The following is a 44265-nucleotide window of genomic DNA, read 5'->3' as shown; positions in this document are numbered from 1 at the left end:
TGCGGTCGGCGTTCATGACCCTAAAGTAAGCACTTAGCTGAGAACACGCCCTAGTCGAATTTCGGGGACGATTCGGCCAACTAAAAAAGGCCACTCACCAAGTGGCCTTTTGAGTTTAGGAAGGGGTAGGAAATTGAAACCGGGCCTTGCCGAATCGTCCCCGAAATCCGACTAATCCGTTTAATCCGATAAATCCGTGGTTCAGACAGACAAGCTGCGCATCCTGCTCGATGAGCGCGTGGCGCGCTACAACCAGCCCGCGTTCATCGCCAACGACCCGATTCAGATTCCGCACCGCTTTTCGCGGCGGCAGGACGTGGAAATCAGCGCCTTGTTTGCCGCCCTGCTGGCCTGGGGGCAGCGGCCCACCATCATTAACAAGTGCAACGAACTGCTGCGGCGCATGGACGACGCGCCGTATCAGTTCATCACGCAGCACCAGGACGAGGACCTGAAGCGGCTGCTCGGCTTCTGCCACCGCACGTTCTGCGACACGGATTTGCTGTACTTCGTGCACTGGCTGCGCTGGTTTTATCAGGACCATGCTTCGCTGGAAGAGGCTTTTCTGAGTGCTGGCGCGGGTGCCACGCAGCGCGAGCGGCTGGCCCATTTTCACGCCCTGTTTTTCAGCCTGCCCGACGCGCCGGCCCGCACCCGCAAGCACGTCGCCACGCCCGCCCGCAAATCGGCCTGCAAGCGGGTGAACATGTACCTGCGCTGGCTCGTGCGCCGCGACGGAAACGGCGTCGATTTTGGCCTCTGGACCCGGCTGTCGATGGCCGACTTAATCTGCCCCATCGATGTGCACGTCGAGCGGCAGGCCCGCGCCCTGGGCCTGCTCACCCGCAAGCTCGTGGACTGGGAAGCGGCTGAGGAGCTGACCGCCAACCTGCGCCTTTTGGACCCGCTGGACCCGGTGAAGTACGATTTTGCGCTGTTTGGCGAAGGAGTGGGGGTAGGCGGCGTCCTTCGCTGATTTTACCTATCACCTGTCTTAATCAACCAACACGCGGCGAACTGCTTGAATCGCGCCAGCCTGCACGTGCAGCAGATAGAGGCCGGGCGGCAGGCCGCGCACGCTCAACTCATGATGCAGGCCGGTGACGGACAGCCCGACGCTTTCGGTATGAACTACGCGGCCCAGGGCGTCGGACAGGCGCAGGCCTACTGAGCTTATCCCTGGCAAGGGGGTAACCGTCAGAGTAGTGGTGGTGTGCGCGGGGATGGGCGCAAGGCTGATGCTTTTGGCAAGGAGGGCCGCGGGCGAAAGCGCCAACGCCCCGCCAACCGTTAAGCGGAAATTATTGGTAGGGCCTCTGGGTGTAACTACGGCCACCGCATAAGCGCCGTCAGCCAGGGTAGGGGGCACGGGCAGGCTGATGGTGTTGGGCAGGGCCGTGTAGTTGGTGCCGGTGAAGCTGGCCGCCGCGACGGCCGTCGTCACGTTGGTGGTGCTGGTAAAGGTAACCGCCGTGGCGCCGGCCAGATTAGTGCCGTGCAGCGACAGGGTAGCGCCCGCCGCCACCACGGCCGGCGTATTGGTGTAGAGGCCCGGCAGCACACTGAGGAGGACTCCCACCTGGGCCAGGCCGAAGTTAGCTACCGCAATATCGGGCCGGCCATTGCCGTCTACATCTCCCACCGCGACGCTGATAGGTTGGCTGCTGACGCCCGCCGGGTACCGGGCAGCCGGGCCGAAGGTGCCGTCGGCAAGGCCGGGAAGTACACCAACCGCGTCGGTGCCGAAGCCGGCCGTTATCACCTCAAGCCGCCCGTCGCCGTCCAGGTCGGCCACCCTGATGCCGACCGAGGCACTGCTTTGGTAGCGCGCGGGCGGCGCGAAGCTGCCTGCGCCCTGCTGCAAATACACGCTGACGATGCCGGAGGCAGCAGCGGTAAAAATATCGGGTTGGCCATCGTTGTTCGCGTCGCCTACCGCTACGCCGCCTGCCCCGGCGTCCGGGCTATTGGTGTACGGAACCGGCAGGCCGAACGTGCCGTCGCCCCGGCCGGCCAATACGGCGCCCGCCGGCGAAGCTGCCGTAATGATGTCGGGCCGGCCATCACCCGTTACGTCGTGCAACGCCAGAGCCTCTGGGTGACTGCCCGCGCCGGTTGAAAAAATAGCGGCCGGGCCGAACGTGCCGTCACCCTGCCCGAGCAGCACCGTCGCGTTATCCGTACTGTTAGATACCGTAACGATGTCGGGCTTACCGTCTCCATTTACGTCTCCCAAGGCCAATGCTCCGGGATTAGCGGTCATTCGGAGGTTGTAGGTTCTTGATGTTCCAGAGTCAAAGTAGCCGTTCTCGCCCAGCAAGACACTCACCGCGCCCGCGCCGGCGGCTACCACATCCGGCTTATTATCGCCGTTCAAGTCAGCCAGCGCCAGGGCCACCGGCCGGATGCCGAACTGGGCCAGGTGCACGCGGCCCCGTTGAAAGGTGCCGTCGCCCTTGCCGGCCAGCACCATAATGGAATCGGCGCCGCTAGTCGTAACCAAGTCGGATTTACCATCGCCATTCACATCACCTATCACCAGGCCGAGCGGACCGTTTTCGATGCCGGCCGGGTAGGGCACGAGCGGGGCAAAATGCTGTGCCCGCGCGGGGAAGCCAGCCCCGAGTAGAGTCAGCCCCGCTGCCAGGCTTGCCAACTGTTGAATAGACACTGCGCGTAAATTATATATCATACTGTAGAGAGGGGGTAGGAAATGAAACATCAGGGAGGCAAAACATAGCGCAAGATAGTAATATTACTGCTATGCTCCGGCGAATCTTTCCCGCTCGCTCCGCTGTTTACCTTCGCACTTGCGCCCAACCACCGAACGACTTTCTACTTGCTGCTTCCCTTAAACTTCGAAGCCAAAATCGGCTTCACCCCGCTGCGCGAGCAGCTCGAAAGCCTCTGCCTGAGCGCGCTGGGCCGCCAGCACGTGGCCCGTATGAGCTTCCAGACCAAGCACGAGCCCCTGCACAAGCTGCTGCTGCAAGCCGATGAGTTTCGGCAGCTGCTGAACTCCGGCGCCGACTTTCCCGGCACTCACTACCACGATGTGGGCGCCCAGCTCAAGCGCGCCGGCCTGCCTGGCGCCTACCTCGACGTGGCCGCGTTCTTCGAGGTGAAGATGAGCTTGCGCACCATCCGGCAGGCGCTGACTTTCTTCACTCAGGCCGAGGAAAGCCTATACCCGACCCTGCGCCTGCTGGGCATCGGCGTGCAGGTGGATAGGAATCTGCTGGCCAGTTTGGACAAGGTGGTGGACGACGAAGGGCAGGTGCGCGACGACGCTTCGCCGCTCCTGCGCCAGATTCGGCAGGAGTTGATTACGCGGCAGGGCCTCTTGCGCAAGCAGATTGCCACCATCATCCGCCACGCTAAGAATGAGGGCTGGGTCATTGGCGAGGCCGAGCCCACGATTCGCGGCGGGCGGCTGGTTTTGCCGGTGCTGGCCGAGCACAAGCGCCGCGTCAAGGGCCTGATTCACGATGAGTCGGCCTCGGGCCAGACCGTCTACATCGAGCCAGAAGCGGTTTTTGAGCTGAACAACGACATCAAGGACCTCGAAAATGCTTATCAGCGCGAGCTGATTCGCATTCTCACCGCCCTCACCGACCAGCTCCGGCCCCACATCCCGGATTTGCGCAAGGCGTATCAGTACCTGGGCACGCTCGATTTTATCCGGGCCAAAGGTCAACTCGCGCGGCGGCTCAATGCCTCCCTGCCCACGCTGCACGCCAAGCCGCTGCTGCGCTGGCGGCAGGTGCGGCACCCGCTCTTGTTTCTGGCCCTGGAAGAGCACAACCGCACCCACGGCGAGCAGGAGCAGCGCCAGGTGGTGCCGCTGGACCTGGAATTGACCGCCGAGCAGCGCCTGCTCCTCATCTCCGGGCCCAACGCCGGCGGCAAATCGGTGAGCATGAAAACCGTGGGCCTGGTGCAGTTCATGCTGCAAATGGGCCTGCTGATTCCGGCCGGTGACGGCTCCGAGGCGGGCATGTTCGAGGATATTTTTCTGGATATTGGCGACGAGCAGAGCCTGGAAAATGACTTGTCCACGTATTCCTCGCACCTGCTGGCCATGAAGCAGTTCGTGACGCTGGCCGGCAAGAGGAGCCTGGTGCTCATTGACGAGTTCGGCACCGGCACCGAGCCCAGCCTGGGCGGCGCCATCGCCGAGGCCGTGCTCACGGAGCTGAATCAGGCGCGGGTGTTTGGCGTGATTACGACCCACTACACTAACCTCAAGAACTTCGCCGAGCGGACCGAGGGCCTGGTGAACGGGGCCATGCGCTACGACCCCGACCAGTTGCAGCCGCTCTACCGGCTCGAAACCGGCAAGCCCGGCTCTAGCTTCGCCCTCGAAATTGCCCGCAAAATTGGCCTGCCCAAGCAGATTGTCGAGCGCGCCTCCCAGCTCGTGGGCAAGGACAAGATTCGCTATGACCGCCTGCTCGAAGGCCTTGAAAAAGATAAGACCGAATTGGAAAAGCTGCGCGCCGAGGCCGAAAAGCAGGAGCGCCGCATGAAAAAAGCTGCTCAGGAATACCAGGACCTCAAGCAGCACCTCGAAGACACGCGCCTGGAAGTGCTGCGCACCGCCAAGCAGCAAGCCAAGGCCCTGCTGAGCAACACCAACCAGCAGATTGAAGCCACGATAACCGAAATCCGGCGCGGGCAGGCCGACAAGGAAGTAAACAAGCAAGCGCGCGAAAAGCTGGATACGTTCGTGCGGCAGGAGCTGCAAATCGAGCCGCCCAAAGCCCGCCCTACCCGGCAGCTGGCGGCCGAAGCCGGCGAGCTGCGCCCCGGCGATAAAGTGGCGCTGCTCGGTCAGGAAGGCTACGGCGAGCTGGTCGGCATCAAGGGCAAAACGGCCGAGGTGCTGTTCGGCGGGCTGAAAACGCTGGTCAAAGTGGCGCAGCTGGAAAAGCTGGGGCGGGCCGAAATCCGTGAGCGGGAGCAGGCCGCCAAGGCGGCGGCCGGCAAGCTCGGCGGGGGCAGCACCAACGGCGGCAGCAACGGCAAGAGCGTCAACCTCACCGACCGGATGGCCAGCTTCCACGCCAGCCTCGACCTGCGCGGCGAGCGCGCCGAAGACGCCCTGACCCGCACCATGAGCTTCGTCGATGACGCGCTGATGCTGGGCATTCCCGAAATCCGCTTCCTGCACGGGCGCGGCAACGGCGTGCTGCGCCAAGTGGTGCGCGACTACCTGCGCTCAACCCGCGCCGTAGCCTCGGTGGCCGATGAGCACGCCGACCGCGGCGGCGACGGCGTGACGGTGGCAGTGCTGAAGTAGGCCGTTGGCAAACGGGCTACAGCGGGTTGCGAAGTGCCGCAGCGTAGAAAACGGAAGAGCCTCGTAAAGTCGTCCCTGACCTTGCGGGGCTTTTTTCGTGCTCGCCAGACCCCGCGCCACTGGACTACGTTTCGCGAAGCGCCAACTTTTCTATGGAGCAGAGAGCTGCTTTAATATGAGCGAATTAGGCCATTCAGCGCTTTGGTGTCGCCTGACTTGTTTGCTGAACTTGGTGACTACGGCGGGGCGCCGAAGGGGCTGATGAGGGCATTAACAAATAGATAATGTAGGGTCTCAAACTAAGGTAGAAAGGGCGTTTTAGGGCCTGCCAAAAGCACAAGTGTCAACATTGCTCCTGGACATGGTGGTACTAATCGAAGTATAATTTTGGCATTAGGCGGCGGTGCTGTGGGGGTGCTGACTACATTTACGGGCGTGCTCTTGCTGACTAGCTTAGTGGTGCGGGCCGGGATGCGCTACTAAAACTTCAAAGTGTTCCTCTCTTCGAGCCGTAATCATGTTCGCCTTACCAAACATTTGCCGGCTCATTGCCAAGTCTTTACTTCTGGTTTTTAGCATCGCCGCCTGGCCAGCAGCAGCCCAAACTGCTCCGGCTCTGACTGACTCAACAAAGGCGCCTACCCCGCTTCTGGCGGACGAGCCGGCCGCCGGGGAGGATGGGGCGGTGGCTGGGGAAGCCGCCGACGTTCCGGCAGCTCTGGCCGCCGCCGCGACGTCCAGTCCGCTCGATTCGCTGATGGTAGGCGAGTTGCGCCGCCTCAACGAGCAGTGGACGGAGGCGACGGTACGCAACGACGCGCAAGCCCTCAACCAGCTTATGGCGCCTGATTACGTGTTCGTTAACTCTAAAGGACAAGTTTTGCGGCGCCCCGATATTCTGCGCGCCGTTGCCAGTGGCCGGGCCAAGGCCGTGGTGAACAAGGGGTTTGACTACCAGATCCGGGTGTATGGCGACGTGGGCGTGGTGATGCACAACACCAGCTTCATGGGCTCGCTGCACGGGCAGAGCGTCAGCGGGGAGTATCGCTCCACGGACCTTTACGTGCGGCGGAATGGCCGCTGGCAGCTCACTAACAGCCACACTACCTACGTGGCCCCGCCTGCCGAGCACGGAGCCGCATTTAGCGCCCGCCGCTAGGTCGCGGTGCGCTGCCAGCCCTGAGTATGGGTAGGACTTGAGCTGCTAAGGCGGGCCGAAACAGCCCGTAGAGAGCCCTGGGTATGGCGCCCAAAGTCGGCCCCGAATTGAGCGAAAGCCGACTTGGAGCGATTACAAGATGTTCACCTCCGGGTGCAGCTCAACCCCAAATTGCTGGCGCACGGCGCCGATGATTTCCTCGGCCAGGGCGCGCAGCTCCGGGCCGGTGGCGCCGCCGTGATTGACCAGCACCAGCGCCTGGCGGTCGTGCACGCCGTGGGTACCGGGGCCCTCGCCGCGGCGCTGGCCTTTGAAACCGGCCCGCTCGATAAGCCAGCCGGCGGGCACCTTCACGCCGCCCGGCACGGGGTAGCCGGGCAGGTCAGGATATTGGCTTTGGAGCTGGTCGAACTTGGCCTGGCTTAGCTCGGGGTTTTTGAAAAACGAGCCCGCGTTGCCGATTTCGGCCGGGTCGGGCAGCTTCGAGCGGCGGATGTGGACCACGGCCCGGCTCACGTCGCGCGGCGTCGGGTCGCCCTCGATGCCGAGGTCGGCCAGGGTTTCGGTCAGGGCGCCGTAGCGCACGTTGGGGCGGGCCGTGCGGTGCAGACGCAACACGACGGCCGTGACAATGAACTGGTTCTTAAGCGGCCCCTTGAACACGCTTTCGCGGTAGCCGAATCCGCACTCATCTTTGCCGAAAACGCGCAGCTGCCCGCTGGCTGTTTCCAGCGCTTCGAGGCGCTCAAACGTGTCGCGCAGCTCGGCGCCGTAGGCGCCGATGTTTTGCAGTGGCGCGGCGCCCACCGTGCCCGGAATCAGGGACAGGTTTTCGATGCCGCTCAGGTTTTGGTCAAGCGCATACTCGACCAGGCCGTGCCAGCTTTCGCCGGCGCCGGCGCGCAGTAGGGCTGTATCAACTTCTAAGTCAGTATTTTGACTGATAATTTCGAGGCCCTTGATTTCATTTTTGAGCACTACGCCCGCGAAATCCTGGGTGAAGAGCACGTTGGAGCCGCCGCCGAGAATGAGCTTTTCGGTGCCCTGCACTTCGGGCCGGGCCAGCAGCTGCCGCAGCTCCTCGACGGAGGCGAAGCGGGCGAAGTAGCGCGCCCGCACGTCGAGGCCAAAGGTGTTGTAGGGGCGCAGCGAAACGTGTTCTTCAAGCTGGAGGGGCGTCATGGCCGCAAAGGTAGGGGTAGGGCAATGGGCAGTTAATAGTGAGCATGACGTTCTTTTGCTTATCATTCATTGCTCACCGTTAACTGCTCCTAACTCGCATGACCTCCCAGCAAGCCATTCGCCTGAGCAAGTTTCTGAGCTTGCACCTGCGCCACCAGCCCGCTGCCCTCGGCCTCACGCTCCAGGAAGGCGGCTGGGTAGAGGTGGCCGAGCTGCTGACCGCCTGCGCCGCCCACGGCACGCCCTTCAGCCGGGAGCAGCTGGCCACGCTGGTGGCCGGCAGCGACAAGCAGCGCTTTGCCTTTGATGAAAGCGGGCAGCGCATTCGCGCTCAGCAGGGCCACAGCGTCGCGGTCGACTTGCAGCTCACGCCGGCAGCGCCGCCGGCCGTGCTCTATCACGGCACGGCCCCGGCGGCGCGGCCGGCCATCCGGCGCGAAGGCTTGCTTAAAATGAAGCGCCACCACGTGCATTTATCGGCCGATGAAGCGACGGCCCACCGCGTGGGCGCCCGCCGGGGCCGGCCGGTGCTGCTGGCCGTCGCGGCGGGCGCATTGCACGCGGCGGGCGGGGTGTTCTATCAAGCCGGCAACGGCGTGTGGCTCATCGAACACGTGCCGCCAGAGTATCTGCGGGAGCTGTGAGCGGCTGGGCGATTGAGCTGTTTGGAAGGACCTTGCGGGCGCGCAGGGGGGTAGGAAACAACCTGATTAGAGCAAAAAAGAAGGACCCCGAAGCCTGGCCTCGGCGTCCTTCTTTTTTGCTCTAATCTCACTAGCTGGTGGTTAGTGCTAGGGCTGGCGGGCCCGCACGTTGTAGCGCGCATCGGTGCGCAGCCGGATGGGCTGGGTAACGCTCTGCTTCAGGGCGGCGCTGGTAATCAGGCTGTAAGAGCCGTTGCGCAGAAACTTGTCGAGCTTGCTGTCGGTCGGAGTCAGATTGATGGTTGTCACACCCTGGGGCACGGAGCTGAGCGAGGCAATCAGCACTTTGTCGCTGCCGGCGGCATCAGAGGCGATGGAGATGCTTATACTCTGAAGGAAGTTGAAATTCTGGCCCGCCGGCGCCTCGATGCTCAGCGTGAGCTGGTCGAGGGTCACGTCCTGCACGTAGTCGGCGTTGGTATTATTGACCTGATACGTGTTGGTGGAGGTGGACGTGACGGCGATGCCGGGCAGCATGTAGGAGCCCAGGGGGGCGGGCGGCACAGTCACGGTCGAGGAGTCGCTGATTTGGAAGGTAATCAGCTCCAGCGCCTTTTTGCAGCTGCCCAGGCTGAGCAGCAGCACGGGCAGCGCCAGCCACACAAAGCTGCGGAAGGCCGGGCGGCGGGAGAGGGGTAGGGGATACTTCATGCGGGATAGTTGGAGGATTGGAAATGGATAGTTGGGGGATTAAAAATAAAGAGGGGGGTAGGGATTGGCGGCTGCCCCACGCCTGCCTAGCGCAGGCGGTAGCCGCGCAGGGCGTAGAACAACAGGTACAGATAGCAGAGCGCCGGCAAAATGAATGCCACGCGCAAGCCGCCGCCGTGCGTGGCCAGCAGGCCCATGAGCGGCGGAATGATGGCCCCGCCCACGATGGCCATAATCAGATAGGAAGAACCTTGCTTGGTGAACTTGCCTAAGCCCTTGATGGCCAACGGGAACACCACCGGCCAGATGATGGCGTTCATCAGCCCGCAGAGCACCACCAGCCAGAGCGCCGTCTCGCCGCGGCTCAGCACCGAGGCTAAAACCAGCGCCGCCCCGCCCGCGCACACGCCCATCAGCAGCCGCCGCGCCTCGAAGCGGCGCAGGAGCGGAATGCCGATGAGGCGCCCCACCATCACACTAAACCAGTAGGACGAAACCAGCACCGCCCCCACGGCCTTGGTGAAGCCGGCCGTGGTAATAATCGGGGCCGTGGCCTGGCCGAAGAGTAGGCTGGCGAAGTTCACGGCCGTGTTCAGCCCCCGCACCAGCGCCTGCGTGAAGCCGCTGAGCTGCTGAATGTTCTGGCTTTCGCCGTAGCGGATGATGAACGAGCCAATGCCGACCTCGACGCCGACGTAGAAAAAGATGGCGCCCACGCCGAGCACCAGGTGCCGGAAGTCCAGGGCCGAGCGGCGGCCGGCGGCCAGCGGCGCGGCTTCGGCCTCCTGCTCGTCGGGCAGGCTCTCAATGTCGGGCAGGCGCAGGATGAAGAACACGCCCGCCAGCAAAGCCAGAAACAAGGCTAGGCCCAGGTAGGGCGGCTTGACCAGCGTCGATTCCTCGGTCAGGCGCTGGGTGAGGGGTAGGGAAGCCAGCCGCGCCTTGGCCGCCACTGAGCCGCCGAAGAGCAGCAGCCCGCCCAGCAGCGGCGACAAGGTGCCGCCCAGCCCGTTGGCCACGCCCACGATGCTAACGCGGCTGGCCGCCGTGCGCGCCGGCCCCAGCACCGACACGTAGGGGTTGGCCGCTACTTGCAGCAGGGTGATGCCGGCCCCCAGCACGCTCAGGCCCAGCAGAAACAGGCCGAACGTGCGCGAGTTGGCCGCCGGCACGAACAGCAAAGCCCCGCCGGCCATAATCAGCAAACCCAGCACGATGCCGCGCTGGTAGCCCAGCTTTTCCAGCACCCGGCCGGCCGGCACGCTCATCAGAAAATAGGCCCCGAAAAACGCCGACTGCACCGCCGTGGACTGAAAATCAGTCAGTTGGCACACGTCCTTGAGGTAGGGCATGAGCACGTCGTTGAAGTTGGTGACGGCGCCGAACAGGAAGAACAGCGTCGTCATCAGCACCATCGGGCCGGCGTAGGAGCGGGCCGGGGCGGGCGTTGCTGAAGCCAGGGGGGGTAGGGGAGTAGCCATGCGGCGAAGATAGGGGCGGGTACCTTTGTGGCTTCTTGGTCATCTCTTATGCCGCTTAAAAGGCGGTCATGCAGAGCGGTAGCGAAGCATCTCGCTCGGGGAAGTAACCTAATCGTGTGGTCAGGCTTGACTACTACCCCGAGCGAGATGCTTCGCTACCGCTCTGCATGACCGCCTTTTAGCTTGTTCATTCCCATTCCCACCTCATGCCCCCTACCCCCCCCTCCGCCGCCTCATCCATCCCCTTCACTGCCACCACCCAGTTTGGCCTCGAAGACGTACTGGCCCGCGAGCTGCGCGACCTCGGCGCCGAAATTGAGTACGTCGGCTCCCGCGCCGTCGAGTTTCGCGGCGACCAGCGCCTGCTGTACGACGCCGTGCTCTGGTGCCGCACGGCCATGCGCATCCTGCGGCCCTTTGCCAGCTTCTACGCGCGCGACGAGCGGGCTTTATACCGCGAAGTGGGCCGCATCAATTGGCAGGAATTCATCAGCCCCAACCAGACCTTCGCCATCACGGCGGTGGTCAACAAGTCGAGCTTCGAGCACTCGCTCTTCGTGGCCCAGCTCACCAAGGACGCCATTGTGGACCAGTTTCGCGAGCGCACCGGCCAGCGCCCCAGCGTGGACACCAAGGCGCCCGACATCCGCTTGCACCTCAGGATGCTGGAAAACGAGGTCGTCCTCAGCCTCGATGCGGCCGGCGACTCGCTGCACCGCCGCGGCTACCGCCAGCTCACCAATGCGGCCCCGCTCAACGAGGTGCTGGCGGCTGGCCTGGTTTTGCTCACGGGTTGGGACGGCAAAAAGCCGCTTGTTGACCCCATGTGCGGCGCCGGTACCATCCTCACTGAGGCCGCGCTCATCAGTCAGCGCATCGCCCCCGGCTTGTTTCACCAGGGCAAGTTCGGCTTCGAGAACTGGCCCGATTTCGACGCCGAGCGATGGGCCACCGCCCAGGCGGACGCGAAAGCGCAGCGCCTGGAAGAGCCCCAGGCCTACATCGGCGGCTCCGACATCGACCCGAAAACCATCGAGCTGGCCCGCCAGAACGTGGCCGCCGCTGGCCTCGACGACGTGGTGCGTCTGGCCGTGCGCGACGTGAAAGACGCCCTACCCCCTCGCCAGCCGCCGCCCGGCGTGCTGCTCAGCAACCCGCCCTACGGCGAGCGTATCGGTGAGGAGGACGAGATGGCCGCGCTCTACAAAACCATCGGCGACGTGCTCAAAACCAGCTTTCCGGGCTACGAGGCGTATCTGTTCACCGGCAACCTGGAGGCGGCCAAGCGCGTGGGCCTCAAGCCCGCGCGGCGCGTGCCGCTCTTCAACGGGCCCATTGACTGCCGGCTGCTGAAGTATGAGCTGTATGCGGGGTCGCGGCGGGTGGCGCCGGCGGGGGATAGTTCGAGCGGGAGCTAGGGGTAGGGACATTGCCGGCCGCCACGAGGGCGGTTGGAACTTCCCGCCCGGCGCTGTTATTTTATATTTCCTACTCGCTGCCCTATGCCCGCCACGCTCACCACTGCCCCATCCGACCAGCTCACTGCCGCCCGCCGCGCCCTCAAGCAGTACTACGGCTACGACAATTTCCGCCCCATGCAGGCCGAAATCATCGAGCACATTCTGGGGGGTAGGGATACGGTGGTGCTCATGCCCACCGGCGGCGGCAAGTCCGTGTGCTTCCAGATTCCGGCCGTAGTGTCCGAGGGGCTGTGCGTGGTCGTTTCGCCGCTCATCGCGCTCATGAAAGACCAGGTCGAGGCGCTGAAAGCGAACGGCATTTCGGCGGCCTATCTGAACTCGTCGGTCGGCTCGGCGGAAGGCAGCAGCATTGCCAAAGCCGTGCTGAGCGGGCACCTCAAGCTGCTCTACGTCTCGCCGGAAAAGCTGCTCAGCGAGGGATTTCTGAACTTCCTGCGCCGGGTGCCGCTTAGCATGTTCGCCATCGACGAAGCGCACTGCATCTCCAGCTGGGGCCACGACTTCCGGCCGGAGTACACGCAATTGCGCGTTTTGCGCGAGCAGTTTCCGCAGGTGCCCATCATTGCCCTGACGGCCACTGCCGACCGCCTCACCCAGCGCGACATCCGCACCCAGCTCAGCCTGCACGAGCCGCGGGTGTTTCTGTCCAGCTTCGACCGGCCCAACATCAACCTCATCGTGCGCCCCGGCCAGGACCGCATCAGCGCGGTGCTCGACTTCATCGCCCGCCACCCCACCGAGGCCGGCATCATCTACTGCCTCTCGCGCAAAACCTGCGAGACCATCTCGCAGAAGCTCATTCAGAAGGGCATCAAGGCCGCCCACTACCACGCCGGCCTCACGCCCAACCAGCGTAGCGCGGCCCAGGAAGGCTTTTTGCAGGACGACGTGCAGGTGATTGTGGCCACCATCGCCTTCGGCATGGGCATCGACAAGAGCAACGTGCGCTGGGTGATGCACTACAATCTGCCCAAAAACATCGAGGGCTACTACCAGGAAATTGGCCGCGCCGGCCGCGACGGCAGCCCCGCCACCGCCGTGCTCTTCTACAGCTTCGCCGACGTGATGCAGATGCGCGAGATGGTGACCAAGGACGTGCCGCCGCGCCAGGCCCAGCTCAACCAGGCCAAGCTGGAGCGGATGCAGCAGTTCGCCGAAGCCGCCTCCTGCCGCCGCAAAATCCTGCTCCACTACTTCTCGGAAACGCTGGCCGAGGACTGCGGCAACTGCGACATCTGCCGCAACCCGCCCACGACCTTCGACGGCACGCTTATCGCCCAAAAAGCCCTTTCGGCCGTGTTTCGCGCCCGCGAGCGGGTCAGCGTGAACCTGCTGATTGACATTCTGCGCGGAATGCGCAACCAGAGCGTCATCAGCGGCGGCTACGACCAGATAAAAACCTATGGCGCCGGCGCCGACCTGCCCTACCTCGACTGGTACAGCTACGTGCACCAGATGCTCAACGACGGCCTGTTCTACATCGCCTATGAGGAAGGCTACGCCCTCAAAATCACCGAGCGCGGCCACCAGGTATTGAAAGGCGAACTGAAGCTGCCGCTCAAGAAATTTCAAATTACTGGCAAAGCCGAGAAGCCCACCCGCGCCAGCAAAGCCGCCGCGGCTGCCCAAGCCGGTGCCGGCACCGCCGAAGGCCGCCTCTTCGAGCACCTGCGCCGCCTGCGCAAGCAGATTGCCGACGAAGCCGGGGTGCCGCCCTATGTAGTCTTTACAGATACGACTTTGCAGGAAATGGCCCAGGAGCAGCCTGCCAGCCGCGTGGCCATGCTCAGCATTTCGGGGGTAGGGATGAAAAAGTTCGAGACCTACGGCGAAGCCTTCATCAAGCTGATTCTGGAGCACGGCGAGCAGCGCCCGCCCGCCCACGATGGCCCCGCCGACGTGCCCCCGTTCAACGATTCCGATGACAACGACCCAATCCCTACCCCCCCCGCCCGGCCCAAAGCCCCGACGAACGCCGACCGCGAGGTGAATGGCAGCGAGGAGCAGACCTTCCAGCTGCACCGCCAGGGCCTCTCGCCGGAGCAGATTGCCGAGCAGCGCGGCATGGCCGTGGGCACCATCCGCACCCACCTGGAGCGCGCCTACGTCAAAGGCTACGACCTGCGCATCCAGGACTTCCTCTCCGACACGCAGCTGGCCGAAATTGCCGTCGGCCGCGCCCAGCTCGGCGGCGCCCCCGGCCTGCGCGACCTGTTCGACCACCTGCGCGAGCAGTACGACTACTTCCAGCTCCGGCTGGCCAGCGTGCATGAGCAGCGGAAGAGGGGGTAGGGAAAACAGCTATTAGTCGACAATTGAGCCGGCTTCATCTTCCACGACGGGGGTAGGAATCCACTCGTCGTAGTTTTTCTTTAGCCCCCACAGGGTAGCGAGCAGCGCCGCCGACAATGCCAAGCCTACCATAAGGCCGACCGTCATGAAAGCGCCGAAAGCAACGATAATCAAATAGACTCTCACGCCTACTTTCCGGTATTCCTCTTCATCGAGCTTGTAGGAAGAGAGTCGAAAACCAAGGTAGCTTGCCCATAGCAGCAAGACCCAGGAGCCAATAGCAAAGATGAGACTTCCCGAATCCTGGGCCATCAACAGGCTAAGCGCTAGTCCAATTACGGAGAGCAGCATAGCGACAATGGCGAAAACGCGCAGAGTAGTGGGTTTGAACATAAATGCGAAGTGGATTTTTTAGTATTTTGAAAGAAGGAAGAATTCAATCAATAGTCATTCCGATTTTTTTGTAAAAGATTTTGGCTCGATAAATACCTAATCGCTAAATGAATTAGTAACTTGCCGCTCTTGTTGCTAATGCCGCCTGCCGGACCCGTCTTCCGCGGCTTTCCCGGCCCATTTTTCGATTATGATTAACACGAATTTGAAGTTCTGGCGTCGCGAGCTGGGCCTGACCCAGGCGCAACTGGCCGACAAGCTCGGCATCAAACGCTCCTTGGTGGGTGCCTACGAGGAAGGCCGCGCCGAGCCCCGGCTGGCCACGCTTGTCAACATGGCCCGCCTGTTCAACATCTCGCTCGACGCGCTGGCGACGACCGACTTTAGCAAGAAGAAAAACGCCAAGGCCGCCCAGCTCCGGCAGGTGATTTCCAATGCCAGCGAGGTGGAGGCCGACCCGGCCTCGGGCGGCAACCTGCGCATCCTGGCCCTGACGGTGGACAAAGACGAGAACGAGAACATCGAGCTGGTGCCCATCAAGGCCGCCGCCGGCTACCTCAACGGCTACGCCGACCCCGAATTCATCGAGGAGCTACCCCGCTTCCGCCTGCCCACGCTGCCCACGGCCGGCACCTACCGCGCCTTTGAAATCGCGGGCGATTCGATGCTGCCGCTCAACTCGGGCACCGTCATCGTGGGCCGCTACGTCGATGACTGGCACACGATTAAGGACGGCACGCCTTGCATCGTGGTGAGCACCAAGGAAGGCGTGGTGTTCAAGCGCGTCTTCAACAAGCTCAAGCGCGACGCCTCGTTCAGCCTGCACTCCGACAACCCCGTGTACTCGCCCTACGAGCTGAGCGTGACCGACGTGCGCGAAATCTGGGAAGCCAAAAGCTATATCAGCAACAGCTTCCCCATTGGCGGCGTCACGCTGGAGCACCTGGCCGGGCTCGTGCTGGACCTGACCCAGCAGGTGCAGACTATGCGCAAGGTGTAGGTTTTCGGGGCAAGCTTTCTGCTTTCCCTACCCCCCCCTGTCATCCTGAGCTTGCGAAGGACCTTCTCCCGCCAGAACGATTATCGTAGCAACGAGTCGTTCTGGTGTGATAAGGTCTTTCGCAAGCTCAGGATGACATTTTTATTTGGTGCAGTTCCTAACTCAACCTCACCCGTAGCCGCCGCGTAAGCGCCCCAACCCCAACCCTTCGCCTACCCCCCTCGCTTATGCTCAAGTACATCCCCGCTACGGCCCGCCACCATGCCGCGCCCGCTAACTGGCTCAGCAGCTACTTCCTGTTTTCGTTTGCTGATTATCACGACAAAGACAACGTGCACTTCGGGCCGTTGCGCGTATTCAACGACGACAGCGTGGCGCCGCAGGCGGGCTTTCCGCAGCACCCGCACGCGGAGATGGAGATTGTGACCCTGGTGCTGGACGGCGAAATCACGCATCAGGACACGATGGGCAACAACACAACCATCAAGGCCGGCGAGGTGCAGCGCATGACGGCCGGCACCGGCCTGGCCCACGGCGAGATGAACCGCGCCGACAAGCCGCTGAATTTATATCAGCTCTGGTTTATTCCGGGTAAAAAAGGCTTGGCGCCGAGCTACGAGCAAAAGGATTTAAACTTCCTGAGTGGCAAGAAAAACGAGCTGGTGCCGCTCGTCACGGGCCAGAAAGTGCTGGAGGACGTGGTGTTTATAAACTCCAATTCCACCGTGTACTGGGCCAATCTGAGCGCCGAGAAGGAGATTCTGTTCAAGACTTTTCCCATCCGCCTGACTTTTATCTACGTCAGGGAAGGCACCATTTTCGTGAACGGCGCCGAGTTGGGCCCGAGCGACCAGGCCCGCATGACCGACGAGCACGTGGTAGAAATCCGGGCCGAGAAAGACGCCCAGTTTATTCTGATTGACCTGCCCGCTGCCGAGGCGAACTACTAAGCCGGCCCATTCCTGAACTTAACTAAAGAAACCCCGCGCAGCCTTCAGGTGCGCGGGGTTTCTTGTTTTCCTACCCCCTTTAGAAGCTGCCGACCGGGTCAGGCCGCCGCGGTTTCGGCTGTCAGGTGGCAGTCCTTGTATTTCTTGCCGCTGCCGCAGGGGCAGGGCGAGTTGCGGCCCAGCTTGCGCCGACCGCTACCGGGCCGGAAGTTGCCCAGCAACTGACGGGAACTACCCAAAAACTGCCGCGAGCGGGCCAGCAGGCCACCCGGCTTGGGCCGCTGCTGGAAGGCCTGGGTGAGCAGCGCGAACAGCTCCGGGTGCTCGGCGGCGAGCTTGTCGGGCTTCTCAAAAAAGTATTCCGACACGACCGCGAAGAATTCAGCATCCTTGGTGCCGCCGTAGGCGTCGATGTCGGATTTGCCGGCCCGAATGGCTTCAATCTCGCGGTGCATCAGCTCGGTCCAAGGCTTCAATAAGTCGGGGGGTAGGGCCGCCTTGGGTACGCCGTCAATCACGCCGTCGGCCTCGTCGAGCAGATGGGCAAACTCGTGGATGCCCACATTGCGGCGGTCCTGGGCATCAGCAAAGCCCTGCACCAGCGCCGCCTTCGACAGGCGCATGTAGTGCGAGTTCTGGAAGCCCTGCACCGAGCCCAGCAGGGTGCCTTGCAGCGCCTTCACTTCCTGGTCGGCCCGCTTCTCCAGTTGCCAGGCGTCGGGCACGATGAGCACCTCGCCCAAGTTACGGTACTCCCAATCCGGGAAGCCAAAGGCCGGAATCACGGCTGAAGCGGCCACCAGCAGCCGGGTTAGCTCGTCTACTTCGGTTTGCACACCCGTGATGGTAGTGCGAGCCAGGAAAAGCTGAATCTGGCGCTCGAAGCGGGCTTTTTGGTCGTCGGCCAGCCCATTATAAAAGGCGACGTGGGTGGCCAGCAGCTCGCGCCAGGCGACCGGAAAATCCTGGGCCAGCGCGGCGGCGGTCCGGCGCGAATTGGCCGTGGCGTAGCGGTAGAAGGCGAAGAGCACGGCTAGCAGCGCCAGCGCGGAAAGCAGATACGGCATGAGCCGCTTAAACGAAGCCGGGCCGCTGCGGTTGACGCCGGACCAGGGTTGAAGCTAGGGCCTGGCCGCCGCAGGGGGGGTAGGGGCCGCGTCGGGGTGACGGCCCAGGCGGTAGGCCAGGCCCAGCCGCAGCGCGAAGTCGGAGCCGAAGAACGTCGGGACATCACTAACCTTGCGGTACATCTGCCCATCGAGGCCAAGGGTGAGCCGCTGGCGGCGCCAGCCCACGCCCACGTTCGGAACGAACACGGGGGTAGGAAACGGCGTATGGGCCTCGTCGTCGGCGGCAGGCTGACCGCTGAGCTGGGTAACGGCTGGACGGAAGCTCTTATTCAGCTCATAGCCGAAACCGAGCAGCCACTGCTGCTCGTGCGGCAGCGGGAAGAACAGGCGCAGCCCCAGCCGGGCCGTGCCCAGCAGGGCTTTGTAATCGTAAGTGCCGTAGGAGGTAATCGCCGTTCCCGCTTTGAAGTACCCGGCGCCCCGGCTGCGAAAAGAACTCAGGCTGAGTTCCCCATAAATGGCCAACCGGCGATTGGGCTGCAATAAATCGGTGTACAGGCCCACAAAGGGATGCGGACGGCCATCGACCTGCTGCTGGAGCAGGAAGGGCGAGTCGCTCGTGAGACTGTTGTAGCGCACGCCGCCCAGCACGCCGCCCGTGAACGCTACCCGGCGCCGCGGCGAGGACTGGAGCAGAAAATCGCGGCTAAGCTGCTGGGGCGCGCCGCTGCACTTTTCGTTATATGCCTGCACCACCGTCGCCAGCCCTTTGGCCGTGAACGCCACGTTTTCGGCCGCCCGCAGGGCCGCCGGGCACTCGCGAAAATAATGGCCCAACTGACCACGGTAGTTGTTGCCTTCGGCAAGGCCCCAGCTCCCGTTGTCGCCGGGGCGCAGGTATTGCCGGGCGCAGAGGTCCAGCGCCGGCTGGTCGGGCTGATAGAGAACGTAGTGCGTCGTGTTGGGCAGGGCCACCCGCAGCAGGCTCAGGGGGCCTTCGAGCAGTACTTCGGCCAGCAGTGAATCGACCCGGATATCCGTGGTCAGCACGCGCGGAAGGCGGTCAAGGCGGGTTTCGGCAGCCTGGTCGAGGGGCAGCGCCACGTACCGGAAATACCGCCCTTTCGTGAAGCTGACGGCTTGCAGCTGGCGCGGCTTAAACAGTTCGCTGGGGCTGCCGGGCGCCGGGCGGAAGCGGATGAAAGCGGGCGGCTCGACCCAGAAGCTGTTTTCGATTTCGCCGCGCAGCGTGTCGCCGTTGGCGCGCACCAGCAGGCCCGGCTCGTAGGCTTGCCCGCGGCAGGAAAAGATGACGAATAGAAAGCTGCCCAGCAGCAGGAGTAAGCGTGAGAGCATGAAGCGCAGAAAATCAGGTAGTGGAATATTTAGCCGCTAAAGTAAGAGCAAATGCGGCTTTAACTTCTCGCGCAGCAAGGCCAGCAGGGTGTCGTCGCCAAACTGATATAAATCAGGAATGCGCAGCACGATGAGCGGCTTGCCGGCCAGCTCTTCGGCGAACTTCTCGCGTAGCCGGTCGGCGTGGCGGCGTTCCATCACGAATACGGCATCGGCCCAGCCCAGCAGGCCGGCGCTTACGCGCACCCTTGCCCCGGCCTCCGTACCGGCCGAGCGCGCCTCGTAGTGCGGGTGGCCGTCGAACAGCGCCTCCGCCGTGGGGCTGCGCCACTGATTCTGGCTGCAAATGAAGAGCAGCTGGCGGGCAGTGGGAAGGGCGGCAGGGGGTAGGAATTTTGCTGATTCGGGCATCAGCGCACCAGCGTCACCTTCACTTTCTTGTTCTTCACTTTGGCGCCGCGCATGTTTTGCAGCACCGCCTGCACCTGGCCTTCGGGCACGGCCACGAAGCTGTAATAATCAAACACCTCGATGCGGCCCACGGCCTCGCGCTCCAGCCCGCCCACGCCCACGAAGGCGCCCACCAGGTCGTGGCGGCTGATTTTGTCGCTCTTGCCGGCTGATACGTGCAGCGTGACGGTGCTCGGGCGGGGGGCCTTGGGGCCGGCGGGGGGTAGGGACGGGGGGCGCAGGGCGGCCCAGAGCACAGGCGCGGCGGCGGGCCAGTTTTGCAGCTTGGCCTGCTCCGGCGCCGTCACGAGCAGGTGGGCGGTGCCTTCGGCGCCGGCGCGGGCGGTGCGGCCGGCGCGGTGCTGAAACGTGTCGGCCTGCTCCGGCGCGTCGAACTGCACCACGGTGTCCAGCTCGGTCACGTCGAGGCCGCGGGCGGCCACGTCGGTGGCTACCAGCACGGTGGCCGAGCCGTTGCGCAGCTTGAGCATGGCCTTATCGCGCTCGGGCTGCATCATTTTGCCGTGCAGAGCCTCGGCCGCCACGCCCCGGCCGCGCAGGAAGCGGGTCAGCTCCTCCACCCGGTCGCGGGTGTTGGCGAAGACCAGCGCCCGGCCGGCATCGGGCTGATTCAACAAATGAAAGAGGGCGGCGGGCTTTTGGTCGGCGGCGGCTACCACGTGGCCGCGCAGCGTCAGGCTGGCGGGCAGGGTGCTGGCTTCGGCGCCGCCCGCGTTCATCACCCGCGGGCGGGTAAGGTTGGCGCGCACGAGCTGCAAGACCTTCTCCGGCATGGTGGCCGAGAACAGAAGCGTCTGCCGGCGCCGCGGCAGGCGGCTGATGATGGTCGCCATCTCCTCCTGAAAACCCAATTCCAGCAGCTTGTCGGCCTCATCGAGCACCAATACTTTCAGCTGATTGGGGATGATGCTGCGCCGCTCCAGGTGGTCGAGGAAGCGGCCGGGCGTGGCCACCACCACCTGCGGGGCCTGCTGCTTTTCCAGGTCCTTGGTTTCGTCGCGCATGGCGTGGCCGCCGTAGTAGGCCGCGATGCGCAGGTTGGGCAAGTGCTTGCCCAGGGCCTTGAGGGCGTCGCGCACTTGCAGGGCCAGCTCGCGGGTGGGCACCAGCACCAAGGCCTGCATCCCGTTGGTTTCCAGCTCAATCTGGCTGAGGGCGGCCAGGCCATAGGCGGCGGTTTTGCCCGAGCCGGTGGGCGCCTGCCCGGCCACGTCCTGCCCGTCGAGGGCGGCAGGCAGCACCAGCGTTTGCACGGCGGTGGGCTCGGTGAAGTTCAACTCCGCCAGGCCTTCGAGCAGGGCGGGGGCGAGGTTAAAATCGGTGAAGGCGGACGGGGAGGGGGGTAGGGATTGCACGGGGCAAAGGTACCACGCCGGGCATCCCTACCCCCCCGTTTGTCATCCTGAGCCTGCGAAGGACCTTCTCGCGCTGAGACGATTTGTAGCAATCAATCGATTAGTGCTTGTTCTCGCCTGATAAGGTCCTTCGCAAGCTCAGGATGACAAACGGGGGAAGAGGCCCATTAGGGCGCTACTCGTGCTCCTCGCTCACGTTCACCAGCTTATAGCGCACGGCCGACTTCTTGGGCTTGATATCCAGCCCCACGCGGTGGGCGTAGACCTTGGTGAAACAAGCGCCGAAGTAGAAAATCATGGCCGAGTAGAACACGAACAAGAGCACCAGCACCAAGCTCGACGCCGGTCCGTAAATCGGGCCCAAATCGCGAGCCACGAGCAGGCGGCCCAGCAAGGCTTCGCCCAGGCTGATGAGCACGGCCGTGAGCAGGGCGCCGCGGCTCACGGCCCGCCAGGGCACTTTGGCGCTGCTCAGGGTGCGGAAAATGTAGGCGCACCACGCCGTGAGAATAGCCAGCCCAACCAGCGCATTGAGGCCGCGCACGAGGTAGTAGGCAAAAGTTACGTCGAAGTCGCCAATGTACTCCGCAAACAAGGCCAGCGCGGCATCGGCCCCGAAGGCCAGCAGCGTGAGGGCGGCCGTGGCCAGCAGCACGCCGCCCGAGCGCAGCCGCTCGCGCAGGGCATTGCCCAACTGGCCGGTGTGGCGGCGCGGCCGGATGTGCCAGAGCTGATTGAGCGAGTGCTGGATGACGGTGAAGAGCGTGGTGGCCACGAACACCAGAAACCCAAACCCCAGCCAGATAATCAGCCTTGAGTTGCCGGCATTGGTCACGTTATGCAGAATCTGGCTCAGCAGGCCGGTGGCCGGCGCGCCGAGCAGGCGCCCCAGCTTAGCCAGCAGCATCATCTGGATGGCGGTCGAGGAGAACACCGAGCCCAGCAGCTGAATCAGGATAATGAGGATGGGCGGCAGGGCAAACGAGGTGAAAAAGGCCGTGGCCGCGCCCAGGCGCAGCGGGTCGTTTTCGCTTAGCTCGCGGGCGGCGCGGCGCAGCAGCCAGACCAGCTCGCGCAGCCAGCCCCGCGAGGCCGGCACCGACACCCCGCCGGCCGAAACAACATGGGAAGAAGACATAGCGCGGGGCCGATTGGGCAAACTATTTTAGCGCAAATTAGAACTAATGCCGTAGGAGAGGCCGGCCGGCTAAAGTGGCGCGGCGGCTACCGGCAAGCGTGCCGCACGTGCGCCGCCGCGCGCCAGTAGCCGCCGCGCTATAAGTTACTCCGATTGTCTTTTGCTTTTTGCCGCCGTGCCTTCTTCCGACCTGCCCCCGCCGCCGGCCGCTGCCGCGCCCATCCCTACCCCCGCCAAAACGCCCGGCTGGCTGCGGCGCCGGCTGGTTCAGCCGCTGCTCGATTTGCTGAAGTCGGGCCTCTCACCCACCCAGCTCGCCCTGACCGTGGGGCTGGGCGTGGCCTTCGGGCTGGCGCCCACGATTGGGCTCACGACCATCCTCAGCTCGGCTACGGCCCTGCGGCTGCGGCTCAACGTGGCAGCCATGCAGCTCGTGGTGCACGTGCTGAGCCCCTTACAGCTGCTGCTGCTCGTGCCGCTGCTGCGAGCCGGCGCCACGGTGCTGGGCCACGGCGAAGAGGTGCAAAACCTGCGCCTGCCGACGCTGAAAAAGCTCATTGCTGACGATGGCTGGGGGCTGCTGCGCCTGCTCTGGCGCGCCGAGCTAGGCGCGGTGCTGATTTGGGCGCTGGCCTCGGTGCCGGTAGTGGCGCTGCTCTACGTAGGGCTGCGGCCGATTTTTAAAAAGGTGCTGGCGCGGCAGCAGGCGGCCAGCGGCGAAGCGGCGCGCGCGAATGAATAGATACTAGCGACTAGATACTAGCGACGGGGCGACCTGGCGCGGGGTACAGCCCCACGCCAGGTCGCCTCGTCGGGGATACTCGTTTCTACGCCCGGCGGTACACCGGCTCAATCGTGCGGAAGTAGGGATTCACGCCCTCGTCGGAATTAACATCGAGCAGCATCAAATCCACGAACTGGTACTGGCCCGTCTTGCCGTCGAGCACGGGGCCGAGCTGCTGCAAAAAGGCCGGGTCGGGAGTCGTGGTATCGAAGGCCAGCAGCAGGCGCGGGGCGGTGGGCGCCTCGGCCACGGTCATCTCGGCCAGGTAGGCGGCCCCGATGACGGGGTTGCCGGCACAGTGGGCTTGCAGGCTTTCGGTCAGGCCGGGGGGGTAGGCTTCGGGCTGGGTTAGCTGCACCTGGGTTTCGGCACTGGGGTCGCCATCGGGGGCCAGGCCCCCGCCGGAGAGCTGCCCGGCCAGCAGGGCGGCCACCTCCTCTTTGGGCAGCAGCTTGCCGGCCGGCGAGAAGGGGTTGAGCACGCAGTCCTGGCCCTGCACCATGTTGAAAAATGCTGCGCCCGGCACCCGCACGAAGGACACGGCCGCCGCCTCCGCCATGTTGCCGTCGTGCAGCCGCGCCGCCGACGAGAAAATGGGCAGCTTGCCATCGCTGAGCACCTGGAGCTGAATTTCCTGGCCTTCGTTGAGCACCACCTCGCCGGGGGCGAGCGTGTCGCCGGGGGCCAGCACCATCAGGATTTCCTCCTGCAACAAGGCCTGGTAGAAGGCGGGGCGGGCGTTTTCGTCGGTGCTGGCCAGCAGCAGCAGCTGCTCCAGCACGTTGGTGGGCTGGAAGGGCAGCGGGGGCGGCTCGGGCAGGCGCGGGGCCGGCACCGCGGCCGGCGGCGCCGTGAACTTGGCGCCCTGGTAGCGCGGCCCGCCGGTGGTGGAAGTGGTGGAGGTAGTGCTGCCCGGCGCGGTGGGCGCATCCGGCGTGGCATTGGGCGCGGCCGGGGGGGTAGGGGCCGCCGGCTCGGGCTTACTCTTCAGAAAATCAAACAGACCCATAAAAGTGAAGTGGATTGAGGGTGCAAGATAGGGGCGGGGACAGGCTGTCCTGCGGACGGCGGGGCCACTTAAGCGCAGCCCGCGCCCGCCAGGGCGCGGCGGCGGCGCTAGCGGGCTTCGCCGCAGCTGCGCAGCTGGTCCTCGACCTCACGGATGGTGCGGGGCGTGGCCTGGTTGCCCCAGCTGTTTTCGACGTAGTTGAGTAGGTTGGTCAGCCGGGCCGGGCTCAGCTCGGCGTGGCCGGGCATCACCTGGTTGTAGAGCACGCCGTTCACTTTGATGGGCCCGTGCTGGCCCAGACGCAGCAGGCAGGGCAGCTCGGCGCGGTGCCGGGCCAGGTAGTCGGCGCCCGCGATGGGTGGAATCAGGCGGCCCAGGCCCTGGCCCTGCTCGCCGTGGCAGCCGCTGCAATGCTGGGCGTAGAGGCGCTGGCCCTGGTTCTGCTTGTCGGTGAAGCAACCAGGCAAGGCCAGCAGCGCGGCGCTCAGCAGTAGGCCAAGTGTCAACCGGCGCCGAAACCACTGCCTGAATGCCCCCGGCCGGCTTTTCATCGGGCGAGGGGGGTAGGGGCCGGCGCGGATGCCGCGGCCGTAGCGCCGGGCGCAGCCGGGTGGCGCTCGGTTATCTCGGCCAGCAGCAGCGGCAGCTCGGCTTGCAGGCGCGTCATCTCGGTGGGATTGAGGCTGTCGTAGAGGCCGCGGATGTGGCCCTGGTCATCGACCAAAGCAAAAGTGCCGTTGTGGGCGAAGCCGCCGGGCGCGGTTTTTTCGGGCATAGCGGCGGTGTAGTAGGCCTTGGCCAGCCGGAAAATCGTGTCCTTGGGCGCCGTGGCGAAGTGCCAGCGGCTGGCCTGGCCGGGGCCTACCCCGAGGCGCTCGGCGTAGTCGCGCAACACGGACAAGGTGTCGTGCTCGGGGTCGATGGTATGGGAAAGCAGCACCAGACGCGGGTCGGCCTGGTATTTCTGATAAACTTTCAGCAGTTCGCTCTGCATCTTAGGGCAGATGCCGGGGCAAGTGGCGAAGAAAAAATCAGTGATGTAGGCCCGGCCGGCGAAGGTCTGATTCGTGACTGGCTGGCCCATTTGATTGGTGAGCTGAAAGGCGGGCGCGGTGGCGAAAATGGTGTCGGCCGGACCGCCATCGGCGCGGGCGCGCACGTCGCGCTCGCCCAGGATGGGCAGGCGCCGGGCCTGCTCCGGGGCGCTGGTGCAGGCGCTGAAGCTGGCGGTGAGAACGAGGATAAGGAGCGAAAGAAGGCGGGGCATGAGGCAGGAGAAGGAGAGGCGGGATAGTTTGGAAAAAACTGGTCTTGCTGAGCGCAGCGCAGCGGAGTCGAAGCATCTTGCTCGTCACTAACCTAATCGTGTGTGTGGTCAAGTTGATTACTTTCTCTGGCAAGATGCTTCGACTCCGCTGCGCTCAGCATGACCAGTTTTTTAGTAAGAATGTCTTACTTCCCTACCCCCCTCACCAACGCCGTGGCCGTGTCGATGGTGCCCCGCATCTGCTTTTCCACGGCCGCTAGCTTCTGGCTCTGCGCCTCAAAATAAGCCAGGCGCGCGGCGGCGGGTGCGGTGGTGTCGGGGGCCTGGTACTGGTTCATCCAACTCATCATGGCTTTGTCGGCGGCCAGCAGGCGGCGCACGGCGGCGGGCGTGCGCGGGTCGGCTTTAAGGGCGGGGGCGGCCAACTGCTGGCGCAGCTCGTAGAGGTGGGCGGTGCGCGCCATCAGCGTGTCGTGGCGGTCGAGCAGGCTGGTTTCGGCGGCGGCCACAGGGGTAGGCTTTTCGGCCTTGGCCGAGGGCTGGCAGGCGGCCAGCGCGGCGCTGAGCACCGCGCCGAGCAACGATTTTTCGAGCAGAAATTTCATGCGGCAAAGGTAGCGCCGGCCTGCCCGCGCCGCTTTTACCACGAATCAAGCCTCGAATCAAATCTTAAATCAAAAAGGCTGGCTTCGCCGTTAGGCGCTTACTAAGTTTCCCTACCCCCCCTTCCCCACCAAACCCCTCCTGCTATGCAAACCCGCACGCTTGGCCGCGCCGGCCTCACCGTTTCCGCCCTCGGCCTCGGCTGCATGGGCATGTCCGACTTCTACGGCCAGCCCGACGACCTGGAAAGCACCCGCACCCTGCACCGCGCCCAGGAGCTGGGCGTCACGTTTTTCGACACGGCCGACATGTACGGTCCCCACAAGAACGAGGAGCTGCTCGGCCGGGCCTTCGCCGGTGGCCGGCGCCAGCAGATTGTGCTGGCCACCAAGTTTGGCATCCTGCGCGACCCCAGCGACCCGGCCAAGCGCGGCATCAGCGGCCGGCCGGAGTACGTGCGCCAGGCCTGCGAGGCCAGCCTGCGCCGCCTGAACACCGACCACATTGACCTCTATTATCAGCACCGCGTCGACCCCAGCACGCCCATCGAGGAAACGGTGGGCGCCATGAGCCGCCTGGTCGAGGAAGGCAAGGTGCGCTTTCTGGGCCTCTCGGAGGCGGCGCCAGCCACGCTGCGCCGGGCCGTGGCCGTGCACCCGATTGCGGCGCTGCAAAGCGAATACTCGCTTTGGAGCCGCGAGCCGGAAGACGAGATTCTGCCCACCTGCCGCGAGCTGGGCATCGGCTTTGTGCCCTACTCGCCCTTGGGCCGGGGCTTTCTGACGGGCCAGATTCAGAAGTTTGAGGACCTGGCTGAGGACGACTACCGCCGCCATACACCGCGCTTTCAGGGCGAAAACTTCCAGAAAAACCTCGACCTGGTGGCCCGCATCAACGACCTGGCGGCCCAAAAGCGCTGCACGCCCGGCCAGCTGGCCCTGGCCTGGGTCCTGGCCCAGGGCGAAGACCTCGCCCCGATTCCCGGCACCAAGCGCGTGGCCTACCTGGAAGAAAACCTGGGCGCGCTCGAAGTCAGCCTAAGCCCGGATGAGCTGCGCCAACTCGATGAAATTGCACCCAAAGGCGCCGCGGCGGGAATGCGCTACCCCGAGGCGATGATGGGCTCGGTGAACGGGTAGTTTGCAGCTAACAATTAACACGTATGCTTTAAGCGGCGCAGGATGGCCGGTTAAAGCATACGTGTTAATTGTTAGCTGACCCGCCCGGCAGCAAGTCAATCCAGCCGTCTTCGCTCACCACAACGGCCAGGCAGGGGTAGCGCGAGGAGTTGACGTAGCGCAGGGCGCCGTTGTAGCGGGCGCCGCGCGAGGAGTCGCCGCGGTCGGTGGCCAGCCCATCGAGGATGGCGCCGATGGCGTGGCAGAGGCCGTTGGGCTCGATGAGCACGGCCCCGTCGATGTTGGTGGCCTGGCGCAGCACCTGCGGCAGCAAGGTGCGCGGCACTACCCGGAAACACTGCCGGGCCAGGCGGCGGGCCTCGTCGGCGGCGCCGGCCGTAAACACCAGGATGGTGCCGTTGGGCTGGCTCGTGGCCGTCAGGGCCAGCTCCCAGAGGTAGTCGATGTCGGGGGGGGGTAGGGTGGGAAATACCTGGCCTACGGCGCGGGCAAAGTTGTCGGCCTCGACGCGGCTCTGGGGCAGGCGCGGCGTGTTGCTGACCACCTTCATCATCACGTGGCCGGAGTGGCTCATCTCCCAGCCAAAATGGTGGGTAAAATTGACCGTGAACAGGGCCTCGTAGCGGGTATCGGTTTCGGTCACGAGCCGGCCCAGGCCGAACACCTGCGAGGCGTCGGAAATCAGGGCCGAGTCGCCCTCCGTGAGTTCGAGCAGCTTGCGGATGGAGCGGTGGTCGCGCAGCGTGACGGGCGTTTCCAGCGTCAGCACCGGAATCAGGGCCGGATGCTGGCGCCGGGCCACGAGCAGCGTCCCTACCCCCTCGTCGCCTTCGTAGCGTAGGGCCGCGATGCCGTTGCAGGCGTCGTAGAGGCCGTGGGTGCCGGCCGGCGCGGCGCGCAGCATCAGGCGCCGGCCGGCGCCGCGCAGCACCTCGTTGTAGTCGCGGTCGAGCACGGGCTGGTCGTTGTCGGCGGTGTCGGCCTCGCGCAGGGCGCGGGTGCACTCGTGCAAAAACTCCAGCACCGCCGCGTGAGGCAGGTTGCCGGGCTTGCTGGCGCTAGGCTTGGGCAGCACGTGGTAGGAGCCGTAGCAGTCGCCGGCCAGCTGCAAGACAATCACCACCAGGTAGCCCTGCAAACTCACCGGCGACGAGCAGAACGAGCGGCGGTCCTCGTGGCGGGCGGCGGTCAGCTCGTCGAGCGTGGTGGCGGTGGCCTGGCAAATCAACTCATACCAGTGCTGCTTCTCGAAGCGGTCGTGGTCGCCGGGGTGCAGGTGATACACGATGTCGCGCGGGCCGGCATTAGCTTCCAGGGCCGCGGCGCGGGCCTTGATGCCGGCAAAATCCAGGGGCTGGTAGCGCAGCGTGGGCGGCTCGATAATCACGGCCTGCGGGGCGTCGGTTTCCTTGCCCGACGCCAAGCCGAGCAGAAAGACTTCGGGCCGCAGGCTGCGGTCGAGCAAATTAAAAACGCCTTCGGCAAAGAGCTGGGCCGAAACTCTGAACAGACTTTGGTGTTCCCACATGGATACGTGAACGACGACGGGCGGCGGCAGAAGTTGCCCGCGCCTGACGTGGCTTACGCAAAAATCACCTCCGCAGTAGGTTTAAACCCAAAAAAAAACCGGACCGGTGCTTGCGCCTTTCCGGCGGCGGGCGTAATTTCGGGGTACCATATTTTAGCCCGTAGCCCGCGAGCTGCCCACCGCCAACTTTTCCGCGTATGCTCTTCGTTGACATGATTTTGGCGGTAGGGGTGGCCGTGTCGTTCATTCCCATTATGACCGGCTACTGCGCTTACTCGCACGGGCGCTCGTTCTGGCTCTGGTTTGTACTGGGCTTCGTGCTGCCCTTCGCCTCCTTTATGCTGCTCTTCGCCCTCATCGCCCGCGAGCAGCTCGACCCCGGCCGCAAGCTGCTCGGCGACGCCCGCCAGATTTTGCGCCAGGCCGAGCAAAAAGCCGTCGCGCAGGGAAAGGTCTGAAGGTCAGGTGGTCGGCGCGATAAGGTGAAGTCTGGTTTGGCTGCCGCAAAGGGGCTTACTGGTAGCAACAGGGGGTAGGGAGCTGCTGGCATCTCAACGAAACCATTGCGGCGGTTACCGGCCAGAGGCGCCGCTGCCCGGTAAAGCTTTTGTGCGCCTGCAAGCCTGTGGCCGTCAAGAAGTTGAGGCAAAAAGAAAAGGTCGCCTACGCTTGGCAGATTGACGATGCCGCGGCCCGGCCAGAAGTTTCGGGCCGGCTGTGCTGCGTGGCTGCTAATGGAGGAGGGGGTAGGGATTGCTCCGGCTTAGCGGCCCGGCTTCACCCGGCGGCCCAAACGGGCGCATAAGCTACCTTAGTTTACTTCTGCGCGCTATCCGCCCACTCCCGCGCTTTGTCTTTTCAATGAGAATTGCTTTAATCGTCCTCATTTCTCTGTCATTTACCCTCCCGTTCCGCGGAACAGCAGCCTCAACCGACAGCCTGCTGACCGAATTGAACCGGGCCCTGGCGCACCAGAAAGAGTACGATGGGCAACGCTGGCGCCGGATTAAGGTCCTCACGGCGGATTTTGCTTCACATAAAGCCGACGACAGCACCAAATTCAGGCTGGGCCTGCTGGTGTACGACGAGTATAAGGCGTTTAAGTACGACTCCGCATTTGTTTACTGTCAGAAAATCAAGCAGTTGGCCGAACGGTTGAACAGCCCCGAGAAAGTAGAGCTGGCGAAGCTGCGGCTGGCCTTCATTCTGCTCTCGGCCGGGCTGTTCAAAGAAACCTTTGAGGTGCTGGACAACATCAGGCCGGGCCGGTTAAGGGACGCCGACAAGCTGGACTATTACTTTATTAAAGCCCGCGCCTACAACGACCTAGCTTATTTTAATCAGGATGAGTTCTACCGGCCGGTTTACCTGACCAAGCTGCTGGCCTGCGCCGACTCGGCCCTGCGCTTCTGCCGGCCCGGCTCCTACGAGTGCTTGTCGGTGCAGGCGTTCATCACCCAGCGAACCGGCAACCTAGCGGAAGGCGTCGCCGTGTACAACCAAATTCGCCAGCCGCCGACGCTCTCCCAGCATCGGCTGGCCATCGCGGCCAGCACGTTAGCTAACATCTACAGCCGGGCCGGGCAAGAGGATAAGGCTTTCGAGCTGCTGCTGATTTCGGCCATTGCCGACGTAAAGTCGGCCACGAAAGAGACGGTCGCCATGTCGGAGGTCGCCAACTACTGCTACCGGCGCGGCGACCTGGTCAACGCTTACACGTTCATCAAGGAGGCGCAGGAGGAAGCCACCTTCTACAAGGCCCGGCAGCGGCAGGTTCAGATAAGCCAGTTCTCCTCGGTTATCGACGGTAAGAAGATAGATATCATTGAGAATCATCGCAAATCGCAGCGGGCGTACAGCATTCTGATTTCCGTGCTGGCAGTTTTCGTGGCCGCTTTCGCGGCCGTCATCTTCCGGCAGCTGCGCAAGCTGCGCCAGGCCGGCCGTCTGATTTCGGCCACCGTGCTGGAGCTGCGCGAGCGCAACGCCGAGCAACGGCAGCTTAACGCTGAGCTGACCCAATCGAACCATCGCCTGGCCGAGGCCAACGCCCGCCTGGCGGAAGCCAACAAAATCAAGGAAGAGTACATCGGCTACTACTTCCACCACAACACGCAGTACCTGGACGAGCGGGAGACGCTGAAGAAAAAACTCGACGACCTGCTGAGCGCCCGGCAGTACGGCGGCGTGCAGAAGCTGGCCGACAGCATCAACATCAAGCGCGAGCGCAGCGAGCTATTCAAAGGTTTCGACACGGTTTTTCTGCGTCTGTTTCCCCGGTTTGTCGCGCAGTTCAATCTGCTGTTCCGGGAGGAAGACCAGGTGCAGCTCGATGACGATCAGCTGCTGACGGCCGAGCTACGTATCTTCGCTCTCATCCGGCTCGGCATCGACAACAGCGAGCAAATCAGCCAGATGCTGGGCTATTCCATCAACACCATCTACGCCTATAAGACCAGGGTAAAGAACCGCTCGCTCGTGCCCAAGGACGAGTTTGAGACGCGGGTGCGGGCCATTCAGGCCATCTGACTTGACCCTGTTTCGAGGCCACTGCCGGCCGGCTCAGGCTGCCGGAGTTGGCGCCTGGCCAGGTGAATAATTCCGCTAACAGCAGCGAGGTACATTGGCGGAAAGCAGGGGGGTAGGCGGCAACGGATTGCGAAGCCGGAGCGGCATTCCAGCCGCAGATTCCATTGGTCAAGCCGCTAAAACAGCCATTTTAAAGCTGTACTTTTCGCTTATTTCATAAAACTTAATCAGCATTAAAACAATGCTTTAAGTTGAGTGGCAGACCAGATTAGCTATACTTTAGCTGTACTGTTTTTTGCTTGGAAAAGATGCTGGTTGCTTTGCGTAGTGATGTTGTTGAATAATTCCGCAAACGATTGCTGAAACGCCTTTGCGGTACCTAACAAACGGATATCCTTTTTTCTAGCTCGTATTCTATGTCATTTTCACTACACTTCTTACCCAGTGGGCAATCCTTCAGAAAGCTAGTGCGCCGAGCTATTATTGGCGGAACGCTGCTGACGGGCTCAGCCTTCGTTCCGGTTGGCGGTGCCCACGCCACTATCCCTACCCCCCCCGCCGGGGCCGAAGCCCCCAAAGCCGCTGCCCACCGCGACCAGGCCGCTAACGGCCCCGTCACGGGCCGGGTGGTGGATGACAAAGGCGAAGGTCTGCCGGGCGTAAACGTCATCGTGCGCGGCACCGTCAGCGGCACCCAGACCGACGCGACGGGCGCTTACAGCCTGGCCAACGTGCCGGGCGACGCGACGCTGGTTTTTTCCTACGTCGGCTTTGCCTCGCAGGAGCTGCAACTCAACGGCCGGACCACGATTGACGTGACGCTACAGTCCGACACCAAGGCGCTGAGTGAAGTGGTGGTGGTAGGCTACGGCACGCAGCGCCGCGCCGACGTGACCGGCTCGGTGGCGTCGGTGAGCGGCACGGAAATCAAGTCGCTACCCGTCACTAACGTGCAGGAAGCCTTGCAGGGCCGCCTGGCCGGCGTGGAAGTCGTGAAAAGCTCCGGCGCGCCCGATGCCACGGCCAGCATCCTGATTCGGGGCGTGTCTTCGCTCAACAACGCGCAGCCGCTCTACATCATCGACGGGGTGCGGCAGTCAGGCGATAACATTAACATTCAGGACATTGCCTCGGTCGACGTGCTCAAGGACGCCAGCGCGGCGGCCATCTACGGCTCGGCGGCGGCGGGCGGCGTTATCATCATCACCACCAAGAAAGGCAAGGCTGGCGCACCGGTTATCAACTTCAGCGCCCGCTACGGCATCACGACGCCGCGCACGCTGAAGCTGCTGAACCGCGACGATTTCATCCGCCTCAAGCAGACCATTGCCGACCCGGTATACCTGGGCATCGAGCAGACCGACACGCTGCCCGACACCGACTGGAGCAAGGAAATCTTCCGCAACGGCATCGAGCAGAACTACAACCTGTCCATTTCGGGGGGCAGCCCAAATCTGAGCTACCTGGTTTCGGGCATCTACAACGACCAAAAGGGCATTTACCTCAACAACCGCTCGTCGCTGGCTGGGGCGCGGGTGAACACTGACTACCAGCTCGGCAAGCGCATCAAGGTGGGCGAGCAGCTCTACGTGTGGCAGCGCGACACCAAGCCGGTGACCATTACGCCCATCAACCCGCCGTTCCGGACGGTGCCCACGATGACGCCCTACACCAACGACCCGGCCAACCCCTACGGCCGCAACCCGCAGGGTTTTGCCGGCCCCAACCTGATTGCCCAGATTGGCACGGCCCACATTGATAACAAGAAAGCCAACTTCCAGGGTAACGTCTTCGCCGAGGTCGCCCTGCCATTGGACCTGAGCTTCCGCACCACGTTCGGCTACACGTATTACACTGAAAATCAGAACTACTTCCAGGATTCGTACAACACCGGCGCGGTGTCGGCGCCCATCAACAGCCTGACCAAATCGAACTCCACCTCCACCACGCTGCTCAACAACTACGTGCTGTCGTACAACCACTTGTTCGGCCAGCATTCGGTGAGCGCGCTGGTGGGCTACGAGCAGATTAAGTCGGTGTACGATGCCTTGCGCGGCAGCCAGAATTCGGTGGGCGGCACCTCCTATGCGTTCCTACCCACCTCGGCCTCCATCACGCGCATTAACCCCGGCGGCTACGACCCCAACGGGCTGATAAAGTCCACCTTCGCCCGGCTCAACTACGGTTTCAATGAGCGGTATTTGTTCTCGCTCTCGGCCCGCCGCGACGGCAACTTCACGGTGTTCGGGCCCGGCAATCAGTACGGCGTGTTCCCGTCGGCCTCGGTGGGCTGGCGCATCAGCGAGGAGCCGTTCGTGAAGAGCGCGCTGCCGACCATGAACCAGCTCAAGCTGCGCGGCAGCTACGGCGTGCTGGGTAACAGCAACATTCCCAGCTACTTATTTCTGTCAACTTACGAGTTCGTGAACGGGCAGAACTTCCTGCCCGGCGCGCCGCCCAGCCTGGGCTACACCCAAACGCTCATTCCCAACCCCAACATCAAGTGGGAAAGCGTGTACGAAAGCAACGTGGGCCTCGACGCCGAGTTTCTCAGCGGCCGGTTTTTCTTCACCGTGGAATGGTACAACAAAACCACCAAAGACATGCTCTACGCGCTGCCGATTCCAACCAGCGTGGGCATCCCGACCCGGTTCTACACTAATATCGGTTCGGTGCGCAACCGCGGCGTTGACCTTGTGCTGGGCACCCGCGCCAAAGCCGGCGATTTTAATTATTCAGCCAGCCTGACCGGCTCGTTTAATAAAAACCGGGTGCTGAACCTGGATAATATCAACAGCAACCCGATTCAGGCCGGCGACAACAACTACGGCAGCCCGACTTTCGGCCAGCAGACCGGCCAGTTCCTGACCTACACCAGGGCCGGCCTGCCTTTTGGTCAGTTCTACGGCTACGAGACGGAGGGCATTTACCAGACGCAGGAGCAGGTGGACGCGCACCCGCAGCGGGCCGGCACCAAGGCCACCATCGGCGACCTAATCTACCGGGACGTGAACGGCGACGGCCTCATCAGCGACCTCGACAAGACCACCATCGGCAACCCCAACCCGGAGCTGGTGTACGGCCTAAACCTGAACCTGAGCTGGAAAGGCTTCGACCTGGCCCTGCTCTTCAACGGCGTGGCCGGCGTGGACCTCTACAACGGCGTAGCGCCCTACGCCCAGTTTCCGTTCAGCGACGGCAACACGACCGCCAGGGTGTTCGGCGCCTCGTTTCTGGGCGATAACGGGCTCACCGAGCAGCCGCGTATTGGCGTGCTCACGCCCGGCGTCAACGGTGCCCCGGCCACCTTCGCCACCGACCCCAACGGCAATTACGCCAACGTGAGCAGCTACTTCGTGGAGAAGGGCGACTACGTGAAGCTCAAGAACTTACAGCTGGGCTACAATTTCGGCGGTAGCCTGCTGCAACGGGCCCAAATCAAGAACGCCCGCCTCTACGTGATGGCCAACAACCTGTTCACCATCACCAGCTACTCCGGCGTGGACCCCGAAATAGGGGGCGACGTGACCTTGCGCGGCATCGACGCGCCCCTGCGCTACCCCAACGCCCGGATTTACTCGCTGGGCGTAGACCTGACTTTCTAGAGCTTAGCTAATCAGGCGGTCATGCTGAGCTTGTCGAAGCATCTCGCGTGGGGAGCTAACTCAATCGTTGTTTACCGTGGATTACTACCCCACGCGAGATGCTTCGACAAGCTCAGCATGACCGCCTGATTTAGCAAGTGTTTACTTAATCAGGTTTTTAACTTCTGCTAATAAATTCACTATCAGTACGATGCTAAAGAAATCAACTTTTCTGTTTCTGGCGCTGCTGGCGGCCAGCTGCACCAAAGATCCTTCCGACGTTACCCAGCCCGACAAATACAGCAGCGGGGACTACCCGGCCAGCCTGACGGCCCTCTCGGGCGTGCTCACGCCGGCTTATGCCAACCTGCGCTCCTACGAGCTGAATGGCTTTCAGATGCTGGTCAAGGATTTTGCGTGCAGCGAGCATACCGCCGACCTCGCCTACGGCGGCGAGCGGTCGTGGACGGAGCTGGCCCTGAATAACCTGAGCGTGGGCAACAGCTACGCCAACGACTTGTGGAAAGGCTTGTACACGGGCGTGAAGAACGCCAACGCTTTTCTGGACCGGGCCGACTTCTACGAGAAAAACGGCATGGCACCCTCGGAGCAAAAGGCGGTGAACACGCTGCGCGGCGAAGCCTACTTCCTGCGGGCGCTGTACTACTACCACCTCGAATGCTTCTACGGCGAGGGCTACATCTCGGCGGCTGGCGGCGAGGACAAGATGGGCGTGCCGCTGTTCTCGTCCATTCCGACCTCGCTGGAAGCCACGCAGCAGCCCCGCGCCTCGGCCAAGGAAGTGTGGGCTTTCATTATCAGCGACTTGCAGAAGTCGGCCGAGCTGCTCAAGGGCGTGCAGCGCACCGGCACCGACGTGGGCCGCGTGACGGAGTGGGCCGCCAAAAGCCTGCTCGGCAAGGCCTACGTTTTCACCCAGGACTACGCCAGCGCCAAGCCGGTGCTGCTCGACGTAATTCAGAACAGCGGCAAGGCGCTGATGCCGTACAGCAAGTACCGCAATGCGTTTAACGCGCAGAGCAGCAACGAGTTAAACGAGGAGTCGCTGTTCGAGATTAACGTGGACCGCACCACGCCCGGCTACGGCATTTTCGTGGACGGCGCCAACGCCAACCTCACCACCAGCCAGGGCCTGATTTGGTCGCCGAGCCTGCTCGGCGACGACGGCACCGAAAACGGCGCCAATAACAGCCTGGGCTACGGCAACGAGTTTATGCACGACCGCAACCTGCTTCGCTTCGGCTACAATTTGCCCATCTACTCGCTGGTCGCCAACCCCAATTTTGACGCGAGTAAAGCGGCGTCGTTCCGCAATCCGCGCCGGGTGATGGACCCGGTGACGCGGCAAAAGTCGCTGGACGCGCGGCGCGACAAGACCGTGGACCCGCGCCTGTACGTGGCCGCGCTCCAGCCTTGGGTCGATTCGGTGAGCCGCGACGGCATTCAGTACCGGCCGGTGGTGAAGTGCTCGGGCATCGGGGCGGGCATCAAGCCGCTGTTTCAGGGCTGGAGCCTGAAAAAGTACGTGACCACCGACAACAACATTTTCGCCTACAGCGCCGCTGACGGCGCCAACTACTACCTGCTGCGCCTGGCCGACGTGTACCTGCTCTACGCCGAGGCCTGCCAGAATAGCGGCGACGAGGCCAACGCGCTCGAATACCTGAACAAAGTCAAGCGCCGGGCCTATGGCTACCCGCTGGACCAAGCCTCACCGGTTGATTATCAGTCGCTAACCGACAAGACCAGCGCCAACGACCCCAATCTGGCCAACAACCCGCTCTACTATGAGCGCTGGGCCGAGCTGTTCGCCGAAGGCCACTGGTGGTTCGACGTGGGCCGCTGGCGCATTGGCGCGGCCGAGGCCGAGTACTACGGCAACACCCTGCCCACGGGCGGCCGAATCGAGTGGAGCGACCAGCGCTCCTACGCCTGGCCCATCCCGACCAGCGAAGTGAGCGCCAACGCCAAAATTGTCCAAAACCCGGGGTATTAGGGTAGCTGTTGTGAGCGAAAAGAACGTCATGCTGAGCTTGTCGAAGCATCTGGCTCGGGGAAGTAACCCAATGAATAACAACGATTGAATTAGTGCCGCACGCGAGATGCTTCGCTGCGCTCTGCATGACGGACTTATTGCCTCGAACTTACTGCCTCGAAGCAGCAAGTCCGACCATTTTTCTGAAGTAGCTACTACATGAGATTTCGCTTTTTACCGCTGCTGCTAGCAACTTTCGGCGCCCGCGCCCAGCAGGCCAACGTGCTGACGGCCAGCCAGGGCCCGGTTCGGCTGACATTTTCCCTACCCCCCGGTGGGCAGCCAACCTATGCGGTTACCTATAATCAGAAGCCGGTTATCCAACCCTCGCGCCTGGGATTGAAGCTGGCGGAAGGACCCGGATTTGATGGGCCGCTGACGGTGGTAGGCAGCGAAACCAAGAGCGTGGATGAGACCTGGCAGCCGGTCTGGGGCGAGGTGAAAAACATCCGCAACCGCTACCAGCAGCTCACCGTGCACCTGCGCCAGCCCGCGGCGCCTGGCCGGCGGCTTGATGTGGTGTTTCGGGTGTTTGCCGATGGGGTAGGGTTTCGCTACGAGTTTCCGCAGCAGCCCAATCTGAAGTACTTCGTGGTGGCCGATGAGCTGACGGAGTTCGGCCTCACCGGCAACCACAAGGCGTTCTGGATTCCCGGCGACTACGACACGAACGAGTATTCCTACACCGTCTCGCCGCTCAGCGCGGTCAATAACGCGGCGATGGTCAAGGCTTCGACGTCCATTGCCGTGCGTGAGGCGCCCGACCCGCAGGCCGTGCAAACGCCGCTCATGCTGAAATCAGCCGATGGCTTGTATCTTAATATTCACGAGGCCGCGCTGGTTAACTACCCGGCCATGATGCTGCACGTGGACCCGCAGACCTACAAGCTCACGGCCCGCCTCGTGCCCGACGCGACGGGCAACAAAGCCTATCTGCACGCCCCCGACCACACGCCCTGGCGCACGCTCATTGTCAGCAACAAAGCGACCGATATTCTGGCTTCCAAGCTCATTCTCAACCTGAACGAGCCCAGCAAAGTCGCCGAAACGAGCTGGATTAAGCCGATGAAGTTTGTGGGCGTGTGGTGGGAGATGCAAATCGGCAAGAGCACCTGGAACTACGCCAGCCGGGCCGATACGCTCAACGCCGCGGGCCAGCTCATCCCGACCGGCCGCCACGGCGCCAACACCGCCAACGTGAAGCACTACATCGATTTTGCGGCCAAAAACGGCATTGCCGGCGTGCTGGTCGAGGGCTGGAACACCGGCTGGGAAGACTGGTTCGGCAACTGGAAAGAGGAAGTGTTCGACTTCGTGACGCCCTACCCCGACTTCAACGTGCCGGAGATTCAGCAATACGCCCAGGCCAAGGGCGTGCAGATGATTATGCACAACGAAACCAGCGGCTCGGCCACGAGCTACGAGCGGCAGCTCGACACGGCGTATCAGTTTATGAACCGCTTCGGCTACCCGGCCGTGAAAACCGGCTACGTGGGCCGCATCGTGCCGCGCGGCGAGCACCACGACGGGCAGTGGATGGTGAACCACTACAACCGCGTGGCCGAGGTGGCGGCCAAGTACCACGTCATGATTGACATGCACGAGCCCGTGCGCCCCACCGGCCTGCACCGCACCTACCCCAACTGGCTGGCCTCGGAAGCCAGCCGCGGTAACGAGTACAATGCCTTCGCTGAAGGCAACGCGCCCAGCCACGAAACCATCCTGCCCTTCACCCGCCTGATGGGCGGGCCGATGGACTACACGCCCGGCATTTTCAAGCTGCAAGGCTACGCCGATAACCCCGCCCGCCGGGTGCAAACCACGCTGGCCAAGCAGCTGGCCCTCTACGTGACGCTCTACTCGCCGCTGCAAATGGCGGCCGACTTGCCCGAGAATTACGAGCCGCACCTCGATGCCTTTCAGTTCATCCGGGACGTGCCCGTAGATTGGGATGACACCCGCGTGCTCGAAGCCGAGCCGGGCGAGTATGTCACCATTGCCCGCCAGCAGAAGGGCCAGGACAACTGGTTTATCGGGGCCATCACCAACGAGCGGGGCCGGACAACTTCCCTACCCCTCGCTTTTCTGACCAAGGGCCGCAAGTACGCCGTCACGGTGTATGCCGACGCGCCGGACGCCGACTGGAAAACCAACCCCGAAGCCTACAAAATCACCAAAACCACGGTGCGGGCCGGCGGCAAGCTGCCGCTGCGGCTGGCGCCGGGGGGCGGGGCGGCCGTCAGCATCATGGCCCTGCCGTGAGGTAGGGTGCGGGGCTTGCCCCCGCCCGGCGCTCGCGCCGTTTCCACAATTTCGTTCTGACGCCGGGCGGGGGCAAGCCCCGCACCCTACATTTCACATCGCCCCATTTAGATCATCAACTTGAAAAATCTACTTCTACTTTTCCTGCTCCTCCTGGGAGGCGGCGCGGCCCTGGCCCAGCCCGCGGTGGTGACCAAAACGAACCCGCAGCCAGTATACATGCACTACATGCCCTGGTTTGAGACGCCCGAAACGTCCGACAACCGGCGCTGGGGCCTGCACTGGACGATGGCCAACCAGAACCCTAACATCGTCGACCCGGCCACGGGCAAGCGCCAGATTGCGGCTCACTACTACCCCCTGATTGGGCCCTATGCCTCGTCGGACCCGGCCGTCATCGAGTACCATTTGCTCCTGCTCAAGTACGCCGGCGTGGACGGCGTGCTGGTTGATTTCTACGGCAACGGCGGCAACGACCTGCCGCTCTTGCTGCGCAACACCAACGCCCTGGTGCCCCGCACGGCCGATGTCGGCCTCACGTTCGGCGTGGTGTTCGAGGACCAGTTTGCCGCCACGCTCAATGATGCCAAGGCCAACATGCAGTATGTAGGCACGAACTACTTCTCGCGGCCCAACTACATCAAGGTCAAGGACAAGCCGCTGGTGCTCACCTTCGGCCCGCAGAAGTACCAGACGCCCGCCGACTGGACCCAGATTCTGGGCGTGCTCCCTACCCCCCCCACGTTCCTGACGCTGTGGTATGAGTCGGCCGAGGCCGGCGCCAACGCCGCCGGCGAGTACAACTGGATTTATTCGGACTTCCTCACCGGCCTGCGCAACTTCTACCAGAATCGGGTGCCGACCCTGGCTACGGCCGGCGGCGTGGCTTACCCCGGCTTCAACACCTTTTATGCCCAGGGCGGCTGGGGCGGCCCGACCTTCGTTATTCCGCACAACAACGGCCAGACCCTGACCCAGACGCTGGACCTGGCCCGGCAGTACCAGAGCCGGCTGAGCTTCGTGCAACTGGCCACGTTCAATGATTTCGGCGAGGGTACCATGCTGGAGCCGACCAGGGAGTTCGGCTTCGCGGCCCTGGAGCAGATTCAGGCCTTCACGGGCGTGTCCTTCACGGTTTCGGAGCTGCAGCTGGTATACCGGCTATATAATCTGCGCAAGTTTCACGCGGGAAGCGCCAGCGCCCAGGCCACGCTCGACCAGGCATTCCAGAAATTAATAGCCCTGGAGGTGCCCGCGGCCACGACCCTGCTCAACAGCCTGGCCCAGCCCACGCCCACCCGTCCCGCCAAAACCGGCCTGCGCCTCCAGCTCTACCCCAACCCGACCGGCAACACGCTGCGGCTGGCCTCGGCCACCGACCTGAAGGGCGGCACCGTGCAGGTGCTCGACGCCGCCGGCCGCGTGGTGCTGAGCCAGGAAAGCCGCCCCAGCCTGGACATCAGCCTTTTGGCCGCCGGCACCTACCGCCTGGTGTTCAGCAAGGGCAAAACCCGTCTGAGTCAGATGTTTGTGAAGTAGTTTTTCTGTTTTTTCTGTGCTGTCTCTTTTTTCCACCCATTCACTCTTTTCTCTTTTTACCCATGAAAATCTTTACCAAGATGCTGTGCGCCGCCGCCCTGCTGGTCGCGGGCCAGCAAGCATCAGCCCAAACCCTGCTCGATGACTTCGAGACCACGCGCCTCGTGGCCTACCCCCCGCTGCCGGACCAAGGGACGCTCACCGAGGCCGTGGCTAACCCGGCCCCCGGCGCCGGCAACACCAGCGCCTCGGTGGCTCGCTTCGTGCGCCTGGCCACGGCCCCGTTCTCAACCATCGCCATCCGGCCGAAAAGCGGCCGTTTTGCCGACGTATCGGCCTACCGCACCGGCGGGCAGAAGCTGAGCCTCAAGTTCCTCAGCCCCGGCCCCGACACACGCATCAACCTGGTGCTGCAAAACCGGACTAAAGTAGCCACCGGTTACCCGAACGGCAACTACGCCGGCCTCGCTTTCGCCATTACGACAGCCGCGGCCAACACCTGGGAGACGCTCACCTTCACCTTTGAGTCGCCGGAAGGCTCTTTTGACCCCAACACGACGGCCACGGAAATAGACCAGATTGCCATGCTCATCGCGCCCGGCGCGACCGGGGCCCCCGCCGGCGCCACTTACCACTTCGACGACCTGATGGGCCCGGCCGTGGTGCCATTTCCCACGAGCGGCACCCCGCCCGTCTTGCTCGACAATTACGAGAACACGCGCCTCGTGGCCTACCTCCCGTTGCCGGACCAGGGCGTGCTCACCGAGAACGTGGCCAACCCGGCCGTCAGCGCCGGCAACAACAGCCCCACCGTCGCCAGCTTCGTGCGCGCGTCGTCCACCGCCCAGTATTCCACCATCGCCATCCGCACCAAGAGCGGCAAGTTCGCCGACGTGTCGGCTTACCGCACCGGCGGGCAGCGGCTGAGCCTCAAGTTCCTGAGCCCCGGCCCTGGCACGCGGGTGCTGATGGTATTTCAGGATTTTGCTAAGGTGGATTATCCCGCCGGCAACTACGCGGGCGACTTCTTCGCCACCACCACGGCGGCGGCCAACACCTGGGAGACGCTCACATTTGAGTTTGAACCCGGCACGTCCGGCGTCTCCTTCGACCCGACCGTGATGGCCACCGACATCGACCAGATTGCGCTCATCTTCGCTCCCGGCACCGACAGCGGCGCCACCTTCTTCTTCGACGACCTGATGGGGCCGGCCCTTGCTGGGACCGCCACGGCCACTCGCACGACGCAGAACGCCGCTGCTGGCTTTGCCCCGGTGTATCCGAACCCGGCTTCCGGCCTCACGAAACTGCCTTACAGTCTGCAAAAAGCGGCCGTCGTGAGCCTGGCTGTGTTCGACAACATGGGCCGCCGCGTGGCCCAGGTGCTCGACCAGCAGCGCCAGCCCGCCGGCCAGTTTTCGGCCGAGCTGAACGCCGCCCGCCTCGCCCCCGGCCTCTACACCTGCCGCCTGCTCGTCGATGGCGTGGCCCTGACCCGCCAGCTCAGCGTGCAATAGGCGCGGCTGCTACCTGGTCGCCCCAGCCAGCACAAAAAGCCCCAACCAAACCCGGTTGGGGCTTTTTTGCAGAAAATGTTCTGTTTGCTTAAAGCAGAAAGGAAAGCAGGCCCAACCAGCTGCTGTCACCATTCAGTTCCGGAATTCATCCTTTGAAACTCAGCATTCCCGCCGCGGCTCGCGCGCCCGTGCTGAAGCAGGCTTGCAGCAGGTAGCCGCCGGTGGGTGCCTCCCAGTCCAGCATCTCGCCGGCCACGAACGTGCCGGGCCGGCGGCGCAGCATCAGCTCCGCCGTGATTTCGGCGAAGGCCACGCCGCCGGCCGTCGAGATGGCCTCGTCGAGCGGGCGCAAACCCGTGATGGGCAGCGGCAAGGCTTGCAGCAAAGCGGCTAACTCCTTCATTGGCAGCCTGCTCACGTCGGGGCACAGCTCGCGCAGCAGCGTGGGCACGGGCGGACCCAGGTTCAGCGCCTGGCGCAGAACCTCGGGCAGCGAGCGGCCCCGGCGCGGCGCTTGCAGCTTGCTTTCAATTTGGGCAGCGCTCAGGTCGGGCTTGAGATTTAAGAGCAGCCCGGCCGGGCTACCCGCCGCCAGCGCCGCGCGCACGCCCGTCGTGAGGGCGTACACCGGCGTGCCCTCCAGGCCGTAGCCGGTGAGCATTAGCTCGCCGCGCACGGCTTCCGGCGGCGAGGGGGGGTAGGAAATTGCCGCCAAGCTGAGGGCCACATTTTTGAGCGGCGCCCGGCCCACCTTCTCCCGGAAAAAAGCCGACCACGCCACCTCGGCACCGCAGTTGGCCGGTGCGAAGGGCGTTATCTCAACCCCGATTTCCCGTAGGGCCGCCGTCCAGGCGCCGTCGGAGCCGGTTTTGGCCCAACTCGCGCCGCCCAGCGCCAGCAGCGTGGCGGTGGGCTCAAGCGCGAATTCCCTACCCCCCGTCTCGTCGCGCAAGCGCAGGCCGCTGGCCGGCTCGGCGCTGGCAAAGCCCAGCCAGCGGTGCCGGGTCTTGATTTCGACGCCCAGCCCGCGCAGCCGCGCCAGCCAGGCGCGCAGCAGCTCGGCGGGCTTGTGCTGCGCTTCGGGGAAGATGCGCCCGCTCGTGCCCACAAAAGTGCTGATGCCCAGCTCCGCCGCCCAGGCCCGCAAATCGGCGGGCGAAAACTCGGTGAGCAGCTCGCTGAAAAAAGCGGCGTGGGGGCCGTAGCGCCGGGCAAAAGCCGCTGCGGGCTCGGCGTTGCTGAGGTTGAAGCCGCCGTGGCCAGCCACCAGAAACTTGCGCCCTACCGTGGCCTGCGCCTCATACACGGTCACGCGCCGGCCGGCCTCGGCCAGGCGCTGGGCGGCCAGCAGCCCCGCCGGGCCCCCGCCGATTATAGCTATTGGAGTCGGGTTGGGCATGGGGTGGGGGGTAGGGAATTAACGCGCCGGACCAGTGGCGAACCGGCTGGGCCCAGCCGGAATAAGCTCGGCCTAACGGGCGCTTAGTGCGGCCCGTACTGCCCCGGCTGCCGGTACTGCCGCGCTGCATCCGGCCCGGAGCCCGTATTTAGCATAGAAATGGTGAGGCAAAAGTAGCGCGGCGGCCGGGCCCGGACCCGCGCCAGCAGTTGCTTTGGCTTCCCTGTTTTCCTTCTGCTCATCCCATTTCAGCTCGTTGTTCATGCAGTTTTCCACTTCGTTTATCCCAACTGCTGCGGAGGTTAGCGTGCTTAGCATGGTCACGTATTTCACCCTTACCGTGGCGGTATATGCATTTTTGGGTAGTCTGATTTTTGCCCTCGCTACCAAGGCTAGTGTAGCCCCGGAGCACCGCCTCTCGCGGGTCTATGGGGCCATTATTGCGGCCGTGGCAGGCCTGTCGTACGTGCTTATTACATATTTCTACCATGAGCTGCTGCACGAGCTGGCGCATTATTCCAACGACCCGGACTCGCAAAAGCTGCTCATCCGGCGCGGCTACAACGCCATCGGGCAGTACCGCTACCTCGACTGGGCCGTGACCACGCCGCTGCTGCTGCTGAAGATGACCAGCATGTTGCGCCTCAGGTTCGAGCGTGTGCCCAAGCAGCTCACCGGGCTCTTGCTGGCCGACGGGTTCATGGTGCTCACCGGCTACATCGGCGAGCAGCAGCTCACGCCGGCCGGCGGCATTCAGGTAGGCGCCAAGCTGCTGTGGGGCGCCATCTCCACGCTCGGCTACCTCGTGATTCCCTATCTGCTCTGGCAGTTCTGGCAGCGCCACGCCGCCGACGTGACGCCCGTCGAGCGCCGTGCCTACCGCCTCATGGCTCTCACGACGGTCACGACCTGGGGCGTCTACCCGGTGGGCTACGTGCTGAGCTGCTTTCCAGAATCCGGCCTGAACTACAACTGGCTGCACCTGGCCTTCACCGTGGCCGACCTCGTGAACAAAGTAGGGGTAGCCGCCCTGGCCTACCACGCCGGCAAAAAGCTGCTCGACG

34 protein-coding genes are annotated in these 44265 nt (G+C 63.5%); 18 read left to right on the top strand and 16 right to left on the bottom strand.

The window, feature by feature from the left end:
• The first annotated feature begins 196 nt into the window (after positions 1-196).
• On the top strand, positions 197-976 hold the full coding sequence (locus ACFE70_RS16955; protein ID WP_375418969.1) for a TIGR02757 family protein: 780 nt from the start codon (positions 197-199) through the stop codon (positions 974-976).
• A gap of 18 nt (positions 977-994) precedes the next feature.
• Here the strand turns inward: ACFE70_RS16955 and ACFE70_RS16950 are convergent, their stop codons facing one another.
• Positions 995-2692 carry a T9SS type A sorting domain-containing protein gene (locus ACFE70_RS16950; RefSeq protein ID WP_375418968.1) on the bottom strand — a complete coding sequence of 566 codons (1698 nt, stop codon included), beginning with the start codon at positions 2690-2692 and terminating at the stop codon, positions 995-997.
• Between the two features lie 147 nt (positions 2693-2839).
• Here ACFE70_RS16950 and ACFE70_RS16945 point away from each other — a divergent pair, with 147 nt between their 5' ends.
• A complete protein-coding gene (locus ACFE70_RS16945) occupies positions 2840-5302 on the top strand; it encodes an endonuclease MutS2 (protein WP_375418967.1) in 2463 nt (820 codons plus the stop codon).
• Positions 5303-5819: 517 nt separating this feature from the next.
• Entirely contained in the window at positions 5820-6461 is a 642-nt protein-coding gene (locus tag ACFE70_RS16940) for a nuclear transport factor 2 family protein (RefSeq protein ID WP_375418966.1), read from the top strand.
• 132 nt (positions 6462-6593) lie between these two features.
• Here ACFE70_RS16940 and murB read toward each other — a convergent pair whose 3' ends face one another.
• A complete protein-coding gene (gene murB / locus ACFE70_RS16935; protein ID WP_375418965.1) occupies positions 6594-7643 on the bottom strand; it encodes a UDP-N-acetylmuramate dehydrogenase in 1050 nt (349 codons plus the stop codon).
• A gap of 98 nt (positions 7644-7741) precedes the next feature.
• Here murB and ACFE70_RS16930 point away from each other — a divergent pair, with 98 nt between their 5' ends.
• Positions 7742-8287 carry an RNA 2'-phosphotransferase gene (locus tag ACFE70_RS16930; RefSeq protein ID WP_375418964.1) on the top strand — a complete coding sequence of 182 codons (546 nt, stop codon included), beginning with the start codon at positions 7742-7744 and terminating at the stop codon, positions 8285-8287.
• Positions 8288-8434: 147 nt separating this feature from the next.
• Here ACFE70_RS16930 and ACFE70_RS16925 read toward each other — a convergent pair whose 3' ends face one another.
• Entirely contained in the window at positions 8435-8998 is a 564-nt protein-coding gene (locus ACFE70_RS16925; protein WP_375418963.1) for a hypothetical protein, read from the bottom strand.
• Between the two features lie 86 nt (positions 8999-9084).
• Positions 9085-10479, bottom strand: coding sequence for a sugar MFS transporter (locus ACFE70_RS16920; RefSeq protein ID WP_375418962.1), 1395 nt, complete (start codon positions 10477-10479; stop codon positions 9085-9087).
• A 206-nt stretch (positions 10480-10685) separates the two neighbouring features.
• Between ACFE70_RS16920 and ACFE70_RS16915 the strand changes: the two genes are divergently transcribed.
• Entirely contained in the window at positions 10686-11897 is a 1212-nt protein-coding gene (locus ACFE70_RS16915) for a class I SAM-dependent RNA methyltransferase (RefSeq protein ID WP_375418961.1), read from the top strand.
• 84 nt (positions 11898-11981) lie between these two features.
• A complete protein-coding gene (gene recQ, locus ACFE70_RS16910; protein ID WP_375418960.1) occupies positions 11982-14252 on the top strand; it encodes a DNA helicase RecQ in 2271 nt (756 codons plus the stop codon).
• Between the two features lie 12 nt (positions 14253-14264).
• Here the strand turns inward: recQ and ACFE70_RS16905 are convergent, their stop codons facing one another.
• Entirely contained in the window at positions 14265-14645 is a 381-nt protein-coding gene (locus ACFE70_RS16905) for a hypothetical protein (RefSeq protein WP_375418959.1), read from the bottom strand.
• 190 nt (positions 14646-14835) lie between these two features.
• Here ACFE70_RS16905 and ACFE70_RS16900 point away from each other — a divergent pair, with 190 nt between their 5' ends.
• Together ACFE70_RS16900 and ACFE70_RS16895 are read left to right on the top strand one after the other, a co-directional pair.
• Positions 14836-15645: a helix-turn-helix domain-containing protein gene (locus ACFE70_RS16900; RefSeq protein WP_375418958.1), complete on the top strand. Its 810-nt coding sequence runs from the start codon at positions 14836-14838 to the stop codon at positions 15643-15645.
• Positions 15646-15872: 227 nt separating this feature from the next.
• The gene (locus ACFE70_RS16895) at positions 15873-16595 is read left to right on the top strand and encodes a pirin family protein (RefSeq protein WP_375418957.1); all 723 of its coding nucleotides are present in this window, start codon (positions 15873-15875) and stop codon (positions 16593-16595) included.
• 98 nt (positions 16596-16693) lie between these two features.
• Here the strand turns inward: ACFE70_RS16895 and ACFE70_RS16890 are convergent, their stop codons facing one another.
• From ACFE70_RS16890 to ACFE70_RS16870, 5 genes are all read right to left on the bottom strand, one after another.
• Entirely contained in the window at positions 16694-17662 is a 969-nt protein-coding gene (locus ACFE70_RS16890; RefSeq protein ID WP_375418956.1) for a zinc-dependent peptidase, read from the bottom strand.
• A 54-nt stretch (positions 17663-17716) separates the two neighbouring features.
• Complete coding sequence (locus ACFE70_RS16885; protein ID WP_375418955.1) at positions 17717-19021, bottom strand: hypothetical protein; 1305 nt, start codon at positions 19019-19021, stop codon at positions 17717-17719.
• Positions 19022-19057: 36 nt separating this feature from the next.
• Entirely contained in the window at positions 19058-19432 is a 375-nt protein-coding gene (locus ACFE70_RS16880; protein WP_375418954.1) for a low molecular weight protein tyrosine phosphatase family protein, read from the bottom strand.
• A complete protein-coding gene (locus ACFE70_RS16875) occupies positions 19432-20847 on the bottom strand; it encodes a DEAD/DEAH box helicase (RefSeq protein ID WP_375418953.1) in 1416 nt (471 codons plus the stop codon). The genes ACFE70_RS16880 and ACFE70_RS16875 overlap by 1 nt, the downstream gene beginning before the upstream one ends.
• A 175-nt stretch (positions 20848-21022) precedes the next feature.
• Entirely contained in the window at positions 21023-21985 is a 963-nt protein-coding gene (locus ACFE70_RS16870) for a YihY/virulence factor BrkB family protein (RefSeq protein ID WP_375418952.1), read from the bottom strand.
• A 175-nt stretch (positions 21986-22160) separates the two neighbouring features.
• Here ACFE70_RS16870 and ACFE70_RS16865 point away from each other — a divergent pair, with 175 nt between their 5' ends.
• Complete coding sequence (locus ACFE70_RS16865; protein ID WP_375418951.1) at positions 22161-22727, top strand: DUF2062 domain-containing protein; 567 nt, start codon at positions 22161-22163, stop codon at positions 22725-22727.
• Between the two features lie 85 nt (positions 22728-22812).
• Here ACFE70_RS16865 and ACFE70_RS16860 read toward each other — a convergent pair whose 3' ends face one another.
• The 4 genes from ACFE70_RS16860 to ACFE70_RS16845 form a co-directional block, all read right to left on the bottom strand.
• Complete coding sequence (locus ACFE70_RS16860; protein WP_375418950.1) at positions 22813-23778, bottom strand: enhanced serine sensitivity protein SseB C-terminal domain-containing protein; 966 nt, start codon at positions 23776-23778, stop codon at positions 22813-22815.
• Positions 23779-23885: 107 nt separating this feature from the next.
• Entirely contained in the window at positions 23886-24329 is a 444-nt protein-coding gene (locus ACFE70_RS16855; protein ID WP_375418949.1) for a c-type cytochrome, read from the bottom strand.
• Complete coding sequence (locus ACFE70_RS16850; protein ID WP_375418948.1) at positions 24326-25045, bottom strand: SCO family protein; 720 nt, start codon at positions 25043-25045, stop codon at positions 24326-24328. Before ACFE70_RS16850 ends, ACFE70_RS16855 begins: the two co-directional genes overlap by 4 nt.
• A 185-nt stretch (positions 25046-25230) precedes the next feature.
• On the bottom strand, positions 25231-25650 hold the full coding sequence (locus ACFE70_RS16845; RefSeq protein WP_375418947.1) for a hypothetical protein: 420 nt from the start codon (positions 25648-25650) through the stop codon (positions 25231-25233).
• 144 nt (positions 25651-25794) lie between these two features.
• Between ACFE70_RS16845 and ACFE70_RS16840 the strand changes: the two genes are divergently transcribed.
• Positions 25795-26787 (top strand): aldo/keto reductase, encoded by a 993-nt coding sequence (locus ACFE70_RS16840; RefSeq protein ID WP_375418946.1) that lies wholly within the window; start codon positions 25795-25797, stop codon positions 26785-26787.
• Between the two features lie 64 nt (positions 26788-26851).
• Here ACFE70_RS16840 and ACFE70_RS16835 read toward each other — a convergent pair whose 3' ends face one another.
• Positions 26852-28315 (bottom strand): diadenylate cyclase, encoded by a 1464-nt coding sequence (locus ACFE70_RS16835; protein ID WP_375418945.1) that lies wholly within the window; start codon positions 28313-28315, stop codon positions 26852-26854.
• Between the two features lie 197 nt (positions 28316-28512).
• Here ACFE70_RS16835 and ACFE70_RS16830 point away from each other — a divergent pair, with 197 nt between their 5' ends.
• The 7 genes from ACFE70_RS16830 to ACFE70_RS16800 all read left to right on the top strand — a co-directional run bounded on the left by ACFE70_RS16830 (position 28513) and on the right by ACFE70_RS16800 (position 41802).
• On the top strand, positions 28513-28773 hold the full coding sequence (locus ACFE70_RS16830) for a hypothetical protein (RefSeq protein ID WP_375418944.1): 261 nt from the start codon (positions 28513-28515) through the stop codon (positions 28771-28773).
• 403 nt (positions 28774-29176) lie between these two features.
• Positions 29177-30844 carry a DUF6377 domain-containing protein gene (locus ACFE70_RS16825; RefSeq protein WP_375418943.1) on the top strand — a complete coding sequence of 556 codons (1668 nt, stop codon included), beginning with the start codon at positions 29177-29179 and terminating at the stop codon, positions 30842-30844.
• 467 nt (positions 30845-31311) lie between these two features.
• Positions 31312-34449, top strand: a complete 3138-nt coding sequence (locus ACFE70_RS16820; RefSeq protein ID WP_375418942.1) for a SusC/RagA family TonB-linked outer membrane protein — start codon at positions 31312-31314, stop codon at positions 34447-34449.
• A 190-nt stretch (positions 34450-34639) separates the two neighbouring features.
• Positions 34640-36445 (top strand): RagB/SusD family nutrient uptake outer membrane protein, encoded by a 1806-nt coding sequence (locus ACFE70_RS16815; RefSeq protein WP_375418941.1) that lies wholly within the window; start codon positions 34640-34642, stop codon positions 36443-36445.
• A gap of 198 nt (positions 36446-36643) precedes the next feature.
• The gene (locus ACFE70_RS16810; RefSeq protein WP_375418940.1) at positions 36644-38746 is read left to right on the top strand and encodes a glycoside hydrolase family 97 protein; all 2103 of its coding nucleotides are present in this window, start codon (positions 36644-36646) and stop codon (positions 38744-38746) included.
• Between the two features lie 120 nt (positions 38747-38866).
• Complete coding sequence (locus ACFE70_RS16805) at positions 38867-40285, top strand: T9SS type A sorting domain-containing protein (RefSeq protein WP_375418939.1); 1419 nt, start codon at positions 38867-38869, stop codon at positions 40283-40285.
• Between the two features lie 62 nt (positions 40286-40347).
• On the top strand, positions 40348-41802 hold the full coding sequence (locus tag ACFE70_RS16800) for a T9SS type A sorting domain-containing protein (protein ID WP_375418938.1): 1455 nt from the start codon (positions 40348-40350) through the stop codon (positions 41800-41802).
• A gap of 145 nt (positions 41803-41947) precedes the next feature.
• Here ACFE70_RS16800 and ACFE70_RS16795 read toward each other — a convergent pair whose 3' ends face one another.
• Positions 41948-43201, bottom strand: a complete 1254-nt coding sequence (locus ACFE70_RS16795) for an NAD(P)/FAD-dependent oxidoreductase (protein WP_375418937.1) — start codon at positions 43199-43201, stop codon at positions 41948-41950.
• Positions 43202-43463: 262 nt separating this feature from the next.
• On the opposite strand from ACFE70_RS16795, the gene ACFE70_RS16790 reads away from it, so the two are divergent.
• On the top strand, positions 43464-44265 hold an 802-nt coding region (locus tag ACFE70_RS16790), incomplete at its 3' end, for a bacteriorhodopsin (RefSeq protein ID WP_375418936.1).

This window comes from uncultured Hymenobacter sp., from assembly GCF_964243305.1.
Lineage (GTDB): Bacteria > Bacteroidota > Bacteroidia > Cytophagales > Hymenobacteraceae > Hymenobacter.
The sequence above is the reverse complement of the archived record's forward strand: the minus strand, read 5'-3'. Positions and strand labels throughout refer to the sequence as shown.

What these genes read in the sequence shown, in the direction of transcription:
- ACFE70_RS16810 (WP_375418940.1), top strand. Translation starts at nt 36,644, where the DNA reads ATGAGATTTCGCTTTTTACCGCTGCTGCTAGCAACTTTCGGCGCCCGC.
- ACFE70_RS16835 (WP_375418945.1), bottom strand. Translation starts at nt 28,315, where the DNA reads ATGTGGGAACACCAAAGTCTGTTCAGAGTTTCGGCCCAGCTCTTTGCC.
- ACFE70_RS16870 (WP_375418952.1), bottom strand. Translation starts at nt 21,985, where the DNA reads ATGTCTTCTTCCCATGTTGTTTCGGCCGGCGGGGTGTCGGTGCCGGCC.
- ACFE70_RS16880 (WP_375418954.1), bottom strand. Translation starts at nt 19,432, where the DNA reads ATGCCCGAATCAGCAAAATTCCTACCCCCTGCCGCCCTTCCCACTGCC.
- ACFE70_RS16900 (WP_375418958.1), top strand. Translation starts at nt 14,836, where the DNA reads ATGATTAACACGAATTTGAAGTTCTGGCGTCGCGAGCTGGGCCTGACC.
- ACFE70_RS16830 (WP_375418944.1), top strand. Translation starts at nt 28,513, where the DNA reads ATGCTCTTCGTTGACATGATTTTGGCGGTAGGGGTGGCCGTGTCGTTC.
- ACFE70_RS16915 (WP_375418961.1), top strand. Translation starts at nt 10,686, where the DNA reads ATGCCCCCTACCCCCCCCTCCGCCGCCTCATCCATCCCCTTCACTGCC.
- ACFE70_RS16895 (WP_375418957.1), top strand. Translation starts at nt 15,873, where the DNA reads ATGCTCAAGTACATCCCCGCTACGGCCCGCCACCATGCCGCGCCCGCT.
- ACFE70_RS16815 (WP_375418941.1), top strand. Translation starts at nt 34,640, where the DNA reads ATGCTAAAGAAATCAACTTTTCTGTTTCTGGCGCTGCTGGCGGCCAGC.
- ACFE70_RS16930 (WP_375418964.1), top strand. Translation starts at nt 7,742, where the DNA reads ATGACCTCCCAGCAAGCCATTCGCCTGAGCAAGTTTCTGAGCTTGCAC.
- ACFE70_RS16950 (WP_375418968.1), bottom strand. Translation starts at nt 2,692, where the DNA reads ATGATATATAATTTACGCGCAGTGTCTATTCAACAGTTGGCAAGCCTG.
- recQ (WP_375418960.1), top strand. Translation starts at nt 11,982, where the DNA reads ATGCCCGCCACGCTCACCACTGCCCCATCCGACCAGCTCACTGCCGCC.
- murB (WP_375418965.1), bottom strand. Translation starts at nt 7,643, where the DNA reads ATGACGCCCCTCCAGCTTGAAGAACACGTTTCGCTGCGCCCCTACAAC.
- ACFE70_RS16860 (WP_375418950.1), bottom strand. Translation starts at nt 23,778, where the DNA reads ATGGGTCTGTTTGATTTTCTGAAGAGTAAGCCCGAGCCGGCGGCCCCT.
- ACFE70_RS16925 (WP_375418963.1), bottom strand. Translation starts at nt 8,998, where the DNA reads ATGAAGTATCCCCTACCCCTCTCCCGCCGCCCGGCCTTCCGCAGCTTT.
- ACFE70_RS16850 (WP_375418948.1), bottom strand. Translation starts at nt 25,045, where the DNA reads ATGCCCCGCCTTCTTTCGCTCCTTATCCTCGTTCTCACCGCCAGCTTC.
- ACFE70_RS16940 (WP_375418966.1), top strand. Translation starts at nt 5,820, where the DNA reads ATGTTCGCCTTACCAAACATTTGCCGGCTCATTGCCAAGTCTTTACTT.
- ACFE70_RS16840 (WP_375418946.1), top strand. Translation starts at nt 25,795, where the DNA reads ATGCAAACCCGCACGCTTGGCCGCGCCGGCCTCACCGTTTCCGCCCTC.
- ACFE70_RS16825 (WP_375418943.1), top strand. Translation starts at nt 29,177, where the DNA reads ATGAGAATTGCTTTAATCGTCCTCATTTCTCTGTCATTTACCCTCCCG.
- ACFE70_RS16905 (WP_375418959.1), bottom strand. Translation starts at nt 14,645, where the DNA reads ATGTTCAAACCCACTACTCTGCGCGTTTTCGCCATTGTCGCTATGCTG.
- ACFE70_RS16800 (WP_375418938.1), top strand. Translation starts at nt 40,348, where the DNA reads ATGAAAATCTTTACCAAGATGCTGTGCGCCGCCGCCCTGCTGGTCGCG.
- ACFE70_RS16795 (WP_375418937.1), bottom strand. Translation starts at nt 43,201, where the DNA reads ATGCCCAACCCGACTCCAATAGCTATAATCGGCGGGGGCCCGGCGGGG.
- ACFE70_RS16855 (WP_375418949.1), bottom strand. Translation starts at nt 24,329, where the DNA reads ATGAAAAGCCGGCCGGGGGCATTCAGGCAGTGGTTTCGGCGCCGGTTG.
- ACFE70_RS16845 (WP_375418947.1), bottom strand. Translation starts at nt 25,650, where the DNA reads ATGAAATTTCTGCTCGAAAAATCGTTGCTCGGCGCGGTGCTCAGCGCC.
- ACFE70_RS16890 (WP_375418956.1), bottom strand. Translation starts at nt 17,662, where the DNA reads ATGCCGTATCTGCTTTCCGCGCTGGCGCTGCTAGCCGTGCTCTTCGCC.
- ACFE70_RS16920 (WP_375418962.1), bottom strand. Translation starts at nt 10,479, where the DNA reads ATGGCTACTCCCCTACCCCCCCTGGCTTCAGCAACGCCCGCCCCGGCC.
- ACFE70_RS16885 (WP_375418955.1), bottom strand. Translation starts at nt 19,021, where the DNA reads ATGCTCTCACGCTTACTCCTGCTGCTGGGCAGCTTTCTATTCGTCATC.